Origin of the sequence: Paraglaciecola marina (genome assembly GCF_004360155.1) — a bacterium.
GTDB lineage: Bacteria > Pseudomonadota > Gammaproteobacteria > Enterobacterales > Alteromonadaceae > Paraglaciecola > Paraglaciecola marina.
The window spans coordinates 115343-173013 of sequence record NZ_SAIS01000012.1; the positions used below are offsets into that span (position 1 = coordinate 115343).

Sequence of the window (57671 nt, forward strand, 5' to 3'; positions counted from 1 at the left end):
CAAGGAGATAATGTCGATACACACTATGACCAAAAGCGGCAGAAACACAGCTTCTGGAATGTAGCTGAGCATAAAGTTTAGCAAGCCACTAAAACAAATCACTAACATAGCAATTATGGTAAACACGCAATATAAATGCCCTGCCCCCATGCGTTTGTAGGTTTCGATCCCCAGATAAGGTGTGGTTTGCCCTACCCCACCAAACAGCCCAATAGTAAAGGTGGCAGCTGCATCAGCGATAATCACGTTTCGTGTGGAATAGTTAAGGTTAGATAACCGAGCAGCGGCAACTATGTTAGTTGCAATAACAGAAACCAAGATAGCTAGTGGTGCAATTATCGCTAGATAGCCTAGAGTATACCCGAATAAATGTTCTAGCCCTCCCATCTGCAAATAAGGAAGGTGCAGCCCTAACATGTCTGCACTGTTAGCCAAACCTGTGTGTTGTGGTATAAATCCAAAGTTTTCAAACACATAGTAGAGGGGCAAGCAAATCAGCAAGGCCACCAAAGCACCCGGGGCTCCTACAGGTAATCTAACATGGGCCATTAAACTAACAATACAAATAATTAACGCCAACAAACCAATTAAAGGCATTTGAAACGCCGACAACACTGGGTTTGCCCCTAACCACACAAAAGCGACACCAGCAATTGAGCCCAGCATGCCAGCCATAGGAATAAAACGGCGAATAGCATCGTTACAAAAAGCTAGGGCAAACTTGATTATGCCTAACCATAATGACGTCCCCATTCCCACATACCAACTGTAAAGTAAGGCTTTTTCAGGGTCCTCAAACTCTGCGTTAAAAAATTGTAATGAGGGCCCAACAATTAGTAAAATAATCGCCACTACACTTGTGATATCAATACCTAAAGGTATTGCGGTTTTTTGCTCACCTGTTTGCCTGCTTAAGCTAATGGCCATTCTGCTATACACAAGGTTACCTAAGAGGACCCCTAAGGCTAACGCAGGAGTAACTTTTTCAATAATAAAAGTAACCGGAAATCCCACAAACGACAGCAACCCCAGCATCACAAACAAGGTAACTACAATGTCAAAGAAAAACGTAAAAAAAGCATTGAGTTCAGGCCGTAAACCTAGGTTTGAAAATAGCTTACTGGTCATGATTTACTACTCCGCCACTATTAGACTTCACCAAGGTTGATTGAACATTTGTTGTGTATTTAGAAAATAAATCATCGATTTCTTTGGCCCACTCTTTATGCCAATAAGCCTTTTTATCTTCACTTATCCAAGCAGCGTCAATACCGTTTAGAATAAAACCTTTGATATCTGATAAAGAAAACCCCATTTGTTCAACCAGCAGCACATATTCATTGGCTAAATCAGTGCCCATCATGGGAGGATCATCCGAGTTAATCATTACCTTTAAGCCACCTTCTACCATACGTTTAATGGCATGTTGTGGGTCTGCTAGATCATGCCAATGAGTAGTAATTGTGGTAGTTGATGGGCATACGGTGAACACTATTTCGCCCTTGGAAAACTCTGCCTGCATTTCGGGGGAATCTACAATATGATAGCCATGATCGATACGCTCACAGCCTAAAATATCTACCGACTTTTGTACATTTTCGGCGGGGCCAGCTTCACCCGCGTGAGCGGTTAAACGCAAACCCTGCTCTTTGGCTAACAGAAAGGTTTTTAAGTGTATTTCTGGAGGGAATGGACTTTCATAATAGTCTAAGCCAATACCGATAACTTGGTCACGCTGGGTGTTAAGAATAGTATGCAAAAATGCCAGGTTTTCATCTGCAGGCTTTTCTCGATTAACTCCGGGGATAAGTTGGCACTCAATTCCCAAGTCTTGAGAAGCTCGATTTTTACCGGCCACAATCCCCTTTAGACATGTAGCATAAGAGACACCATATTTAAAATGCGCCTGTGGACTGAAAAATAACTCAACATAACGAGCCCCATGTTTGTGGCAATTAGCTAAACACTCGTAGGTTACTCGCTCAAAGTCGTGATGATCGACAATAGACTCGCAAACCAAATTATAAACATTTAGAAAAGCTCCTAAATCTTTATCGAACTCATATAAATCTTCAGGCTTGTCATATTCTGGTAGCACTACCTTATTTTTCGCAGCTAGCTCAATTAAGGTGTGTGGCATCACCGAACCTTCTAAATGCAGATGTAATTCAGCTTTAGGCAGGGCTGCCATTAATTCTCGTAATGTATTCAATGCACTTCTCTTTATTAGTTTTATTATGAAAAAGTCATTTAAAAGATAAGTTTAGTTTTTAAGCATCTCCACCTTATACTAAGTCTAATTTATACAGCAAGCTTTTAACTGGCTTCTGTTATGGGCTTTCATAAAATGCTGATACCACTAAATCATTATTGTTAAAATTAATATTACATTTAACTAGGTGTAAATTAAGCCAACTACTATGAACAATTCGTTTACCTAGCTGCAACTTTTCTATTGTGTAAGTTGATAAATGTGTGGTGTCTAATTGCTTGGTAACACTAAGGTAAGAGACTCCTTGCGTAAAATTTCCACAAAGAAAATAGACTTCCTTTCTAGCCTCGTTAGAGTAGAAACCTAAAATAGTTAAGCCCACAATACATAGCAGAGCAGTAAACTTCATAGTTTATTTACCTCTTTAAATTAGGGGTAACAAAGAATAGCCAGTGTATAAAATAATGCATCCAAGTAAAGTGCTAACTATGAATTGGATTTTATTCAAGCTTGTTTTTGTTTTCCAGATTAAAAGCCAAAGCATAACTGAATACATCGCCAACTCACCTGCACCTTTAAGTAGTAAAAGCTGACTTGATGAGCCTGCCAACCAGAATTGCTGAGGCAAACTTTTAAGGTAAAAATCCCAAAAAAACTGATACAAAACTGCGACTGGAATAACGACTATAAATATTAAATTCCAGAAATTAAATTTGCGCATTTTAGCGTTAAGAACCTTTGTTTTATTTTACAGATTACCACTGTCTATTTAGCTAACCGTAATTGATTAAAGGCATAAAAAATCTTGAACTGAGCTATGCTCAATAAGTCATCTTAAAAGGCCTCTACTGCGCAGAAGACTGTCCATATAATCGTTTAAACTCTCGACTAAACTGAGAAGGGCTTACGTAGCCTACGACCATTACGACTTATATCGACTGTCATACCATCAGTAATCTTTATATTACCCATTGTTTAATGTATTACGCTTTTTATACTCAGATGGCGTCATACCTTCTTTTTTCTTAAAAAAAGTATAAAACACGGATTTACTGTTAAACCCTACTTCATAAAAAATCTCTGTTATCGATTTTTGAGGTGCATTAACGAGTAACTGCTTTGCCTCATCGATACGATATTTATTGATAAATTCATAGAAATTAACCTGAAAGTGACGATTTAACGTGACAGATAAATCCTTAGTAGATACATCTAGTGTTTTTGCTAATTCATCTATGGTGATATCAGGTAAAAGATAAGGCTTCTCAGACTCCATAATGGTTTCAATGCGCTGAGTGTAGCTGGGTTGTTGCGCATTTTTGTCATCCCCGACTTGTTCAGGAGTTTGCGCAAGTATTGGCATAATAGAATGGGACTTAGTGACACTATAAAATAACAGTGAAACTACAAGTAAAAAGGTAGCGTAATAAGAAAACAGCCCCAAACCAATAAGGGTAGAAACATCAATCTCAACACTTAAATTCACCACTTTAAGGACACTTAAAATGACCTCTACAAACATAATAATTAAAAAACCAACAAGTAATAACTTAAGCCAGTTCAAATCAATGGTAGAGATATCGGCACGGGCTTCTTTATGGCGCGAGTGATAACGGGCAATAAGTACAAAACAGCTCACTATATAGAACATACGTAACAGTTTTATAGCAGTGTCAGAGGCGATGAAATGCCAGGTGTGATAAAGCTCCCAATTTTCGATGGATATTTGTTTCGCAAGGTCACTGAGGCTGTAGTAAACCACAATTAGATAAATGGCATATGCCACAAAGGGAATAAGGTGAAGCAAATCTTTTTTGGTAATTTTAAAGTCGCTGTATACTGAGGATCTAATATAAAAATACAACAAAGCCGCATCTAAACAGTAAGCGAGGCTCCCTACAAAAAACAAGTTGGGTTCAAAGTCCAACACTTCAAACCTAAATCTTACTCCAAAAAATGTTAACTCATGAAATGCAATTAAGGCTTGGCTTCCTAAAAACCCCGATAGTAAGTAAGCACTAACATCAGGCATTCTATGGCTAGAGATAAGCATTAGCGCAAACAAAATAGAAAGTACAAATGTCATCACTAGAATGATGTCATTCAAATTAAAAACGACGCTACTCATAAACTTAAATTAGATATCCGCTTTAATAATTTAGCCGTAGTTAAGTAGTTTGCTTTCAAATTTTATAATACACAGGCTATTGGGTTAATTTGAAAAATTCGGCCAAAATCCACTAGGTGACAAATGCTAGCCTATTCTCAAAGGGGATCCTATGAATTTATGTGAAAGAGTGACCAGAGGTTAACTTAAATACCCAGAGGCCAAAAAATTGGACGAGCTTTCATGCTTGCTCCATGAAAAATTAAAAAGGTTGGTCATTCATACCAACCTTTGCATTATCATTTTTGTAGGCTTTAACTCACTCGAGCTGCTCTTTGGATATCATTCACCACAGAGCAACTTTTTAGTTAAGTTGGTTTAGCCTTATTGGCAACTAATGGTCGCTTCTTTTGCAGTTTGAGGAACCAGGTTTATATCCGACACAGATATTTGTAATGCCCCTTCAGACTCTAAAGAAAACGGTGACACTATTTTTTCGAATTTTATGCCTTTATCAGCAAAACACTTCAAGTCGAAGCTTAAACTAGACCACTCATCTAATGGCAGAGCGTTAACTGACTCTGTTATGTCTAACTGAGTGCGACAGCTACCTTTCTCTTCAGAAAACGCTTCGCAATTCATAGCAATATACACTTTATCAGTTGGTTTGCTATCCAGTTTAACTAACATAGACAAGCTACTTTGAAGTAATAAATCCTTAGTGATATCTTCTCTGAAACTACTCTTGCTTCTAATTCTCACGCCCGCTAATTCATTACCATCTAACTTGATTGAAAATGAATCTTCTTGAACTTTTCTATCCACAGTACGGTATGAAAAACCTTCCATATGGTGAGAGTTAGCACTAACTAGCATTTCTTTATCTCCAGTAAATAGATGCATTAACCAAGGCTGGTGCATAGCGCCTGTGTATAGGTGTCTTACTTGTGCTTTGTCTACATCTAAGGCTACGAATTCAGATAAGTTATCATCTAAAACATTCTCATCTTGATAAGTCAGACCAAAGCCATAAGGTAATAATGGCGCATAGTCAGTATCACCAAAGTTAACATTTGATTGCTCTGCAGACTTAGGCCAAGAAAACGATAACTTACCTTTGAAGTCATGTTGCACCGAACCATCAGTATTAGCTAACACCACTTCTGCTACTCCGTTTCCTTCAGAGCCCGGTAACCAAGCTGCCACAAGGGAGTCAGACGCGTTCAACTCAGCATTGATCCACATAGGTCTTCCAGAAATAAAGATGGAAACAACCGGTATACCTTGAGCTTTAAGTTTTTTAATTAAAGCTAAGTCTCGCTTGTCACCCTGTTGATAGCTTAAATTTTCTCTATCGCCGTGACCTTCTGCATAGGGCTCTTCACCAAAAACCACAATAGCAACGTCAGGTTTGTTTTCGAATTCACCATCAACGTTTAGATTAATAGTGCCACCAGCTGCGGTAACTTGCTGCTGTAATCCATCATAAATTGAAGTGCCACCAGGAAAGTCTGCATTAGTGTTATTAGTACCTTGCCACGTAATAGACCAGCCACCAGATTGCTTGCCTATGTTATCTGCAGCATCACCTGCCACTAAAATCGACAGTTTAGGGTCTAACGGAAGTAAATTATTTTTATTTTTCAACAGTACTAACGACTCTCTTACTGCTTGGCGAGCCACGTCTCTATGACTCTGTTGACCAATCAATTCAGTCTTGCCAGAAAATTTACGGTCCGCAGGGCTAGGTTTGTCAAATAAACCTGCACGCACCTTCACTCTTAAGATACGGGTCACCGCATCATTGATCCGTGACATAGGAATAGTGCCATCTTTTACTTGGGCGATGGTATTTTCATATAATGGTTTCCAAGCATCGGTTGGCACCATAAAAATATCTAAACCGGCGTTGATAGATTGTGGGCAGCTATCGTTAGTGCACCCTTTAACTTGGCCATGGCCATTCCAATCACCAACAACAAATCCATCAAATCCCATTTTGTCTTTTAGCACATCAGTTAACAGGTACTTATTGCCATGAACTTTATCACCATGCCAACTATTAAATGACGCCATAACAGATTGCGCGCCAGCTGTTAGGCCGCCCACATACCCTTGCGCATGTATATCAAATAGTTCTTGTTCATCGCTTATGTTATCGCCTTGGTCATCCCCTTTGACTGTACCTCCATCACCGATAAAGTGTTTTACAGTACTGATCACTCGGCTATCTGAAAGAAAATCTTTATCTGCATGACCTTGCAGACCTTTTACAATTGACGCAGCGTAATTTCTGACGATCTCTGGATCTTCAGAATACCCTTCATAGGTACGACCCCACCTGTCATCACGAACCACAGCCACCGTTGGCGCAAATACCCAATCAATACCCGTCACCATCACTTCAGTGGCTGTTACACTGGCTATTTTTTCAATTAGGTCTGGGTTATTTGCTGCACCCAAACCAATATTATGGGGGAATAACGTTGCACCAATAACATTGTTGTGACCATGAACGGCATCTGTTCCCCACATAGTAGGAATGTTTGTTCCATCTACGCTATCGTCAACTGAAGCTAAGTACATATCATCCGCTAATTTGATCCAATCTTCAGCTGTCGAATGTTTGTTGTTATTAGGAAATGCCCCACCACCATTTAGATAAGAACCAAAACCATAGGTACGCATATCTTCTACCGTAATATCTCTGATTTCAGGTTGGATCATTTGCGCAACTTTTTGCTTCAGTGTCATCGAAGCCATAATCTCTTTTACCGTGGCTTCAACCTCTTGGTCTTGCTTTACTGCTATATCTAATTTAGGCCAAATTTCTGCGGCCTTAGTGTCTTCAATGGCACTTGCGTCATTGCCATTATTACAAGCAGTTAAAGCAAACATTGCGCCTGCTAAAATACTAATTTTAAGTGGTGTGTTCATAGTCTATCCCAAATTAATGTAGTCAAAATTGGTTACTGATTTGAATTAAATTATTGCCATACAAAATCAATGAAGTGGAAATTATTTTAAAAATCAAAGTTTAGCGTCCGAAAAACAAGCTGACATTCAAACCCTGCTATTTTTGAGTTCGAACAAGCGTTCGTCTAGCCGAACATCCTTTTATTTATAAGCAATACAGCCTAATTAGCTTGCAACAAAAAAAGTAAAAAAATAGTTAAAATACACGAGAAATAACTAGAAAGTATGAATAAAAAATTTAGAGGGTCTGTAAAGGTTGGCTCATCGACTAGCGCATAATCATATCAAACGAGAGATTTTTAAGGAGTAGAGTTCAGGTTCGATTACTCAAAACAGCAATCGAACACTTAAATCTATTTGTTTGAGGATCAAGCAAATATAGCTGTTGGTTACTTGTTTGATACCTTAGTAAACTGTGCCATAAATGCTTCAATTCGTGCGCAAGCATCATCCAATTGCTTATCGTCCACAACATAAGAAATTCGAATATAGTTGGCAGCACATTCTCCAAATGCGGTAGCGGGCAACACCCCAATTTTTTGTTGTTCGAATAACATTTCTGCAAATGCTTGACCGTCTAACCCGGTTTGACTCACATTAACTAATAAAAACATAGACGCTTTAGGTGGTACGCAGGTTAACAATGGCTGCAGATTGAAACAGCTTAACAAACGATCTCGACGGCGTTGATAGGTCACCCTCATTTGTTCAGCTTCGGCCAAAGCATTGGGATCGGTTAGCGCGGTATAGGCCGCTTCTTGAACAAACCCCGGTAAACCATAGAGCATACACAAAGATAAGTTACTTAGATGGTAAATTAACTCAGTAGGTCCTATGGCCCACCCAGCTCTCCATCCCGTCATGGCGTGAGATTTAGATAAACTATTTAACGTCACTGTGCGCTCGGCCATATTATCTAATCCAGCAATGCTAACGTGCTCTCCTTCAAAAATGGTATTACTGTACACTTCGTCTGACATAACCCATAAGTCATGTTTTATGGCTAAATCAGCAATAAATTGTAATTCACCTTTGGTAAGCATCACGCCACTAGGGTTACTGGGCGTGGCAAAATAAATCGCTTTTGTTTTATCTGTTATGGCTTGTAGCAGGGCGTTTTCATCGAGACAAAAATCATGGTCTACGTCCATAGAAACAGGCACCAACCTTGCTCCTGTTAACTGAATACAAGCTTCGTAGGTGACATAATTAGGTTGCAACACTAAGACTTCGTCGCCTGCCTCTAAAATGCACATAGACGTTGCAAACAAGGCATTTTGTGCCCCTGCCAGTAAAATTATATTATCTTTGGTAACTTGCTGACCGCAACTCGCTTGGTGGTCAGCTGCAATTTGATTACGCAGGTGATCTCTGCCTTCAATATCGACATAGTGGGTGTCCCCCCCTCGCAAGCTTTTTACTGCACTTTCGACAATAGGCGCTGGAGTATCAAAGTCTGGGTCCCCAATACTTAGAACAATGACACTTGGGTCCTGCTCTTTTAATGCTGTGGCTTTAAAATGAATATCCCAAGCGTCAACGGTTTCCCCTTGAATAGCTTGAGTAAGTGGCGCGTAACGCATAAAAATTCCTAACTACATATAAAAAATGGCGTGTAAAAACACGCCATCATTAACTTAACGACTTAAGCTTATTTTGCATCAGCATCAATCAACAATGCTTTGGTTTCTGTGTATTCTTTGAGCCCTTCAAGGCCCCACTCGCGACCGTTTCCAGATTGTTTATAACCACCAAATGGTGTGTCTGGCGTGAAGTAAGCCCCCTGTAAATAACATTGGCCAGCACGCAATTTTTTACCAATTCTCATTGCTTCTGTGCGATCAGCAGCATAAACCGCAGAGGCTAAACCAAAGGGAGTATCGTTGGCTTGTACAATTGCATCTTCAATATTGTTGTAAGGGATAATGCAGAGCACAGGCCCAAAAATTTCTTCTTGGGCAATAGCCATATCGTTGCTGACTTCTGAGAATATAGTCGGTGCTATATAGGCCCCTTTACTAAATTCAGCAGGGACGTCAGTACCACCGCACAATAATTTCGCGCCTTCTTCTATGCCTTTCTTGATATAAACCAAAACTCGGCTTTGTTGCAGGTGCGAACTCAACGGCCCCATGTTGGTTTCTGCCAGCATTGGATCACCTAGTTGCCATTCAGCGGCTACAGTTTTGGCAATCGCCTCTACTTCAGCCAGTTGTGCAGCTGGCACTAACATGCGGGTTAATGCACTACAGGTTTGCCCAGAGTTAAGCATTACATCTTCAACCCCGTAACGTACCGCGGCCTCTAAATCAGCACCTGGTGCAATAATGTAAGGGGATTTTCCGCCTAATTCCTGACACACTCTTTTAACCGTTGGAGCTGCAGCTTGGGCCACTTTTATACCTGCGCCAGTAGATCCCGTAAACGACACCATATCCACTTTAGGGTGACTACATAAACGCTCACCAATTTGACTACCCACACCGGTTAGTAAATTAAAGACACCTTTAGGTAGGCTGGTTTGGTCGATAATTTCTGCCAATATCAAATCTTGAATAGGCGTTTGTTCAGCAGGTTTAACCACCATAGTACAGCCAGCAGCTAGCGCTGGCCCTAGCTTACCCACTAATTGTGATAACGGGTAATTCCAAGGGTTAATCAACACGCAAACGCCAATAGCTTCACTGACTACAACATGATTTTCATGGGTGTCTTGTTTGTCTAATTCAGCAGCTAAAGGTGCAAAGCTGCGTAATGCATCAATAGAGCTTTGCACTTGGTAGTCGTCAGAAAAAGTAATAGGGCAACCCATAGTGGCAACAATAGACTCTATAATTTCATCTTTTCGAGCTTGCATACCGTCTGCTATTTCGTTAATTACGGCAGCACGGATTTCTGAAGATTGTTCTGACCAAGCTAAAAATGCTTGGCTTGCAGCATCTATGGCTAAATCTACATCTTGTTCGTTGGCAGCCGGTACACTTGCATAAATTTCCCCATTAGCTGGGTTAATAACGTCTAGCTTTTCGTTGCCTTGGCTATTGACCCACTGACCATCAATATAGAGTTGTTGAAAATTTTTCATTTTATACCTTAATTTATTATTGCTAACGACATCATTACTGAGTCGCGAGTTTTAGCACTGCACCTAACAAAACCTGACACCCAGCTGAGATATCTTCAGGTTTGGCATTTTCTGCTTCATTATGGCTTATCCCTTTTTCACAAGGGATGAAGATCATAGATGTGGGGGCAACTTTCGAAACATAAACCGAATCATGCCCTGCCCCTGAAAACATTTCTTCGAATGGAAGTTCCATAGCGGTAACTGATGACCGTACGGCATTAATACAAGCCTCATCAAAAGCTACCGCAGGAGAATTCCACTCGTCTTTTATTTCAAACTTCACATTACAATCTGCACACACCTTTTCAGAAGTTTCTCTAAATTTAGCATCCATTTTCTGCAATGTGTCTTGATTTGGGTGACGTAAATCAACCGTAATTGTCAAGGTTTCTGGTACGGTATTACGAGAGCCTGGGCTGACATTAATATCGCCAAACGTGGCTCTAGCTTGGGGCGCAAAGTCATCGGCCAGGGCATACAACTTAGCAACGATTTGAGACATAGCTTTCACTGGATCTTTACGCTGTTCCATAGGGGTTGGACCCGCATGAACTGGTTGGCCATGGATAATTAGATCATACCAACGCATGCCTTGTACGCCTTTCACCACGCCAATTTGTTTATTAATAGCTTCTAAAATGGGCCCTTGCTCAATGTGTAATTCAAAGGCCGCTTTTATAGGAAAAGGCGCACAGGGTGCATCGCCTAAATACCCAATACGCTCAAGCTCCTGTTTGATAGTCGCCCCTTGCTTATCACTTCGCTGCCATCCGTAATCTAACGAAAAATCACCACACCAGACTCCAGAGCCCACCATGGCCGGGGAAAATCTCGCCCCTTCTTCATTGGTCCAAACCGCGACTTCTATTGGATGCAATGTAGTAATATTGGCATCATGTAAAGTGCGTAACACCTCTAAACCACCTAATACACCATACACACCATCAAACTTTCCGCCTGTTGGCTGAGTATCTAAATGACTGCCCATTAATACCGGAGGTAAACTGTTGTCAGTGCCAGCTTTGCGTAAAAACATGTTGCCCATTTCATCGACTCTGCGCTCGCAGCCAATTGCTTCGCACCAATTTACAAATAGGTCCCGCCCTGCTTTATCTAAATCAGTTAAGGCTTGGCGATTACAGCCACCTTTATCTGTAGCACCAATTTCAGCCATGGTCATCAAGGTATCCCATAACCTTTCACCATTAATTTGCAATGCCATTTTGATGCTCCTATGCGTCTTTTCTGCTTAAAGGTTGGCACATACAATGTACGCCACCACCGCCTGAAGTAAACATTGACATGTCTGGCGCATATACCTCTAATCCATGGGCTTTTGCTTTACCGATTAGCTCTTGGCTGGCTTCTGGAATTAGCACTCTGTCTTTACCTAAAGCCACCACATTTACGCCAAGCTCTAATACCGAACGATAAGAAATATCGATAATTTCAATGCCTCTGGCTTTTAACCAATCCAGTAATTCGTCCTCTACCGCCTGAGTACACACAGCGGCTAGTTTTTCTGACAACATGGCAAATTTAACGTCTAGGTGCAAAAAATACGGGTCAAACTGATACGACTTAAATTCCCAGCCTTCTTTTTCTACCCAGCTGCACATTTGATTGAGACCTGCTTCACTGGTGCGTTCCCCCGTATAACCACACAAGATGACTCCGGGTTCAAGCACCATAAAATCCCCGCCCTCAAAAGAGCCTGCGGTAATTGCATCGTAAATAGGAATGTTGTTTTCTTGATAAAAGCGCATTACTTCAGCCCATTCACCCCGTCGCCATGGGCTATACATTTGGGTCACTACTGGCCCCCAAGGCGTTAACACCGAAGAGTCCCGGGCATAAATCTGATAGGGTAAATGTTCACTTGCTTCTAAAATGTGAGTTTTCACACCGCAGTGTTTGTAAACGTCTAACATTTCTTGATATTGCTGCTGGGCCACTTGTTTATTGTATTCACGACCTAGCCTAAGTGAACGCCGTGACATAGCATTACCTGTTTGCCAATCGTAATAATCCATTGGGCCAATTAGTACTTCTTGTAGTTCTGCGTATTCAGAGTCCATGCTCCAGTAATCTAAGCGTGAGGTTCCGCCCTGCTCACTACGTCGAAAAAAGTTAGATTTCATTTAAAACACCCTACCGAAAAACATGTACTTAGTTTATGGTTACATTTTAATTACTCAAGCAATGATTTTTTACCATATTGGTTAGAATATTAGACCAATAACCGAAGACCTATTTTTATAGAAAAAAGTACCCTATGAAGCCAAACCAAAGCCCTTACTTAGATTTGCGACAAATACCTTTAAATGCCCTGCTCGCCTTTGAAGCGGCTGGCCGTCATTGCCATATGCGCCGCGCGGCTCAAGAGATGTTTGTGTCTCATTCGGCCCTTAGTCGTCATATAAAATTGCTTGAAGCTCGGTTAGGTACACAGTTATTTGAACGCAAACATAATAAATTACGACTCACCGCACCGGGCAGTCGCCTACTGGCGTCTATTCAAAGTGCTTTTTCTGAATTAAACAAAGGCCTGCACTCCCTCGACCCCACTTTAGTTGCAGGTGAGGTAGTGATTGGCACCACAGCCACCATAATGCTCAATTGGTTATTACCTGTATTAGCAAAAGTACAACAACAATACCCTGAAATAACCTTCAATTTGCAAACCTTAGAACCTCAGCAACAGTCACTACCCTCTAATTTAGATATGGCTTTGTGTTTAGGTAAGCCAAAGGATCCCAACCGAGTAGTCAGTAAACTTTACGATGAGTATTACGTGCCTGTTTGCAACCCTAGCTTGTTAAAAGGCCTGCCGGTGCAGAATGTAGAACAACTATTGGGTTACCCGTTAATTCACGACAGTTTACAGCAATGGTTTACTTGGTTTGAGCATCATACCTTAGATGGCAATACAGCAAAGCAGCACACTTATTTTGAATATGCCTACCAAGCAATAGAAGCAGCACGTTTAGGAATGGGCATGGTTTTAGCAGATATTGTTGAAGTTGAAGAAGACATAAAACAAGGCAAGCTAATGCAGGCCATAGACTCACCTCACACTGAAGGTCAGTCTGTATATTTGGTCACTCACGAAGACTCACAAGTAAATTATCGTACCCAACTAGTAATAAACAGTGTTTTAGAAAACCTTACCCAAAAAGGCGCAAAACTAGGTTCCGCTAACTAAACTTTATAGGCTGCATATTGCTTCACTAATTCAGTAGGGGTTTGGTCAAAGTGTTTTTTAAATGCGCTCACAAAATTAGATGAGTGGTTATAGCCCACCATATATGCCACTTCTCCAATGGTTTTACCATCAAAAATCAAAGCATGGCGAGCAGCTTCTAGCTTTTTGGTACGTAAGTAATCAGACAAGGTAGAGCGATGATATTCTTTAAAATAACGCTGTAAGGTACTCAAGCTAGTACCTAACTTTTTGGCAATATCGGTGCCATTGTGTTTGCTAAAAATAAAGGCATCGACTTCTTTTTCAAATGCCCTAAATGGTGAGCGACTTGGAGTTTGTATACTCGAATGCTCATGGTAAGAATCATCTAATAAATACTTTACGCTATTACTAAACAATGTCAGTGCATATTGTTCGCAATAGAGGTCTGTTAACATATTCTGATTATTGCGATGTTCAAAAAATTGCTCGCATACATTGAGTACCTGTTGGTCACAGGACCATTCTTTAACAACTATATCATTTTCAAAAAAAGAGCCGTTAGTCCCTAAGCTTGTGAACGATCTCAGTCTTTGCTGCAACCACTCTTGAGACACTGATATATTTACTTTTTTGACCTTATTATTTTCGACTAACCTACGCATAAAAATCACGGTTTTATTGTTGGAGTAAGCGAAAACTCTAGGGCCATGCTCAGCAGAAATCGAGAAGGTATTTTGATTTAAACTGAACTCAATCACCCCCTCAAGAAGGATACAAACACAAATACTGGGCTCTATTTCAGAGCTGCATTGAGCGTTTTCTTGTTCGAGCATATTAGCCACATGTACATTAATACCACTAGGTAAGCTCTGATAATCTAAGTTACCTAACATGAGAGGATCTTGATCTTGAAAAGCTGGCGATAATAGAAATTGTTCACACCCTGTGTTGGATAATTTCCTTGATAACTCTATCTTAGATACCGCATTAAACTCGCCCACTTCCTTCTCCTTATGGCTGGTGACCATATTGCATAACACGCTGATTAAAAATCATAACAAAGGCTAGAACGTTAAATATACCACAATGGTATCTTAATGATAATTGTTCTCATTAAAATTATTATTGTAAGGTAAACCTATGAAACTCACTTCAACAAAAATGCGTTATTCTGCTATTGCTTTGTCAGTAGTGGTATCTTTAACGTCTTTACAAGCTTTATCACAAGAAGATAGCGACAGCGAAGCATCAGTAGAAAATGTTACGGTCTGGGGAACAGAGGTTAAAACTTCTTCTTTGTTTTTAAAACAACAAGCCATAGCCGATAAGCAAGCAGACCATATCAGTGACTTACTGCGCGTCATCCCAGGTATTGATGTAGGTGGAGCTCACTCATTAAACCAACGTATTACCATACGCAGTATGGACGATAAAGATCTGCAAATATCTATAGATGGTGCAAGACAAAACTCTTACATGTATCACCATTTAGGAAACCTACAAATTCATGCCGACATCTTACAATCAGTAGATATTAACGTAGGGACTAACAGTGTAATAAACGGCGGTATCGGCGGTGCAGTTCGCTTTGAAACCAAACAAGCTGCCGATTTGCTAGACAAAGACCAAGAGTTTGGTGCCCGTGTGCAATTGGGTGCTGGCGATAATTCAGGTACAACCTTATCTGCTACAGCCTATGGCATGTTATCGGATAATGCTGACTTTTTGGTGTATCACAATGCTGTAAATCGTGACAACTATGAAGTAGGTGGTGGCAAAATATTAAACTCAAGTGGCGAAGTGATTGAGGGTACAGATGGCATTGTGCGCGGTCTTGAAGGAGAATTAAGAGACACACTGATTAAGTTTGGCTACAACCTAAATGACAACCAGAGATTCGAAATAGGGTATGAGTCTTATAAAGATGAAGGTGATTATAGTTATCGCCCTGATATGGGCCTTGCTACAGACCTAGCCATCACCAACTCTTTAGGTATTCCATTATTGTGGCCAACCGAACTCACCCGTGACACCTTAACCCTTAATTACGATCTCACCATAGATAATACAGTGATAAAAGCAGCTGTGTATAAAAATACCAGCGAGCTAAAACGTGATGAATCTGGTTGGGCCGATAACGCCGCTTTTGCAGCTAGTGCAGGCTTTATAACAGGTGAAGCAACCAATACAGGTGCAACCCTGTTAGCCAATACACTAATCGATAGTTCAATTGGCCATGAGCTAACCTATGGTTTTGATTATGTAAAGCACGATACCGACTACAGAGGAGAGTTCACAGACAGCACAGCAACGTCTGGAGAAACCTCTAGCACGCTAGCATTGTTTGTAGAAGATAAAATTAATGTCAGTGAACAATTTAGTGTCATCCCTGGTGTGCGTTATGAAAGTTACGATATTGACTCAGCGGTAGTTGATGATGAGTTTAACGCCTTTAACTTAGCATTAGCGTTAGAGTATGCACCAAGCAACGACTTGTTATTTCGCTTAAGTGCAACCGAGATATTTAAAGGCCCTGAAATCAGCGAAGTATTTATTGGGGCAGGTCTTTACGACACAGCTAATGCTGATATTGAAGAAGAAACTGGGGTAAACCTTGAACTGTCTTTCGCTTATCAAACTGAGATTGATAAAAACCAAAGCATTGCCTTAGGTGCAACCTTATTTAAAACCGAAGTAAATGATTATATCTATGACTACGCAACAGCACCTGAAGAAATAGGAGGTTCATGGAAAGACAATGTAGGTGATATGAGCATAGATGGTTTTGAAGCTTATTTTGAATACAGCTATAAAGCTTTTACCACTTTATTTACAGTGTCTCGTGCAGAAAGTGAATTATCAGCCTTTGCTGATTACACTGATTTACAAAACGCTAGGCTAGACCGTCAGCAAGGTGACACTTTCACCCTAAACCTAAACTACACATTTGCAGATGCGAATATTGTTACCTCTTGGGAAATACAAAGTGTGCAAGATGTTGACTCTGGTGTTGATTTAGATGGCGCGACCCTAGATAACAGTAAAGATGGGTTTGTAGTACACAATATGTCAGCCCGCTGGACCCCAGATGCAGTTAAAGGACTAACCTTAGTATTTGGAATAGATAACGTTTTTGATGAGTTTTATGCATCACAATCATCTCGTACAGGTATATCTTTCCACCCACGATTCGGTGAGCTGTATTTGCAAGACTTTGAACCGGGCCGCAATATAAAAGCCACAGTTCAATATAAATTTTAAAATATGACTGCAATTATATTAACCCTTGTATCGGTTACCCCAATGGGAGGCGCTCTTAACCGTTTGGTTTTGAGCTCTCCTGAGCTCACTAGCGAGCGGATCCCTGCTTTTTTTGCAGGCTTACATATTAAACTATTTTTTAAACAGCCCCATCAGGCAGAACTCGTGCTGCCTCAACGGGACGAAAACGATAAAATAGTATGGCCTGAAGCAGACAAAAAGCCCTTAGCCCGAACTTACTCTATTGCTGACTTTGATGCTGAAAATCAAACTATAACAGTCGATTTTGTATTGCACCGAGACTATGGCATTGCCAGCGAGTTTGCCAAAATGGCCAAACCTGGGGATATACTTGGCTTTGCCGGCCCAGGTTTAATCACTATGGTAAACTCAAGTGCTAAACAACACTTGCTGGTGGGAGATTTATCTGCCATGCCAGCCATTGCAGCAGTATTGAATACGCTTACTCACAAGGATAGTGTGCATGTAATTATTGAGCTTGAAAATAACGTTAATCAAACCTTGATAACCCAACAATACTTTGCAGCGAGAGAGCATCAAATTACTTTTGTAGAACAAAAGTTTACGGATAAGTCTGAAATACTTGAGCTGGTTCGTAACTTACAAATTAGCAACACCAAGGATCAGTGGAGTATTGCTCTCGCAGGAGAACACCTCACAGTTGTCAGCATTCGCAAGTACTTGCGACAAATAGACTTTGATAAAAAATCATTATATGCAGTGCCCTATTGGCGGAATCAACAAAATGAGGAAACCTATCATGCACAGCGCCACGAAGTGATGGATACCTAACATGAAAAAATTATTCGTATTGATACTGACTAGTTTAACTTTATTGCAAGTAAGCTGGTTACAGGCTGCAACAACCGACAGCGTCCCGCAAAAAGTGGTGTCATTTGACTTAGCACAAATCGACACCCTTGATTATTTGGGTGTGCAAGTATTAGGTGTACCTAAAAGCCATACCATTAATTACTTAGCTAAGTTCCAAGGAGATGAGTACATAAATGTGGGCTCTATGTTTGAGCCAGATTTTGAGACCGTCGCCAGCCTTGAGCCAGATTTGATCATTGTTGGTGGCCGGACCCAAAGCAAAATAAAAATGATGAAAAGTATTGCTCCAACCTTTGATAGCACAGTTTGGGGTGATAACTATCTGCAACAATTTTACCTTATCACCCAAGAGTCTGGCTCCTTAGTAAACCAGCCAGAACTTGCAGCCCAAGCCATTGCTGACATAAAGCAACAGGTAGCCAAGATAAAAGCTAAGGCTAAACAAGGCGGTAAAGTGATGTTTGTGATGACCACAGGCGGTAAAATCACAGTATTTGGCCCCGGGTCTCGATTTGGTTGGCTATACACTGAACTAGGTTTTGAAGCCGCTGGAGATGAGAATGCTCTGTCACATCATGGTGACCCAGTGTCTTTTGAATATTTACGTAAGCTCAATCCGGACATTTTATTAGTACTTGACCGTGATATTGCCATTGGTAAAGACACAGGTATGGCTAAACAACTATTAGAGAACGACCTTATAAAAGGCCTGAAAGCCTATCAAAATAATAAAGTTATTATGTTAGACGGCTATGCCTGGTACACAGTTGGTACAGGAGTTAGTGCCATGAATAAAATCTTAGCGCAAATACAAAGCGCCCTTATAGAGTAATAAAACTTGATGACACCCCAGCAGCCAATATGACCAAGACCTATCTTTATTGGGCCTTAGTATTTGTTGGCCTAATTATCACTAGCTTACTACTGGGTTCTATCACACTAGATAGTGCCAGCTTTGACTGGCAATTGCTCAGTCAAACACGGATACCAAGAACGATAGCGATTGTATTGTCTGGTATGTCTTTGTCTGTTGCAGGTGTCATCATGCAAATGTTGGCTAACAATAAATTTGTAGAGCCTACCACCACAGGCACAGTGGAGTGGGCCATCCTTGGTATGTTGTTACTACTTATTTTTTACCCCCAAGCCTCTCTTACCGTTAAGTTAAGCGTCTCTGTATTGTTTTCTATATTGGGGGCAATGAGCTTTCTATTGCTTATCAAAAAGCTACACACTCGCTCTATCATTATGGTGCCCTTAGTAGGAATTATTTATGCTGGAGTGATTGGCGCTGTGGTTAATTTTATTGCTTACCAGCAAGATCTTATGCAATTTGTTTGGGTGTGGATTCAAGGCGACTTTTCAATGATATTGCAAGGTCGCTACGAACTATTATGGTTTGCTGGCCTGCTAACTTGTCTAGCCTATTTTATTGCTGATCGTTTTACCATAATTGGCTTAGGGAAAAACGTCGCCACCAATCTAGGATTAAATTACGGCTATGTATTTGCCATTGGGATTACACTTGTGGCTAGCGTGGCAGGCATTACTGTTGTGATTGCTGGGGTATTACCATTTCTAGGATTAATAGTGCCAAACATCATTAGTCTATATTATGGGGATAATTTGCGCCGCTCTATTCCACTAATAGCATGTATGGGCGCTATGCTAGCCTTAGTGTGTGACATATTAGCGCGTATATTAGTACATCCTTTTGAGATACCTGTTGGCGTCATAATGGGAGTGGTGGGCAGTGCCATATTTTTAGGGTTACTGCTAAGGCAAACGCGACATGACTAAGCAAGCAGTGCCTAAACTTAAGCTTTCACCTTTTACCCGCTTAGCTCTGCTGGCGGTGGCAGTAATTTTAGCTTGTACCTTATTTTTAACCTGGAACGTTAAAGCATCTTGGGCCTTTACACTTGAATTCAGAGGTCAAAAGCTAATCAGTATGGTGTTAGTGGGGATTTTTATCGCCATCGCCACTTTGCTATTCCAAACTATCAGCCAAAATAAAATTTTAACGCCATCCATTATGGGGTTTGATGCCTTATACATGCTAATTCAATCTGTGTTGATAGTGCTGATAGGAGCCAGCGGTTACTCAATACTGAATGAATATACAAAATGGGCCATCGAGATAACTATCATGACCAGCATGATGTTACTGCTGTCTAAATTTCTATTTAGAGGCTCTGCCCAATCTATACAATTATTAATACTCAGTGGTGTAGTGTTAGGGATATGTTTAAGTAGTATCAATGGCTTAGTGTTTCGTATGATGGACCCTAGCCAATCAGTCGTAGCTCAAGATGCCTTTTTTGCTTCGTTTTCATCTCCGTCCATAGCTTTAGTGCAATTATCCTATTTATTATTAGCTGCGACGTTTGTGTATTTGTTTAGATATCATCACCAACTAGATGTGCTCTTGCTAGGGGAACAAACCGCCCACAGCTTAGGCATAAACTACGCACGTTTAACCCAGCATCTACTCATATTAATAGCCATTTTAGTCGGTATGTCGACTGCCTTGGTAGGTCCCATTACCTTTTTAGGCTTACTAGTTGTACATTTAGCCTACCAATTAGCGGGCAGTTACAAACACAAAATATTATTACCTTTTGCCGCCTTGCTAGGAGTCTTGGTTTTGGTTTTAGGAGAGTTTATCTTGCAACATTTAGTCTCATTCAACACTCGCCTAAGCATAGTGATAGAGTGTGTAGGTGGCCTAGTATTTTTAGCCCTAGTAATTAAACAAGCCAAATCATGATTGAATTTAAAAATGTAGCCTTAAGCTACGGTCAAAAACAAGTCCTTAAAGACATTAATTTAACCCTAGCAGATACCGGCCTTACCTCTATCATAGGACCAAATGGCTCGGGTAAATCCTCATGCTTGTCTCTTATGAGCCGACTACAAAAAGCAAGTGCTGGGGAAGTACTATTAGATAACAGCCCGATACAGCAAATACCCGCTAATCAACTAGCTAAAAAGCTGTCTATATTACGCCAAGACAACCATACCAATGCTCGTATTCAGGTTAAAGACTTAATCACATTTGGACGCTACCCCTATCACCAAGGGCGACCTAGCGCGGAAGATCTGAAAATAGTTGAGCAATGTATTGAATATGTTGATTTACAAGCAGTACAAGATAGGTTTATTGACCAGTTATCTGGCGGGCAGCGACAAAGAGTGTTTATAGCCATGGTATTAGCCCAAGACACCCAAACGATTCTGTTAGACGAACCGCTTAATAATCTCGATATCAAACATAGCGTGAGCATAATGAAACAGCTGCGCCAAGCTTGCGACGAATTAAACAAACAAGTGGTAGTGGTCCTACATGACATTAACTTTGCCGCACACTATAGCGATACCATAATCGCCCTAAAAAATGGTGAGCTGGTGGCCAACGGCAGTCCCACTGACATAATGCAAGACTCAGTTTTAAGTCATATATACGATATGCCGATAACAGTCACTAACATACAAGGCAAACCCACCTGCCTGTTTTATTCGTAACACTAAACAGCCTACAGGTTCAGTATCAAGGCGCTTCAGTAGCCACCTAACTCGGCATTAATGAGTGGCAATGGGAGTCAGCCTTACACCTAATGTAAATTTCTTCGAATAAGCCAATAAAAACAAACCAAAATTTAGTCAAATTAACCAATTTCATGGTCAAATTTATTGTTGACACATTCTAAAAGATCTCAATTAAATCATAAGCCATTGTTTTATATAACAAATAAAAATTGGCACCTCAGTTGCAAAAGCTATAGTAAGTCACAACGACTACTTACATAACTTAACTAAATAGGAAAATATGATGAACACATTTACTAAAATAATCGCAACTTCAGTTTTAACTCTTAGCTCAATCGGTATGGCTAGTGCTGCAACTGAGTACGTAGCTGCAGATGATTATGTTACTAGCAAATTATGCGTAGTCGCTACTGAAGGTAGCAAATTAAAGTTATCAAAAGCGATTGAGAAAACCGGGTTAAGTAAACGCTTTGTTGTAGAAAACGTGACTTGTAATAATCAAGAACTGACTACTTTTGTAGAGCAACACGGTACAAATGTTGACAATATTAATAATTACTTAACTGCTGGTAAATATAGCCAAAACCAAGAAACAATCGCATCACTTTAATCTAAATTGATGCTCTGCATAAACAGTGTTTCCCATTCCTTGTCGTCATCTTAATAACGAGTTTGACGGCGAGGCTTTTTAATATTGGGAGGTAAAGAGAAGGGACTGAGAAATCAGAACCACTTCTCCGAAATATAGGTGACTAAATTACTCTACTATGGGAGTCAAAATAAAAACCCTCTCGGGATTATCTACAACATCCCTGATTGGTCCGACTCCAACAATTTGACCCACATCGTTAATCGCAATAGCATCGGTAAAACGCTTAAAAAACTCTATACCGTGAAGGTACAAACTATGATCCATTAAGTCTTTAAAACCAAAGTCATCATGATAAACAAACGCATGAAAAGGATAACTACCATTGTGGTCAAAAGTAGCCCCCACAATTACGCCGTTATTATTGATATTTGATGCGTATGCCCCAGTCCAACCCGAACCTCCTTTGACTTCAGTCAAAACTCCATTATCAATTGAGAATGCTGATTGGCCAAAAAATCCAAATGCAGCTCCATGGATCCCATATCCAACTAGTTCACCACTATCATTAACAGCACTTGCCGCAGTATTACCATTTAATTCTTCAGACATTAAACCGCCACTATATTTGGCGGTATGTTTTATAGCTTTATAATTACCATAACTATCCGTCCCATCAGCGTCAAACCAACCAACAACCTCACCAAGCCCATTCATGTCTTCCCCAAACATATTAATACCTAAACTATTAAGATCTAACACGGTCCCATCTGATTCTCTGATATAGGTGTGGGCAGTTTTAGTTGATTGGTCATAATAGGTTGCTAATATTTGACCAGCATCATTGATGGTCATTAATTTAAAGCCTTCAAGCGCTCCTAATACTTCTAGAACACCGCCAATAGGCTCTAACATACCACCACTGTACAAGGCTGGAACAATATTGCCATAAGCGTCAGTAACTTCTACTAGCACTTGGTCGTTATTGTTAATACTTACAGCTTTTGATGAGACTCCTCCCATAGCTCCCAGGTTAGTCATTGCGTCATCAGCATATGAATACAAAAAGGCGTATTCGACATCTGAAACATCAGTACTAACACCCACTACAAATCCATTATTATTGATATCGGCTACATCTATAAAGTTACCACCTAGGGTACCTAAATCTCTTATGGAATAATTGGGAAGGACTTCTGCATTTACAAAGCTAGATACTGCCAGTACAGCAATAATTACCAGGGTTTTCTTGATATATAGCATTTAATAATCTCCATTTACTTTCTACTAATTTAATTAAAGTTTCATTTGTTAAGACTACATCCTACTTAACAAGATAAATCCTAGCCTCTTTTTTAAAAGAGTAAATAATTACCCCTACCATTTGGCTATTAATTAGATCTGGAAAGAATAAACCTAAACCACTTTCATGGTTTAGGTCTTTAATGAAGAATTAATTAGGGTTATTTAGCGATGTGATAATCCGTTAAATAAATTTTGTCTGCGGTATTCCCCCCCACTCCAAATATCGCTATTTGGGTAAGCTTAGATAAGTCCAATGGTATCTCACTTAAATCAATACTGACGTCACTCCAGCTGCTATTTACACTTAGCGGCACTTTAAACTCAACGCCATCAACAATAAAATCTAAAGTGTATTCAGAAAAGCTACCAGTTGAAGCAATCTTGAAATTAAGAGATGTATACTTGGATACGTCTATATCGTACTGCTGCACATCGCCGTATATATCTCCCATTAAAGCGAGTACCGCACCCCAACCACTGCCTTTTGACAACTCAAAGCTAGTCAAGCCGTTATAGATGACGTCAGACATAAATGTTGTGCCTGTAGACCATTCATTTAGGGTGATATTGCCGTCATTAGCAAAGTTATTGTCATCAATAATCATGTCTGTCTCTTCACCAGTCGAAGAGAAAAACACAAATTTATCATCAGAACTGTCTTTTTCAGATTTTAGTTTGCCAGAGTCATACATGATAAGGTCAGTCACATAAATATCTTGGGAAGCTGAACCTCCTTGATACACACCAAATAAGGCTACTTGGCTGACATTAGATAGATTCACCCCGTACATGGCTAAATCAATATCAATAAGATTCCACTCAGCTTGGCTAGCTAAGCTAAAGCCCACTTCTTGGGACACTTGGTTACCATTTACATTAGACACAATAGCAAGAGCATAACGTTCAAATGCTCCTTCAGAGGCCACTTTGAACTTAATGTTGGTATATTCGGCAAAATCCACATCATAGTTGTCGATAGTTGAACCGTCAGATATATCACCTTGCAGTGCTAATACCGCTCCCCAAGACCCATTTGCACTTAACTTAATGCCATCAAGCCCAGCATAATTGGCATCAGAGATAAGCGTGCCGGTACTCCACTCTCCAAAGATAACATTGCCCACATCACTGTTATTGTCGCCATCAACAATTAAATCACTAGGCACACTTTCATCTGATGAGATAAATACAAAGTCGTCGTTAGTTGTACTATCGAAGGGAATAGTTTCATCTTGGATAAAGCTAAAGTCAGTGATATAGATAGTCGACACACCTGACTGTCCGCCAATACCATAAACCGCTATCCAATCGACTGTAGATAAATTTAATGGAATATCTGAGGTATCTAGGGTTACGGTTTGCCAAGTATCAATGCTTTCATCTATGGGCAGTGTGATTTCTTTACTTACACCATTACCAGAAATCGCAATTTTGTAACCACTTGCGTAATTGCCTGTGGTCGCTAATTTTAACTCGATACGATTAAATAAGCTGAGGTCTCCATTTATACCATTCTGGAAAGCCAGAACCGTGCCCCAGTTTCCTTGCTCTGGCGAGTTTGAGCTAGATACTAGCTCCCAGCCCAGTAAACCATCAAACATGACATCACTTTGAATACTGGTACCTGTACTCCATTCGCCAACAGTATCTGACTCAAAATTAATATCGGAATCACCAGTAGAGGATATTAAAGTATAGGTATCTCCATCTATGGGCTCGCCGCCGTTACTATCTTGCAAAACCACACTAACATCATCTATATATACTTCACCGACTTCAGCCCCTAGGTCAAACAGAACTCGATTGTTTTCGCCACCAAAACCTGTGGTTGTAATGGTAAAAGAGTAAGAGACCCAGTCAGTGGTAAGAGAGGCGGTTTCTGCGACATTTGTCCAAGGGTCATAGTTAAGCCCTAACCCCACTAGAATTGTACGTTCAACCGACGCTTTGGCTTTAAAAGAAACAATATAGGTTTCATCTGCGAGTAAGGTCATAACTTGACTTAGGTTTACATCCCAGGCGTTACCAGCAGCTAAAACATTGGCATAAAAAACCTTATTGCCGTCTTCTTCAATAACATTTACAGCGCCAATCCAATCTTCACCGCCATTATCAAATGAACCATTACTAACTAAATCACCGTCTTGGCTGCCATCATCGCCGCCATCATCTCCACCGCTGTCATCATCACCGCCGTCGTCATCACTTCCTTGTCCATAGAAACGAATGTTATCGAAATATACGATATTCTCTTGAGTACGGCCTGCATTGTCAAAATCTGGAAATACGATAACTTGATCAATATCTATGGCCTCAGCTAAACCAATATAGCCGCTAAAATCAAAGGTTAACTCTTCCCATTCATTGATTAGGGTATTAGCTACCTTGATCTCTTGCTGAGCACCGCCACTATTGATGGCAAACTTTACACCCACATCACTAATGACACTTTTGTACACCATCATTTTCACTATGCTGTTGGTTTCATCAAGTGTTAACGGGCCAAACTCGCCATGCACAGTTTCCGTTCCTACCCAAGGTGCACCAGTAACACGGGCAGTAAATTTAGCAACAGTAGATGAATCATTAATTCCTGAAGTATCTGGGTTATCCACAAACTCAAGGGCTGGGTTGTCGTCATTCTCAAACACATTCCAGTTTACCCCAGCACCATAACCGCCTTCTTCAAAATCAATAGGGGTGACATCGCTTAAGCTGCCGTCATCACCACCATCATCTTGAGTTTCAGTTATAGTAACGTTATCTACTCGATAAACCGCGCCTTCACCTGCTCCCCAATCTGGAAAGATCATTAATACATCAATACCGTTAAGCTCTAAACCAGCATTACTAAGGGTTTTAAGGGGGACTGAATAGTGCTGCCATTGTGACGTAGGTGCGGTGATAACAATATTTGCCTCGGTCGCAGCCCCACCTTGCTCAACTTTAAGGTTCCAACCTGCGGATGCATTGTTAGGAGGAGTAACCAATTTCAAATCAAATTCCAGCACACCTGTATCTTCTAATGGTGAACCGTCATAGGGCTCTGGAGTCTCAGCAAAATTAGTATTAAAACCCAATACAGTAGGCTCAGCACCAACAACAAATTCCACTACGTTTAAGTAATCACCATCTTCATATTCGATAGTGGGCGTAGTCCCCCCACAGCAATCCCAAGCTGGCCATGCTGGATTCAGAGTTTCTTCGAAAATAATGAGGTCTTCGGCTATTCCATCTGAAGGTGGAATTGGAATAGGAGCTTGCCCTTCGTTTAAGGTACCTCCTTCATCGATGGGATCTAAATAACCCTCGGTAACCGTTGCACACCCCTGACCATTTGTCGGGTTAACTGAACATTCATACACACGAACATAATCAACTTGAAACTTATTGGTACCGTCAAATGCCGATGGATCAACACCACCTTGATTGACATTTTCAGGCCAATCGCCTCCTACGGCAAAATTTAAAATCATATGAAAACGTTCATCGAATGGCGCTTCTGTGTATGCAAACTCACCGTCTTGCTCTGTATACCAACCTCTATGCTCTAGGCCATCGGCAACACCATTTTCGTTATAACTGACTTCTGACTTCAACTGAGTTTGATACAAGACACCGTCTACATACCAACGGATCTCACCTTCTTCCCACTCAATGGCATAAACATGAAAATCATCAGCAGGGTTAGCTTCATCGGGTAAAGCGTAATCTAATCCAGAATAATCATTATTTGGCCAGCTTTGACCATAGTGCAAAGTGCCATGTACAGCCGACTCCACAGAGCCAGTGCCATCATCTAAAGGCACACCTAAATTAACGGCTTCAAAAATGTCAATTTCACCTGAATGAGGCCAACCACCATACACATAATCTGTGGGTAACATCCAAATTGCGGGCCAAGCACCTTGACCACTAGGTGCTTTGGCACGAATTTCGAAACGCCCATAAGTCCAGTCACCTTTGTCTACAGTACGAAGTCTGGCCGAACTGTATGGTAATGATTGGCCACTTTCTGCCTTAGCTACAATATTTAAGACACCGTTTTCAATGTAAGAATTATCTGCACTATCGGTATAACATTGCTTTTCGTTATTGCCGCCGCCATCACAGTTAACTTCGTGAGACCATTTAGATTCATCAATCTCGGTGCCTTCAAATTCATCGCTCCAGACTAATTGCCAACCGTCTTCTGCCACTTCACTTTGCAATGAAGCTCTTAGCAGCAAAGGTTTACGGGCTAACTCAAAATCAATTCTAAACTTTTGTGTTTCACCGGGTTCTAACTCTGATAATGCCACGTCAAAATAAGGCAAGCCGTCTTCAGTGACCCCATCGCTATTAGCCACTGCCAAAGTTGACTTATCGATAACTACCCTAAAAGGTCCATTTAGAGTTTGTGACCCCGTATTCTCAACTCTGGCAACTGTATAAATAACTCGTTTCACATTATCGAAAACAGCGCTAGTATGCGTGACCCTAGAGTCAGTTGGCACATCTTTCCATTCGGCCATTGCCATAGGAGAGGACAACATTAAGGCGCAACATACACCCTTAACAATCTTAAAATTAGACATAATATTCCTTTGCAAATGAATTACCGTTCTCACTTGGCTTTATTCGCCTTAACGCGCTCAATAATTTGAGCATGTCATATGGAACGCTAATGAAGTTAAACTTATAATTAACTCCATACCCTCCCCCAACACCTCTAGTTAAAGCCCAACTAACGTCCACAACTCACACCCATACTCGATGGGATTTTCAAGAGGCAATAACAGAAAAATGACACTAAAAACTTTAGGCTTTATTGGCTGCCATTTAGTGATGAGACAGTTATGTAGCTTCACACCACCCATCAAATAAACATTAAAATTACATTTATTTAACAACGAGAGATTATGCTAATGAACCTTGCTACCCTATAAATTTGCGCCAAAGCGAACTGATAAAAGGGTTAAAGCGGACGCTGAAATTATTTCTAAAAAAGTTAGAACTATAGGAGGGACTATATCCACGGTAAGCGGGTCGTAACGTCGTTTAAACGATGATCGGTTAAAACTGGCTTAAATTAAACATCCAAACTCATTGACATATTTATAGTTAAAAGCCGAACTAGAACGAGCACCGCCAACCCTCTAAATTTCGATAGTATCAGTAAGGGCACTATTGGCTTCCACGCAGTCTGGGTCAAAGTAACGAGTTTTCTACTGAAAGTTTCAGCCCCTGAGCAGCAGGAGCTGAATTATCAAAAGCTATAAATTAATACATCAACTCTAATTTTAGGTTTTGTACAATTTCAATTTTACCTGAGCCACTAATGGTGTTGTTCTCAGGTTTTTGGCCTTTTTCCCCCCACAAAATAGCTATCAATTTAACAGGGTTATTTTTAAAGGTGTTATTTTTTAGCTCTAAATTCACTATGCCACGGTTCTTAATAAGCAATCCGCCATCTTCACCTGAGCCGGTTACAGTATTGTTTGCAAACACTAAATTTCCACCAATGGTAGATTCGTCATAACCACCACGATGGTAATCGAGTATGACGCTAGAGATATTGTCAAAGGTCGTATCTTTAATAGTCACAAACTCAGCGTTGTAATCACCTTTGTTATCGGTTTCTTGATTTAATAAAAACCCACCTTGGTTATTTTTGATGACACTATCAAGTACAACTATTGAATCAGCAAACGAACCTTTAGACACATATAAAACATGCTTAAAGCCAGAGATAACACTATTTTTAATAGACAAGTTATAGGCTTTAGACATGTATTTATCTAAAGTTGCAAAGGCATTTTGCTTACCATTACCTTTAAGGGTAACGCCGTCCAAATATAAGTAGCCTTTAGGCTCCAATGAAAAGGCGGTGTCTTTAGAGGTAAAGTAAATGGCTGGGGTATTATTAGCTGTTGCAGTAATCGAAATAGTTTTGTTGATAGCTATGCTATTAGAGATTGCATAATTTGCAGACGTCAGTTCAATGATATCGCCAGAACTTGCAGCTGCAACCGCCTTAACCAGATCCGCAGAGGTAGCAACTTTAATTACACTAGGTTCTTTTTCTTCTTGCTCGGTTGCAAACCAAGAGGTGCCATATTGTGTTTTATCAAACAAATGAGCGTCTGATTTTACTGGGCTTACCATAGCCCCCACACTATTACGTGAAGCTCTTTGAGTACCAAAAAAATCAGTGGTAATTTTATCAAAATCAAAACCGTTATATACTTCAGTGAAGTTAGTATTTGGAACTAACAACCGCTGTGAAACTGATTCCATCGATACTGACTGTTTCACGATCCCGTCGGTTTTAACGTCTGTTTTGTTGTCATAATTAGAAATATTATTTTTGAACGTCACCCCGTCAACTTCATCATAGTGATAAATGGGATATTCGGCTTTCGTAGAGTTATAAATTAAATTATTCGCAAAAATAGTACGAATAGGCCTTGCCGAACGTATCTCAGACTTTGGTAAGACTGCACTTTGAGATACATTTGAGCCAACACTAAAATACCAAGGCGTTGGAGACTCAACCCAAGTGTTATAGGCCACCACCACATCTGTGACTTGGTTATATCTATTTAGTGGTGACTTAGGAATACCATTCATCACAGCAATAGGCGCTCTGAACTTTTCGCCTGTTAATTTATAAAAGTAATTATTGGTGATCCAATGTCCTGTATTAACCACTCGAATTCCGCCAAAAAACGCTGACTCACCATCACCAATAAACATATTGCCGTCTATGGTGGCGTAATTACCGTGGCGTAAAACTAAAGAACCTTCACTTTCAAAAAACACATTATTCTTGAATATGTTGAAGTTTGATTTACTAGAAATGATTTCCACTTCGCCATTTACGCGGTCAAAGAAGTTATGTTCAACATTCGTATAAGAAGGCGTCATTGAGGTGCTGCTGTTACCAATCTGCAGTGTTTCACCATGGGGACCACCTTTTCTGGGGCGTGGCCCAAAGTGATTATTGATAATCTGATGATGGTTATTAACGTGCTGGTTACCCTTCAACTCCACCATGACAGTAGGGCCAAAGTTAGATTTTCCGGTAATATAGTTGTTGCTAAGCTCGTTATACTGCCCCCAAAACTCTACCCAGCGGTCAGTCACATGCCTATCTAATTGGGTGAACTCTTCGATCACGTTATTAGTAAATTTTGAGTGGAAAGCAATTTTCTCATCATTAATTTTAAAGCGAACCAAGGCCTTAGTAGGCGAGTAACCATTTCTAAAATGTAATCCTTCAACGATAAGGTAGTGTCCGCCTAAGTGGAGGTTTGAGATACCCTCAATAAACACTTTACCCGGGGTTTCTGCTTTTAAAGTGATGGGCTTTTGTTCTGTTCCCTCACCATAAAACTTTATTTGTATGTCTTTATAGGTGCCATTTTTGAGGACAATATTATCGCCAGCTTGTACACTTTCGATGGCGTCTTTTAATTTAACTTCACTGTTTACAAAAAAGTTTTTTGCAGCGGCTATGCTCGAAGTCACCGAAAATGCTAACGCACCCACTAATAATATTAATTTATTCATAAAATCCTTTAAATTTACTTAATAACCCAGTTCACAATAGACATCTTCACACTACAAGGCAATATACCTATCAACTAGCAACACATCTCAAAAACACCACGAAAGCCTTTAAAATTAAGATGAGAAGGCTGTATTTAACCATTCAATCCTTGCATGAATTTATTTAATCTATCTAACCCTTCTTTCAGCTCTGACTCTGCGGATGCAAAAGATAAACGAACAAATTGTTTATCTGTTTGTTCGCTAAAGTCATTACTTGGCGTCAGAGATACATGGACTTGCTGTAATACCTGTTCACAAAACTCCATGGCCCTTAACCCTGTTGACGTTACGTCCATATAAACATAAAACGCGCCATCGGGGACAACAGGCACGTCTAAGCCACATTTCTGTAGTCCAGCAAGTACTAACTTTTTACGGGAAACCAAAGATGCTCTTCGAGCCTCACACACCGCCAAAGAATCTGCAGTGAAACATTGTAAAGCCGCTTTTTGAGCTAAAGTTGACGGGCAAATATAATAATTTTGAGCCAAACGTTCAATGACTTCAACAGCTTCCTCTGGCACGATACACCAGCCTAAACGCCAACCTGTCATGCCAAAATACTTCGAAAAACTATTTATCACTAAGGCTTGGTCATCTACAGATAAAACACTGGCAGGTTGTGAATTCGAAGCCCCATGATGTAAGTTCAAATAAATTTCATCAACAATACGCCACGCACCTTTTTTTCGGGCAAAGTCACACATTGCAGCAAGTTCATCAATCGCCACAGCGGTGCCCGTTGGGTTAGAAGGTGTAGCTAGCATGACCCCTTGGGTATCGGTTTGCCAATAGCGCTCTAGCAAATCATTATTTAATTGAAAACGAGAATTTGCTTGGGTTGGCACTAGTTGAACATTGCCCCCAAAACTCTTAATGAATTGCCTATTACACGGATAGCAAGGATCAGCCATAATCACTTTGTCACCTTCATCAACAAAAGCCGCAGATAAAAGCAATAAGGCAGCAGATGCCCCTGCCGTAACTACCACCCTTTTTGGATCAATCTCTATTTGATGTTTGGTTTTGTAAAAACCTGCAATGGCTCCGCGCAGCTCAGGTAAACCCAAGGCTGAGGTATAAGGAAGGGGAGCACTACCAGCTAATTGTTCCATAGCCTTTAACACATCGGGGGGCGCACCAAAGTCAGGCTCACCGATATTAAGCTTAACAACGTGCTTTCCTTGCGCTTCTAAACGTGCGGCTTTCTCGCTAAACGCCATGGCTAAAAAAGGAGAAATGGCTTGTGCCCGCTGGGAATATTTCAAATGATACAACTCAAACTTACAAAACAGTGAATATATAGTTCGCTATTTTGCCATTAGAAATTAGCTAAAACATCCATAAAACAAATAATTTTCCATAAGCCAGTTAACACATTAACCTTTAAACCAGCGAATAAGAGGCTACTTAAAGCAATAATCAATGAACCAAACAGGTAATTAAAATGCCCATAAACAGTGCATTTTAAGTTACATATTTTTCACAATCTCAGTAAATTCTATAACAATCAATCTATTAACACTCTGGTCTGTGTTTTGCTTCACCACACTAGTTGAACTGAACGTAATTTCATGAAGACTTATTGTGAAAACAAAATGGACATTACAGTTTTGCAGTAGTTTTAACTAACAAGAATAAGAGGTAAACCTAATAATTAATGTATTAATTAACAAAACAAGGAAAAGGAACATGAAAAAGTTAACTAAATTAATATTCACTACAACTTTGCTCTCAGCTAGTTTAATTACTCAAGCTACTGAGATTGAAATTTCAATAGACCAAGTCACTAACCTCTACTCTGCTTGGGATGGTTCCGATTACTCTGGTGATTACGCCAGTGGTAGAGACACTAGATTAGATATTTATTTTGAGTCTTATTATACTGCGGATGGTTTGCTAGGGTTTGATCTAGCCTCAATTTATGACGGTTTAGGAAGTAATCACGCAGTAGTTATAAATAGTGCAACCCTTGCTATTGCTGAGTCTGATGGTAGCTATGGAAATAATCCATACTGGGTTGCAGGCTCTCAATATGATGCATGGGGAGAAGATACCATTACTTTTGATAATTTTTATGCAAATTCAAGCTATGACGACATGGAAATTTTAGGCATAGGGGACTTTTTAGGCTACGGCAATGTAGGTTATTTAACCCCAGTAAGTCTAGATGTTTCAGAAATCATGCAAAATACTTTCTTTGACGATGGCTATTTAACATTGGCCATTTGGGCTGGTGATTGGACCTTTACAAGCCCTTCAGAGATGTACGGTGCAGACCCAGATTTTGGCCCACTACTAACCATTGATTATGATATTGTAGATGTTCCAGAGCCTTCTTCTGCTGCTTTGATTTTATTTTTTGGATTAGGTTTAAGTGCTTACGCAAAAAGAAAACAAGCCAAAAATATAAATGAAAGTTCCCTTTTATAATTCAGTTCGTAACTTGATAAACAGACAAAACGATGCCGCTTTCTATTAAAAAACGGCATCTTTGTATAACATAAGCACCCAGTGTGGAGCAAAATTCATCTCTAGCTGATTTAAAGATGCATTCTTAGCCATTTAAAAATTGTAGTTAATCCCTACATTTGCAGCGGTAGATTCTAAGCTCCCCATTTCATAACGTTCAAATCCGGCGCTCATTCCTAACCCCATACCCCATTCATATTGCCACCCAATAGCTAAATATAAACCTACACCATCGTCTTCAAACAATAAATGACGATTACTTCTTAATTCATATTCATAAAGTTGCGCCCCAACTTTACCGTAAAGACTATTTCGATTATTAAGGGGTAGCACACCCTTTATAGCTGCAACTAAATTCGAATATTCGACATCATCGACTCCTACCCCAAATAAAGAATCTTGATTAGCAGTAGTACAGTACCAGTCGTCATGCCTGTCTTCGTAACAATCCCATTCATCCACATCTACACCAACATTTAGGCCCACTTCAATGGCAAAGTTTTGAGTAAAGTCATAATTATAAAATCCATAAACTTGGACTATACCGTCTCCATCAGCTTCTGAGCCTTTAAACTCAGCTCCACCAGACGCAATATGACCCCCAATGCTATATGGTTTTCGCAGGGTGTCAGCCATAAGGCTTAGCGAAAATGTAGATGTAACAGCAAGCAGTAATGAAAATGATATTTTGGTACCCATAAGATGTAGTCCCTAACTAGAATGAATATTAGTTAATATAATTTACAGTATTGGCTGTAAGTAAATTATAGATTTCTACCTTACAAATGTTAGATTTTGTAAAAAATTGATAATTATCAATATCATTCAAATTGCTAAGGCTAACAAACACCTTGAAGTAACTAATGACTTTTGCTGAGCATAATTATCTCTGTTTAAAGTGTCATGATTTTTTACAGATCGTTGTTTACAAATAGAAAATCAAAATAAAAATCAATAAAAACAAGAAGATACATGTAGGCATATTTAGTGCATATAGTTAAAATAGAAAGATATTACTTTTAATTTTAGGAGTTTAAGAGTGAAGAGTTTAGTTGTTTTATTGGTTTCATTATTTACGGTAGCGACTGCCAACGCTACGCTAATTGACTTTGAAGATGTTGCAGCATCTGAAACTAGAGTTGTTTACCTACCTTCAACACCTTACACAGAAGAGGGGTTTGTACTAACGTCAACTCATAATCATGCAGCAGTTATTGATGTAGATTATTCCACTTATGGCTTTAACTTTGTTGGTAACGATACTGATTGGTTTGGTTTTTCTGAATACAACACTGTTACTTTAACGGCAGATTCAGGAAGCTCATTTGATCTATCTGATTTAGTTCTAGGTATAAATGCATATGCATCTAGTTCGAGCATCGACGTACTTATAACTGGTAACTTATTTAGCGGTGATACGCTAGTAAGTAACCAAACGAATCTAACAACGGCTACATTCATCAATTTAGAATGGACAGATCTCGTAAGTGTTGTATTTACTACCTCAAATGATGCGGGCTTAGATAACCTTAATGTTTTTGCTACATCTTCTGCGGAAGTATCTGCACCAGGTGCGTTTGCAATTATTGCTTTAGGTTTAGTTATGATTGGTTTCAGAAAAACTAGAAACAGTTAATCACTGTTATCCTCAATACCTCAATACCTCATTAACAAAAAAGCCGAAGAAACTATGTTTCTTCGGCTTTTTATTATCCTAGCGATCGTAACTTAAAAATTAGTAATTTTAATTTATAAATTTCACTATATATCAATAACCTATGAGCTATTAAAATCGATAACTTAATGAGTAATCAACAAAGGTTGAATCAATAAAGCTATGCTTCATTTTATTTACTTCGATACTCAAACTTAACCCCATATCAAAATCCACTTGCCATCCTATCCCTACCGCGTAATTCAGACCAGTTTCGTTTTCATTTCTGTAGCTACCTTTTAAAGTGAAGTCATAATAATTCACTCCAGCTTTAACATAGGCGCGATTACGCCTAGATAAATCAAATGTTTTTCTAGCTGAGGTGACAAAAACTGAGTTGTCAAACACAGAGCCTTTTTCAATATCGTAATAATCCAATTCAAACATCCAATTGTTCGAAAAATTGTACCCGTACCCCAAACTATAATGCCCTGCATCCCAGCCCAATAGTGCAACTGAATCAAATTCTTCCTTCAGGTCGTAATCACCGTAACCTGCACCTATACTGAGTTGGTGTTTTTCCTGTGCATTTGCCGCAAACGTTATTATCGGCAATAAAATCACTAATATTTTTTTCACTATATTTTCCCTATGATGAAACAGTTCCGTTGAATCTATTTCATTTAGATGGTCTTTGCAAATGAAACGGTTGTTGCAGTGCCAGTAGCACAAAGTAAGCCTTAGGCTAGCCTAAGTCCTAGCGTCACCAAAATAACCAGGTTCGCCAACACACCAATTAAAAAGAAATAGCTTCGAGGGCTTGGATAATTAAGTATAAAAGCAAACAGAATTGTTCTTATAAACAAGGCACTGTTTTCTAAGGTATTGTGAAAAGTACGATGAGCTCTGAAAACAAAACTACCGTGAGACAAGCTGTCATCTATTTTTCCAGAGATCGCATTAGGCACCTTGCTAAAGGTAGCCAACATCCACTGCACTAGAAGCATCACTAAATATAGATAAAACGCAGTATAAGCCGAATAGGCTAGATCAATCCTTGTTACTCTCCTTTTATAAATTAATGAATATCAAAGACGCAAGCTTAGTGCCTACACTAACTCATTGATATATGTATAACTAATTTACTCCTTTGGATAAGTGACACGTAATACGTACAGGGGAGATTATAAGAAATTACCAATCTATCAAATTAACAGGAATCGCTGTTTGGGGCACTTTTGTGGGTATCAATTGAAAAATCGACAGTATTCAAAATTAGATAAACTCTAGATCAATGAGTATCCATTGAACTGGAACTCACCTGTGGAAAAGCTTCTCTTGCCCCTAGGGTGAAATGCAAAGATGTACTTCATGACATAACTCAGTTGCATGAAATGGATTGCGGTGAACGAAATGAATAAACTTAGTAAGCTCAGCGAATGTCTCATAGCCAAAAACCAATTACCCCCTTCTAATTTTGCTCTTAACTTTGTAAAATTCGCGCCCAGCTTAGAAAAACATACATAGATACATACAAGCATACTGGTACTTAAGCACTGTGCCTTGTAAGGTATAACTTAAATAGTAACCGCGGAAGAACATGCAGATCACTTCAGACAAAGAAACCATTAGAGAGATAATTGGTTATATCAAAAATCAGGAAAAAACCTTACGTGTGCAACTCCCTTTTCTAGGTCACCAAAATACCTTAGGTTTAAGCATACTTTTATTGTCTGTATTGGGTTTTGTGACTTCTGGAGTATTATATTTTATTGGAGTTATCCCTGCTTGGGCTTGCATTATCCTTGGAGCATTAAGTACCTCTATAGCTCACGAAATAGAGCACGATCTGATTCACCAGCAATATTTTAAATCCAACGCGGTAATTTATAACTTTATGATGTTTATGGTTTGGGTTATTAGACCCAGTACGATTAACCCTTGGTATCGTAAAAAAATTCATTTAAATCATCACAAGACCTCGGGTACTGCTCAAGATATTGAAGAACGTTTAGTGGGAAATGGTATTAAAAATCATTTACTTAGAATGCTAGTCGTGTGTGATGGATTACTCGGATTAATAGTACGCAGCAAACAATTTTCTCGTGAAATTACAGGGTATAAATTTTTTACATTGTTTAATGCAGGTTTTCCTTTAACCACTATTTATTACATTGTTTTATATAGTTTTTTAGTGTTCCACACCTTTAACTTCATTGTTGAATACCTGGCCGTTTTGATTCATTATCCGACTTGGCTAATGACATTTGTAGATTGGATTAATTTTACCATGGTGGTATGGATAGCACCGAGTTTCTTACGTTCCGCATGTTTAAATTTTGTCACCTCATCAATGCATTATTATGGTGGTGCTTTTAATATGCTGCAACAAACTCAAGTGTTAAACCATTGGTTTTTTATGCCATTCCAACTATTTTGTTTTAACTTTGGTAACACTCATACCATTCATCATTTTGTCCCCAGCCAACCTTTTTATATTCGTCAAATGGTCAGTAAGCGAGTTAATGTTTTTCTAAAAGAGAAGGGCGTGAAGTTTAATGATTTAAAGAGCATACTTGCGGCAAATCGCTACCCCAGCAGCCAACAATTCACTCATTAACGCAGCAGGTAATGAAACGCTGAAAGCAGTTACAGAGACTATGGTGAACGAAGTGGCTTCCTCGTCGCGAAGCGATGCCCTATTACTATAAGCAACGCGCCTAAAAAGCAGCGCTGTGCCACGCTCTTTACTAAGGTTTTAAAAAATCGAGGTCATCTAAATCATCCATTCCAAAGTCGTAACCACCTTCAAAATCACCATGAAGCTCATTGGTGAGGTTAACCGATAGCTCTAGTATTTCTGGAATATAAATATCAATATTCTGTTGCGAACTAATGATAGTTTTAAATTCGTTAAACTCTAATAAAGCGCATTCATAAAGGAAGCTTCTGGTGCCACTGGGTTGCTGTTCAGCAAAGCTAGTTACACAGGCATCAAACTTTTCAAACACCTGCTGCACATCTGTATCAGTTAAAAAGGTAATTAGCTGCTTGTAACGCTCGTTGTTAAACACTTTCTCGTCAGAATCTATCAACATAAGGCCAAGGGCTGAATTCAGAAACTTCTGTAACTCAAAGCGCAAATAGTCTTCATCAGTTTCAGGAATGACCACATTAGCTGCATATTTAGCAGACATAATTTTATGAAGGTTAAATAACTTTAAGCTGTTTTGACCTTGCTTCACTAAGTCAGCATGTAACTGTGTTATGTCTGAGGTATCGGTTGCCCCTAAGGCATAAGTACTTAAATCTATTTTCTTAAAATACTCAGCCGATATCTCTTTTAAGCCTGCGTATTGGGCCCATCCTGCTCTAAAGCAATACACAATCCCTTGGGTTTTGATGATTTCTTTGGCTTTTTCGGTGCTATTTTGACATTGGCTTAATAAGCCTAAATTAATAATACCCAATACAATTTCACAGGCTTTCTTAATGTGATCAGCATAAATAATAGATAAATTGTCAGAGGCAATACGCAGCGACATATCAGACAGCTGCTGCTTAGTTTTATGCACAAACTCTTCAGAAAAGTACCCTTCAGCCAAGCCATCTTTTAACACCAAAAGAACGAAAGGTTTATTCCTTAACTCTGCGATTTTCATGGGATTATCCTATAGCGGCGCAAACATATCGTCTGTGTCCATTTCAACGGCCGAAACTCTTTGTTTATTGGCGTTGTTTTTTAACGCGGCTTCGATATTGTCCAAAGTGCCATTAGTGCTCACGGTTAGCACTTCGTTGTAGGCTTCTTCGCTTAAACTTTTAATTTTAAGTAGCAACTCTTCAATGCTCCCAGATACTTGCTCTTCATCATACTCTAGCTCAGAGAAGTCATGACCAATAAAAGGAAGAGACAAATACAGCAAACCAAAGTCATCTTGTACCACAGCATTGAGTACCTCACGTTGTTTTGCATCATCATCATAGGACAGAAATATTTGCGCCAATAAGCTATGGGCTTCAGTTTGTACACTAAACAAGGACTCTTCGTCCAAGTTTTGCCAATAAGATGGTTCAACATTTAATAGCTTTTTGACTGACTCTGCATCCATTAACCAAGTAGCAATAGAAGGGATGGTGGCGTCATGCTCCCGCACAATTTTAGCAACAGTTAAAATATCCATCTCCGCAAATACGGCTAACATTGCGGTATCACCTTGTTCAGAGGCGATTTTTTCTAATGAGGTCCCCGCTTCTCTACCACTGTATTGGGCTTGCTCGGTAATGTCGGTAGCGAGAATTAGTGCTTTACTAGTCAAAAGATATTCCTCAAAAATAGGTTAATGTTATTCATCGTAACCGTAAGTGTTATAGCTTTCGTTTACGTCATTATCGTCTACTTCGACCTCTTCTGGTAACGGCGTAGAGTCGTAAGTATTGTACAAATGGATCAGCAATATAGCGGTTTTAAGATCGTCTTCTGAGTGTTCCATCAATTGGGTAATGGTGGTTCTAGCGTCTGCATGAACACCGACAAAAGGTTTAACGTCAGCCCATAATGGTGATTGAGTTAAGTCAACCTTAGCTAATTTTTCTGAATTAATTCTTACACTTAAGGTAATAGCCATGGCTAATTGGTCAACTAACCCTGTAAAAATCGCGCTATTAGATGCCAATTGCTTTTGTAAGGTTTTTAAATAATTTCTCAATAAATCTGGGTTTTCTGGATCGTTTAGAGATTCCATGTTTTCTAAATACATAGAAAATTCATCCGCTAAATAAGCAGGGATTGGGGTGTCAAATTTCATGAATGGGGTTCCTACGACAAGGCGCTATGCCAAAACGAATCGGCAACTTCTCTTGGGTCAGTGATAACGGTATAAGTACTTTTAATGTATGCAGTGCGTTTTTGAGGATCTGCAATCTCTTCGTAGGCTTTTTGAATTAACTGAAATTTTTCTTTCGCCTCTTCACCGTCGTTTCTATCTGGGTGATATTGATTGGCCAGTTTACGATAGGCTTTCTTAATTTCAGTGGTGGTAGAGGTTCTGGTAACCCCTAGTAGCTCAAAATGATCCATAAAATATAACGTATCCAATGTGCAAAAAATGTAACTAAAAATGCCTATGTACTTAGTTTTCTATTTTACCTCTACCACAGGCTTTTAACAATGCTAGAGTGTGATTTACAAGCTACATCTAAACATTAGCATTAGAACATAAAACCGCTATAAACTAGCCTCGGCTTTGGCCCTATTTGACTTTTGTGATGACACAGCACCTAATTGATATTTAAATCATTTGTAAATTTGAATTTCCCAAGGAGTTACCCATGAAACCCTTCACTCTAATACTGTTAGCATTCTCTCTATGTTTTTCAATGGGAGCTTATGCTCACTCTGATGATCGCCCCAACCAACAGGTGAACGAATTATTAGATGGTTTACACACTGCAGCTAGCCAAGCTAACTTAAAGAACTACTTAGATTCGTTCACAGCAAATGGAGTATTTATGGGTACAGATGATTGGGAAAGATGGACTCGACCTGTCACCTTAGACCAATACGTATCAGAACGCTTTGCTGGCGGCACTGGCTGGACTTACGTACCAGTAGAGCGCAACCTCATATTCTCAGAAGACCACAATACTGCTTGGTTTGACGAGATCACCGTTTCCAAGAAATGGGGCCGTTTTCGGGGCACAGGTACCGTTATCAAACTAGATGGGCAATGGAGGATTGCTCACTATGCCATGTCTTTTTTAGTGCCTAATGAAGTGTGGGAAAACGTATCAGAGCTCAGTACTAAAGCATTTACAGAGCGTGAAAAAAATAACTAAACCGCCCCCCTAACTGCTGAATAACGTGTTTAATGGCTAAAATGACACAGTGCAACTTTGCTTGTGCTTAAGGAGCTCAATATCAAATTCATCCAGATTATTTTTGTATTCCTGATGAGCCAGAATTTAACCGCTAACACCCTATTAAGTGAGTTACATCATGAAGGATATGCTGAGATTGTGTTTGCAACCAAGCTCAGCTCAAGTCAACTACCTTTTACCATCGAAGGGCCGATGCTAGAGGGCTGCCAGTATGTGAAATTCACCCAATATCCGAATTTAAGTGTAATGATTGATAAAGGTATTATTACTCGAATCGATAGCAACAAAGTAGGAGCGCTAACTCAGAACACGCCATTTCATGCCTTAGTGGCAGGCACAATGACTTTTAAAACTTTCAAACAAACCTACCCAAAGATTGAAGTGCAAGAGCATGAATATGAGAATGGCTTTTACTTAACTTGGTTCAACCAACAGCAAGATAAGGCCATAGTAGTTGATTATGTTGATGGCAAGGTTAGCGCCATTAAAGCCGGGTTGGTGCCCAATGTATTATTTGTAGAAGGATGCGCCTGATGACTGCAATTTATATGTCACTTTGTAATGTTAAATCTATCAGTTGGCTATGGTTGCTTGTAGTGGTTTTAAGCGCATGTGTACCTGTATTTCGCAGCGAATATTTATCACCTAGTTGGCAAGGGAGCTGAGTAGATGGCCATAGTGGCCAACCTTTGATGGGAGTTGAAGTAACAGACCTCTACACCCAAGAAAAAGTCACCAAAGGGAGTTGCGCCCCTCTAGTTGTAAAAGCGGTAGAGTTAATTTCAACTTAGCTCATCCACTCACTACTCTCCACTTTACCAATAGTTGTTTGAATACCCGCCCATTGCTTGTCTAATAAAGGGAATGCTTTCTGCATTTCTAAGGTACTGGGGCTCTAATCTACGTTGCGATTGTTGTTCATATCCATAAGCGTATGCTAGTACCTCTGCATCAGTGTGTTTAGTTCCAATAAATGATAAGCCTACCGGCAAATGATGAATACCTCCCATTGGAACAGTAATATGGGGATACCCAGCCTTAGCAGCATGACCACCCAACCCAGGCCAACCGTTTGGCCACACATCACCATTTATTGGGTCAACTCTTGGAACAGTTAAGCCTGATGGAGCCACTAGCACTTGCACATCATACTCTTGTAAAAGCTTATCTATGCCCTCTTTACCAGTAGCTTTTTGTACCATGGTGAGGGCCGTTTTATACTCTTCACTTTCAAGAGTGTCCATGGCTTGTGAGGCAATAAAAATACTTTGGTCGAATAAGCTCAACTCAACATCTTTATTTACGAGATTAAAATCGATTAACTCTTGTAGAGAGCGGGTACTGACTTTATCAGAGGGTGTAGAGGCTAAATAGTGATTCAATCCAGCTTTAAATTCATACTTGAGAATGTCGTAACTCATTTTTCCGAAGTCATCTGGGGTTGCTGGACGCTCATCTATATTCACTAAAACTGCGCCCGCCGCTTCTAAATCTTTAAGTGCCCTATCAAAATGTGCCAAGATAGGAGTTGAATTGCCTTTAGCAAAATTTAACACCCCTACTCGAACACCTTTTAAGGAGTTTTTTACAAGGCCAACCGTGTAATCTTTATCGGGTGTAGCAGTAGCCATAGCATTCATCATTATCGCGGCTCCCATAACCGTTTTCGTCATAGGACCTGCTGTATCCTGAGATACCGAAATAGGAATAATAAACTGCTGACTCACCAAGCCTACTGTGGGTTTAAAACCAACAATACCATTAGCATTTGATGGGCAGATAACTGAACCATTAGTTTCTGTGCCCACGGTTGCTGCCGCTAGTGACGCTGCTGTGGCCGCGCCAGATCCAGAGCTTGAGCCACAGGGATTACGGTCTAACATATGGGGGTTACGCACTTGCCCACCTAATGCACTCCAACCACTCATTGAACCCTCAGAGCGAAAGTTTGCCCACTGACTCAAGTTCGTTTTACCTAAAATAATGGCTCCTTGAGCCCGTAAACCAGCCACTAAAGGGCTATCTCGCCCTGTAATATTATATTTTAAAGCCAAAGCTCCAGCGGTTGTGGCTATATTATCTTTTGACTCAATATTGTCTTTGAGTAACACAGGCACACCATGTAAAGGCCCTAATATTTCACCCAGTGCACGTTTTTTATCTAAGGATTTAGCTTGACTCAATGCATCTGGATTAAGACTTAAAACAGCTTGTAGCTGAGGACCGCTCTTATCGATGTTCTCAATTCGTTCTAGATACAGATTAACTAGCCGCTCAGAACTAACTTTACCAGTTTCAAGGGCGTCAATAATTTCAGGCAAAGTACCGGCAATCAAACCAGAAGCCTTAAAGTCTATAACCTTAGTCTGAAACGGTTGCAGGGCGGGTTTATCAACGACAGGTTGACAGGCAGTTAGTACAAGGCCAATAGCCAAACTAGATATAAGTGTATGCTTCATAAAGTCGTCTTTATTTTGTGATTATTATAATTAAAAGAAGAGATACCAAGCTAATAAAACCTAGCAAGCATTGCAAGCTCTTATGTTTAATAAGATTTATGGCCTCTTACAATCACAACCAACTTATGTGAATATTATTCAAATATACCCCTAAAATATTACACAGTCGTGGATAGCATTAAACAAATCGATATTGATACTTGGCACAGAAAAGAACACTTCGAGTTTTATTCTACCTTTTCACAGCCGTTTTTTAATATCTGCGCAACAGTTGATGTATCCCAAACCCTGCGTTTTTGTAATGACAATGACCTGTCATTTTTTATCTGTTCTTTGTTTATTTTAGGTTACACAGCCAATCAAATAGCACCTCTAAGATTACGTATAAATAACAGCAATGTAGAGTTGCATGACGAATTAGAAATCAGCTGTACTGTGCTCAATAACAATCAAAGCTTTAGCTTTTGTGATTTTGGAAAATGCCGAGAGTTTAAAACGTTCTATCACAATGCTGAGCAACAAATGAGCTATTCAAAAAAGCACAACTCACCGCTAATCACGGCTGATAGCAAGGCCAACAGTATATTTTGCTCAGTCTTACCTTGGTTACATTTCACTAGCTTTTCCCATGCTCAAAAACAAAGTGAACATGACTCCATACCTAGATTTGTGATGGGTAAATATAAGAAAAAACATAAAGAAGTCATCATGCCCGTATCGGTAGAAGTTCACCATGCGTTAGTAGATGGCCTCCATGTAGGTCAATACTTTGAAAAGCTACAACACAATTTCGACAACTTTTTTGAGGACAAAAAAAAGCCTGACAAATATCAGGCTTAAAAGATAACACACATAAAAACTATATAATCAGACGATGACTATAGACTTTAGTTCAATAAAATTGAAAATATTTTAAGCCAATTGGTAAAATTTATAATTTCCTATTTTGAAATAAGCCAATTCTTTCTTAAAAAGTCTAGGGGCAACCCCTATCAATCAATGACACTTGTAGTTTCTATTACCATAGTTCTTTCCATTTGATAGTATCGATACAAATATCTAGCATTTAGTTTATATGGATTTTTTTCTATGCACACACGAGTTCTATCTTGGTTAACCATTTGTTTACTATCTGCATGCGGTGGAGGGTCAGGTAACTCATCATCAACACCTCCAAACTCTTCAGCTAAAAACCTATATCAAGGCTTAACATCTAAAGCTGATGTTAATGAAACCAGCGCTGGTGTTTTTGTAGATACACTGTTCCAAGGCTTCATTTCAACAGGATTAGATGCGACCGATTCCGAAGGTGAATCCAGTGTAGTCGATGACAAGTTAGTTGGAGGGTGCGGCGGCAGCGCAACATTTAAAGATAATCGCACTACTAACAGTTACTTAGGTACCCTAAGTTTAGATTTTGACAATTTCGATGATTGCTCTGGAACTATTCTCGATGGGGAAATGGTCCTTGATATATTGGAATGGGATTATTCTAGAAGTGATATAAAGAACGGCACTATTGAGTTTGACAATACCCATATTATCGACCCCGAATCTGACTTAACTATGACAGGTACCTTTAGCTTTGAATATGACAGTGAACAAATAGTAGAAATTTATACCACTGAGTCATTTGAGATCACTAATAATCAAAATAGTACCCAGTATTGGTATGTGGATTACGTAGAAAAGCTAAAATACGACAATGCACAAACTCTAGATAATGTGACAGCTATCAAGTTTTCAGGAAGACTTTTCATATCGGAATATGGCTACATGGACATTAGCTCTAATGTGGATTTTTTATGTGCAGAGTTTAGCGCGTTTAACCCATCTGGGTGTGATATCAATTATGAAAACCTTGGCAAAATAACACTCACAGGTAACCAAGGGAGCATAGATTTTTCATTTCTAGCCCACAGTAACTCAGATTATTCGAAAATACTTAAAATCGAAATTGATAACAATAACGATGACACAATAGACTTAGAACTCATAGAAAACCTAAGCCCGAATGGTACAAGCTTATCGCCATTTGCCTACGCAGGATCTGACCAAGAAAAGTTAATTGATGAAACCCAAGAGGCACTACTTTCAGCCACAAAAAGCTTTGATGGTGACGGGGATACCCTAACCTATAACTGGAGTATCAATAGTAACCTGTCACACCAGTGTAACTTTTTAGTAGGTTTTAAAGGGGATAAAAACAATGTATCTATTCAAGAAACTGCTTCATCAGAAACCCTGATAACAGTATCCGACTATGGGGATTACTGCTTTGAAGTGGAAGTGTTTGACCAAGATGGTAATTCTTCCGAAGACACTTTATTGGTCAGATTCAATAAACTCGATTTATTTAGCTCCTCATCACAAGAAACAATTGTTGATGGCAATCATGTACGGCTCAGCTCTATGAGCTATGTAGACCTTGATAATGATGGTAGCGAAGAGCTTTTTTTACATCACCACACCGGAGAAAGAGCGTATTTCTTTAAGAAAAATGCTAACAATGAATACAGTCACTTTCAAACTGTTAAACTAGATTTTAGCCTCATCATAGACCGTTACACCTTTGCAGATATCAACTCTGATGGCATCAAAGACTGGGTAGTGTTCGAAGGCCAAGGTACTTATACCAATATTAACCACTATCCTATCTTAGAAGATGGAACTTTTGGTGACCCTATAACCATAAAGCAATTGGAGCATTCAGAGGGGATCTACTCTTTGAGCTTGCCCGTTGTGTTTGATTTTAACAATGATGGATTGAAAGATATCTTGTTTCGTAATAAATACTTGGACAATTCTTTGCTCATTTCAATCCAAACAGAAAACGGCTTCTCTGATGTGATTCAATATAATAATGGGAACAATATCGAATTATCCACAGTTGCAGACTTTGATGGCGACACAATTATCGACATAGCAGCGCTATTTGTAGATAGAGCAGTTAATGTCATCAATGTAGAGATATTAGCCTTTGAAGATGGCGAGTTTGTTAATAAAGAAGAATTTTCAAGTAGTATAGATTGTGGTGGGTATAGTTGTGTATTTAATAACTTTTCAATAAAAGACATTGATGGTGACGGTAATGGTGAAGTGTTTATCTTTACAAAAACGCATTTATATATTTACAAGCAGTCTGAACAAGGTTTTGAGGAAAGCGTGCTTGCTCTAAGCACAATTGGACAAAGAACAGGTTCATATTATAACTATGAAACTTTAACTAACAAACCCGCAAGATTTTTGGACTTTAATAACGATGGTCGCCTTGATATTTTAGGTAATACTAGCTTCGATTACAGTTTATTACTCCTGCAAACCGAGCAAGGTACTTTTGATGAGTCAATTAGAATTCCGTTTGTATCGCAAGACGCCTTAATAACAGACCTTAACGATGATGCGATACCAGATATAGTAAGTGCAACTGCTCAGCAGCTACTAATTAGAACAGGTAAAAATTTAAACCAATAATTAAAGCAAGTGTTAGCCATTTAAAGCTATCACTTGCTTTAAATTAAACAAACTAAAGGGTACCAATCACACCTTCTCTGCGCTTATCGGCAGCACCAACTAAGGTTCCATCAGGTTTACGCATAATGACGCTTAACCCTGAGTTTTCGCCTCGAGAAGCATCTACATCAAAGCCCATTTCTTTCATGGCTGATATTAATGACTCTGGCGCAGCTCCTTTTTCTAAACGTACGGTTTTACCACGGGCAACCATATTAGGCAGATCAACCGCTGCTTGCGGCTCTAAATCCCACTCAAACACGCCCACCATGGTTTTTACTGTATAAGCAATAATATTATTACCGCCTGGCGAACCTGTAGCCATCAGAAACTCGCCGTCTTTATCTAATACAATAGACGGAGACATAGATGAACGCGGACGTTTATTAGCAGCAACAGCATTAACTATCGGGTTACCTTCTTTATCATGGTGTTGAAAAGAAAAGTCAGTTAACTGATTGTTCAAAAACATTCCACCAACCATACGTGTAGTACCAAAGATACTTTCAACCGTTGCCGTCATAGATACCACGTCACCTTCGCTATCCACAATTACAAAATGGGTAGTACCGTGAACATCTTGTGTGGCATCAATACCAGCGGTGGTTTCGCTTGGTGTATCGTTGTACGCCCAAGGATCGCCCACTGCATAAGTTAAAGGAGTGGCTTTATCAGCAATTAATTTAGCTCGCTTAGCTAAATATTCTTTATTTAACATCCCTTTGATAGGCATATCTACAAAGTTAGGGTCGGCAATAAACTGGTCTCTGTCAGCGTAAGCAAGTTGTTGCGCTTGTGCCATTACAGCCCAGTTTTTAGGATCATCAGGGCCTTCAGCACTTGGTTTAGGACCATTTTCTAATATGCCCATGATCATGCCAACAGCCAACCATGAAGATGGCGGCGGTGCGCCACAAATTTGCGTATCACGATAATCTTGGCAAAGTGCAGTGCGCTTCACAGGTTTATAAGCTGCGATATCTTCTGCGGTTAATGAGCCTGCTCTTGGCTCTTGTTGCACCATAGCGGCAATTTCTTTTGCTATCTCACCTTGGTAAAATTCAGTTGGGTCTTTCGCAATGATTTCTAATGTTTTCGCGTATTCAGGATTTTTTAACAAGTAACCTTCTGGATGAGCTACACCAGCTTCATCATAAAAATACTCAAAGGCATCAGTTGGACCATCTTCTGGCTTGCTTGGGATATATTTCCCGAAACGTTCTAACATGCCATGTAAACGAGGAGAGATTTCAAAACCTTCATTAGCGAGCTTACTGGCATAACTAAATAAACTGCTCCATTCTAATGTCCCTTGGTCTTTGTGGGCCATAGATAGCATAGCCAACACGCCCGGCACACCAGTAGACAAACCACTCGTTTTGGCCTGCATAAATGGCATTGAGTCACCATTTTCTAACATAAACATGTCTGGCGTTGCACCACTTGGTGCTGACTCACGACCGTCATACACGGCTAAAGATTTGGTTTCACTGTCGTAATGCACCATAAATGCACCACCAGCTAAACCCGAGCTTTGCGGCTCTACTAAACTCAAAACAGATTCTACGGCAATAGCTGCATCAACAGCTGAGCCACCTGCTCGTAATACCTCTAAACCCGCCGCGGTCGCATGGGGGTTAGCAGTTACCACCATAGCTTGCTGTTTAGGCTGCTCAACTTCTTGTTTTGTTTGATTCTCGGCTGAACCACATCCTAAAAGAGTGGCCGACAATACTCCTAATGCGAGCATGTGAAACTTCATAGCTTGTTCCTTATAGTTGAAACTTAATCATTAAAATCTGGAATTGAAAATCAGATAGTAAAGTGTTGAGTGAATAGATGGGCTCACGTTAAAAAGGTAAACGTGCAATACATCATCATTTTGACGCCTGAAGGAGTCAGTGATTAATTTTTTAACATATATAAGTACCTACTGACAACGAACTTAAGTTAATGAGCAGTTATTTAGGGTAAAAAAATCAAAGGTTCAACAACTCTTCTGAAAAATTAACACCTTAATTACAAAGGGTAAATTTAATAAATGTCAAAAATCGACACAATTAGTTAAAGACCATTAAAGATTAGAAGTGACAGTACTATGCTTGTCACTTCTATTACTTATACTTGTCAGTTATTAAAAGGTAACCGCCACACTAAAACGAGCTGTAGAACCGCTATATAAATTATTAATGACTCGGTTAGGCTGACCTTGATAGGATCTTTCAGGGTAATCTAGAATATTATTCAATGAAACGCGTGCAGCCACTTGCTCGCTATAATGCCAAGTAACCGCTTGGTTCCAAATCAAGACTTTCTCTCGAATAGTATCTTGCATGGCACTTGCACCTACATCATCTACGGCTTCACTTTGCCAAGAAAATTGCGAACGGTATTGCCAATCGTCTTGTGCTAATAGTAGGTTAAACGCAACTCTATGTTCTGCCCGCTCTGGCATAGCAATTGTGCGGTCGCTCAGCTCAGCTTCACTGTCAGAATAGGTATAACCGAGTTTTACTTCGGCTTTGCTAATCATAGCAAGGCTAAATTGCTGTAACCAAAAAGCTTGAATCCCTCTGATAAACCCATCTTTACCATTTTCAACCCGCGCGACTTCGTACAGGTCTTCGCCAATCAATTCAGTGGTATTCGAATCATAAAAGAAGTCAGACACGCTATTGTAGTAAACACCTGCAACAAGCTGTCCAGAATTTGAGTACTGATATTCAATACCAGCATAGAGGTTTTCAATGGTAGTCGCTTCAAGGTTAGGGTTACCTTCTGTGATAGAAAGCGTCGCTACATTTGCCCGCCTGTAGCTCACAGTATCAAAATATTGAGGGCGCATAAGCTGCTGAAAATACGCAGTTTTCAAAGTTAGTTGTGAGTTTGCGGCATATCGTAATTCTAATGAAGGCAGCCAATGCCGGTAGTCATTTCCTCCCTCAACAAACGCCGCATCAAAACTATCAAATGTTTCTTCAACTAGTTCGCCATTTATCATTACACTGGTGATGGCATCACCTTGAGAGGCAATATCAGTATCAGGCGAGGCATACACCGCACCTCGAGTAGCCGTTTCGGTTTTTTCAAAACGTACCCCAGCCCGCCAAAACCAATTTTGGCGTTGTTGATAGGCGTTCACGTATACCGAGCTCACTGTTTCTTCACTGCTGTAAATATCTTGAATAGTTTCTAAAAAGGATTGACTAAGATTAAGCTCAAATTGTTCATCTAGGTTATTTTCAAAGTAAGCCGCACCGTTAGACACACCCAGCCCAGCAGGTAGTGAAAAACCATTATCGATAATACGTGTGCTTGTGTTGTTCGCCGCTAGTTCATCTAAATAAAATGAGTTAGTTGTGGAACCGTATACAGCTCGGTCGTTATCTACTGCTCTCTCTTTGTTTCGCCACGAGGCACCCGCTTCTAACCACAAATCATGTACAGCAAAAGTAAACTGTTTATCCCAATTGACCAAAAATGCATAGTCAGTATCAGTGGTGACGCTTTTAGCCACCCGGTAATTAGAATACACTGCATTGCTTGTGTCATAAATATCGCTATTAGTGACATTTACAGTGGGTAAATATTTATCATTAAGGGTGTAGGTTGCCGACACATCACTGTCGATAAAATTCCAAGGCAACCAAAGCTTGTCATTTACCCAACGGCTGAAATAGGTATTCACCTCCAAAGAGCCATTGTCTTTGTCCAGCGTAAAACCAAGCTTGTGTCGATTTACATCTCTTGCAGTATCTAAACGATGAAAGTAACGACGAATTCTAGCATCTGAAACCGCAGCTTCACTTATAGTACTACCATCATGACTAAGCACAGTTTCACTAAGGTCAGCCGCCCCAAACTGCACTTCAAATCGATTACGTGTAGCAATATCATCATAGTTAGTATTTAACCCTTCATAGGACACTAACAATGCCTCGTTAACTTGGTAATCAGCGCGCCAACGAGTATTAATACTTTGGGTTTGAATGCCGTCTTGGGTATACCTAGGGTAACCTAAGGTTAAGACATCACCTGTAGACAAATCAGAATTAGTATCTAATAGCCAGCGAGATGCATATAAATCTACCAAACGTTCAGAGTTACTTTTTTGAGCTTGCAACTGTAAACTCAATTTTCCTAAGGATTTAGCCAGCTTAATACTGCCACCAGTCACCGCTTCTTTGGCGATTGATTGGTAGTTTAAATTAGCCTCTGCTCTAACCATTGGGCCATTAGGTTTGCCTTTGCTTAATCTGAATTGCGATCTAAAATCAACCCCCTCAGCATCAAAGGGTGCGCCTAAAACATCCCCAGGGGCACTCAAGGTTTGATACTCAGAAGCAATTGGACTTCGTTTCAGAAGAACGCGGTCTCGCTCACGTGAGCTTTGATTTGTTGAATCTTGTGAAGTATTAGTATTGACTGTAGCTTGTGCACTCACATAGCTATAATTAAAAACAAGTAATAAGCTACAACTCCATATAGAAAATGACTTTTTATTTGTGTAGCGAGATTTAGCCCAATTTTTCGGTTGGCTTACAGCAATCATGTACTTCCTTAAAAATACTAACTAGCAGACGATATTATCCCGTCTTTTGTGGTTACGGCTTTAACGGCGGAATTATACTTAGATTTTAATCTAGGTGCAGAAATTGATTGATTAAAAATCACAGCCACTAAATAACCACTAATTTCTAATTCCAAAACCTTAAAGATAACTAGCGCGCCAAGTAAGTGCATATCTATCCTACGCCCCAAATAAGCGGCTAAAAAGTTGCTACGCAGCCCATACAAAAAAATCACTAACCACATGTTTTATAATAAGTTTTTAAATTACATCTATTTCCCTATTTAAGGCATTATTACTGCATAGCAACTAACAAAAAAAGGATGGTTTACAATCCTAAAGCCAATATATTGGAGATTTAATGTACTTTTCTACACGCTTTCAACTCCCCACAATTCTTTCAGCGTTAACCATAATTAGCTTAAGCGCATGCTCACCTGCTGAACCTAAAAAAGTGGCTGTTGAATCTCCGGCAAAGATGGAGTTTAGTGACGAAATAAAAACACGGCAACTCATCACCCAAGTGGCCCTTGGACGACAAAAAGCCGATTTAATTGTACAGAATGTCACCCTATTAAATGTTTTCACTCAAGAATGGCAATCCAACCAAGATATTGTCGTGGCAGCAGGAAGAATTGCATGGACAGGCGACACTGGACAATGGCCCGGCAGTGCAACTGAAATATTTGATGCCAAAGAAATGTGGGCTGTCCCCGGTTTTGGTGAATCCCATAAACATATTGAAAGTTCTTATCTAACACCAGAATACGAAGCCGCATTAGTAATCCCCCATGGCAATACTTGGACAGTTGAAGGCTCCCACGAAGTCTCAAATGTAGTAGGTACGCGAAACGCAGAGTTTTGGTTAGCTGCAGAACAAGCTGGGAGCCCATTAAAAATATTTCCAGCCATTGGTTCAGCTACACCGCCAACTGTGTATGAATCCGGTGGTGGCTACTACGGTTATAAAGAAATGCAGGATTTTATGCAGCAGGATTTACGAGTGGTGGCTTTAGGTGAAGTTATGGACTGGTCTGCGGTTATTAATAGCGATAATGGGGGCCATCAAAGATTGTGGGAAATGATCCAAGCAACCTATGACAACAGAGGTGTGGTTGAAGGTCACGGAATGAACCTACATTCGCAAACTGACATTAGTGCGTTTGCAGCTGCAGGGTTAGCCTCTGACCATGAAGTTCGATTAGCTCAAGAAGGTATTGAAAAACTCAGGCGCGGCGTTTTTTTAGAGGTTAAACATGCGGCCTTTGACACCCTACTACCTAAATTAATAGAAATGGATTTACAAGATTGGAGCAATATATCGGTCACCACAGACGACAGAGATGTATTTGCAACCTTGCAGCTAGGCTCAATGGATTACAATATCCGCAGTGCCATTGAACAAGGTGTCCCCACTCAAATAGCCTATCAGCTAGGCAGTTACAACACCGCTAGACATTTTCGTATCGACCACCTAGTAGGGTCTTTGGCCCCTGGCCGTTACGCTGACATAGTATTATTAAGTGACCCAGACACAGTAGCCATAGAGCGAGTATATGCAAGTGGATTGTTAGCTGGAATTAAAAAAGAGTATCAATTACCAATTGTAAAAATCGACTATCCAAGTTGGGCTACAGACACCATGAACGTCGGTCGAGCTTTAACAGCAGAAGATTTTACTATCGTGGCACCAGAGGGGAAAACCTCAGTTAGCGCCGCCATTCTACAACCATTTTGGTTTAAACCAGAGTTCATGACTCAAACGCTACCGGTATCTTCAAATGGCACAGTAGACGCGAACCCAGAAGAGAGCTTGATTAAAGTTGCCATGGTTGACCGTTATCATGGCACAGCAGCCGTATCTAAAATGATTTGGAAAAATGTCGGCCCCAAAACTCCCGAGTCAGCACTTGCTAGCTCACAATCACACGATCTACACAATATTTGGAGTATGGGAAATAACGATGCCGCTATGGCATTAGCTGCCAATACCGTAGCCCAAATGGGCGGTGGTTGGGCGCTTGTTAAAGAAGGGAAAGTGGTAGCACAAGTGAAGCTTGATATTGCTGGCTTGATGACCTCGCGGCCTGTACAAGAAGTAGCAGACGAAATGGAGCACTTACTACAACAAGCCGACACTATGGAATGGATAGGTATGCCAGGATTACCAGAAAGAATGCGCTTTGCCTTTTTAACTGCTGCTCCATGGAAATGGCAGTTAGTTGCCCCTTACGAGGGTAATGTAGGCGGGTTAGTCAATGTAACCACAGGCGAAACTCACCCGGTCATTTGGTAGTGGCTAGAAGATTTAAAGCAAAGGGTTACTTAACATTATTGAGTCTATTTAGTTTGATTTGGTTTGTTTCCATACCTACTCAAGCACATTTATTAAATATGACCCGTATAACCTTGCAGCAAGGCCCAAATCAAAATATCGCCATGACAGTGGTGATAGACCTCACCCGTGCAACGGGGGGTGGTGAAAACTACTTTCAGTTGGCCCAAAGTGCTAGCCCTATCCTGCAACAACCCATATTAGATATTGCTCAGCGAATCCAAGCTGCCAGCCTCATAACTATCAATGGGCAAGGACTGCGATTAAATTTAGTCTCAGTTAATTTACCTCAAAGCCTTCCGAAAGAAGATTTCACCTCTAGTTTGGCGTGGCCTATGTCAACTTTCGTATTTAATGCTGCCATTCCGGTTGACCTAACTCCAATAGAAACAGCCATAGTGAAAGCTACTTTTACTTCACAATTTGAGTTTGAAGAACCCATAGCCTTAAGTATTCAACAAACCGCTCAAAAGCGCAGTCTAAATCGCTGGCTGGTAAGAAATCAGCAAAGCCCCTCTTTTGATCTTTATGCCCCAACAACATCCCTTGAAGAAAGCACTCCGAATGTATGGAGCGAATACATATGGCAAGGCATTATCCATATTTTGCCCAAAGGTTGGGACCATGCCCTATTTGTATTAGGATTATTTTTAGGCGCCCGTAGAATACGAGATTTACTTTTATGGGTAACAGGATTCACCCTAGGACATACGGTTACTCTTGGTTTAGCTGCTTATGGTGCCATAGAGGTTTCACCCGTAATTATTGAGCCCATTATAGCCCTATCTATCGCATGGATTGCTATCGAAAACATTTCGCAACCAGCAACAAATAATGTGCAAACATCCACCTGGTGGCGGTTAGGCGTGGTGGTGATTTTTGGTTTAATGCACGGTTTAGGGTTTGCCCTTGCACTCAAAGAGTTAGGCTTTCCAGCTCAAGGATTTATGAGTGCATTAATCAGCTTCAATATTGGGGTAGAATTGGCACAATTAACCATTATTGCCATAGCATTTATGGTACTAGGGCATTGGTATAAAAATAAACACTGGCGCGCCCGCGTGGTAGTTCCCGGTTCAGCTATCATTGCATGTATAGCAATTTCACTCATGGTGTTACATATATATTAAAATCGATTGAATTAATCATGATTAAAAAATCTGAGAAGGCGTTATACAGAAAAAGGCCCTGTGCTACAGAGCCTTTTTGAAATCAAGCGGACTAAATTGAATTGTTTATAAGATTAATTACGAACTCGTCGTCTGCGAGATAAGCCTAAACCAGCCAAGCCTAAACTTAGCAGCACAACACTAGTAGGCTCTGGTACTTCAACAGTTTCACAGGGTACACCAGGAGTAGGAACACAAACTAAGTCACCACCATCAACACTTAAAGTCGCTCTACCTAAAGTTACTAACCAACCTTCTTCTAATGTGTCGATGTCCATTCTCACTTGAAGACCTGCATTAACCTGAGCTTCTGCCCACGAATAACCAGTGAGGTCAAAGGTAGTAAAGTCCCAAATATCACCAGCCCCATCTAAGTCACCTAAAGACACCCAACTAGAACCATCAAACACATCAATCATGTCTCGCTCACCAACGTACCCAACTGCATCATAATCCACATCAAATGCAGAAATATCTAGCACTATTGAAGAGAAACCTGATCCAGTTATACCATCATGTACCCAGCCCCAATCTTCAGAGTAATCTCTGTAATAGGGATAATCATATTTCGAATCATCATCAAAAACAAAGAACTCAGTTGCTGTATTGTTGATATATTCCTGGACATCAGTGATGGGAACGGCGCTTGAAGTACTTGTTACAAAAAGTGCGAGCGCACCCAAAATCGTTGAAGCTATAGACTGCTTTTTCATTTAAATATTCCTTTAATAAATTTATTAGATTTGCCAAAAGCAACCATCTACCGCAAATTCCCTTTGGCCAATTTTCATACAGCAACTATTACGCCATTTTAAAAAACCATTTAAATACAAAAACTTAAAACTTCTTTAGCATTAAAATAAAACATAATGTTAAAAAAACTGACATTTTTATATTTAAGCGTTTTTTATTACGGCTCTCCTCAAAAAAGTAGAACTAACAGCTGCCTTTCAGTCCAAATCAATGGCAAAAATACAGTAAAACTAAATATATCAGCCCTAATCAACCTACTTAAGTAATGCTGAGCCACTGCGAATATACTTAAATGACGCTATTAACACCGCAAAACTAGAGAAAATCAACGCATAGCGTAAAGACTCGGCCCCATATTCTGGTGCTAAATAATCACTAACCATACCCGTTACCATGGGCCCACAACCTAGGCCCACAATATTCAGGATAAAAAACAAAATTGCTGAAGTCATTGCTCGCATAGAAGGCTTAACTAAATGGTGGGCAATCGCTATGGTTGGGCCAAGGTAAGAAGACATAAACACATTGCTAATAAAGATACAGACTAATACCGTATTTAACGAATCTAGGTTTAATGCTAACAAAGAAAAAGGCAACGACAACAATACACCTATACCCGGCACCCATAGATACCAACGCATATCCTTCTTACCGAATTTATCAGCTAAGTAACCCCCAGTAAGCGCGCCAATCATACCCGAAATCCCAATAATCAGACCTAAAGCCACTCCCACTTGAGAGACACTCATACCATGGCTACGAATTAGGAAAGATGGAATGAAAGTTAAAGTAGAGTAACCTGCAAATGAACAAAAACCTGCAGCAAAAGAAGCATAACGAAAAGCTTTAGACTTCCATAAGTAACTAAGGGTTTCTTTAAAGGTATATTTTTCGCCAACTGATGGATCAGACACCATATCCGCGCCACCACGGGCTGGCTCTCTAAGGGTTAAACGTACAACTACAGCCATTAATACTCCAGGTACCCCCACTGCGAAAAATGCCATACGCCAACCTAATTTGTCGCTTAACCAGCCACCTAATAAAAGGCCCACTAAGATCCCAATATACAAACCCATATTATAGATAGACATAGCAGTACCCCGCTCTTCAGGGGCATAGTAATCAGAAATAATAGAGTGAGAAGGTGGACTAGCACCGGCTTCACCTACCCCTACGCCAATACGTGCCAGTAATAATTGAACATAGTTTTGAGCCAAGCCAGATACAGCCGTCATGCCGCTCCATATTACCAAGGCTAAACTCACAATATTACGGCGATTACCCACATCAGCCCAACGGGCTATGGGTATCCCTACTACAACGTAGAATAAAGCAAAGGCAAACCCAGTTAATAGGCCAAGCTGTGTATCAGACAGACCAAGCTCTGCTTTAATGGGCTCTTGCAGAATAACCAGAATCTGTCGGTCAACAAAATTGAAAACATAAACCAAAGTAAGAATAAACAGGACATAGCGTCGATAACTGCGTGTTTCAGCATTCATAGAAGATTCCAAGTGATTATTTTTGTTTAGGAAGTTTCAGTATGCACACTAAATATTTACCCCTCAACCACAGCTATGAGCGGTTAATTGGCAAGGTTGAAGTTCCAACTCCCCCGCAGGCTTTTACACACAAGCAACTCAGAAGTTACAAACAATTAACATTTGGTTTTATTTTAATTATGAATGAATGCTTATAGACGTTAATCAACATTCGTTGAAACAAGCGCTATTTGCATAGTTTGAAATGGATAAAGTAAATTTTACTAAGTTAGGCGTAGACTTTACACACAGAGGTAAAATTGCTATCAACAGCACCTCAATAAAAACACATAAACAATTGATTTAAATACTTAAAATGACACAGTGACATCTGGTTTAGGATTTGCTTTATAAAATACACTAATCACCTATCGGAAACTTTTATGCGGAACAATAACCTAGTTTTTAATAAATCTATATTACACATTTTTTTAGCTAAACCCGCTCTATTGCTAACCATACTAGTGTTAAGTTTTCAGGTAGTCGCAGCACAACTACCCGACAAAAATAAACAAGCTGTGACTATTGAATACATGACAGGCTCAAGTGACATGCACG

46 protein-coding genes (2 of these 46 running past the window's edge) are annotated in these 57671 nt (G+C 39.9%); 18 read left to right on the plus strand and 28 right to left on the minus strand.

What is annotated here, in order from left to right; translation table 11 throughout:
• The 10 genes from EOK74_RS16540 to EOK74_RS16585 all read right to left on the minus strand — a co-directional run.
• Positions 1-1128, minus strand: the 5' portion of a protein-coding gene (locus EOK74_RS16540; protein WP_133471216.1) for a hypothetical protein. Its footprint begins 543 nt before the window's first position; only the first 1128 of its 1671 coding nucleotides appear in the window; the start codon lies at positions 1126-1128; its stop codon lies off the left edge, out of view.
• Positions 1118-2212: an adenosine deaminase gene (add, locus tag EOK74_RS16545; RefSeq protein ID WP_133471218.1), complete on the minus strand. Its 1095-nt coding sequence runs from the start codon at positions 2210-2212 to the stop codon at positions 1118-1120. Before add ends, EOK74_RS16540 begins: the two co-directional genes overlap by 11 nt.
• A 118-nt stretch (positions 2213-2330) precedes the next feature.
• The gene (locus tag EOK74_RS16550; RefSeq protein ID WP_133471220.1) at positions 2331-2621 is read right to left on the minus strand and encodes a hypothetical protein; all 291 of its coding nucleotides are present in this window, start codon (positions 2619-2621) and stop codon (positions 2331-2333) included.
• Positions 2622-3057: 436 nt separating this feature from the next.
• Complete coding sequence (locus EOK74_RS21295) at positions 3058-3135, minus strand: hypothetical protein (RefSeq protein WP_420818935.1); 78 nt, start codon at positions 3133-3135, stop codon at positions 3058-3060.
• A gap of 41 nt (positions 3136-3176) precedes the next feature.
• Positions 3177-4340, minus strand: a complete 1164-nt coding sequence (locus EOK74_RS16560) for an AraC family transcriptional regulator (RefSeq protein ID WP_133471221.1) — start codon at positions 4338-4340, stop codon at positions 3177-3179.
• A gap of 363 nt (positions 4341-4703) precedes the next feature.
• The gene (locus EOK74_RS16565) at positions 4704-7256 is read right to left on the minus strand and encodes a glycoside hydrolase family 3 protein (RefSeq protein WP_133471222.1); all 2553 of its coding nucleotides are present in this window, start codon (positions 7254-7256) and stop codon (positions 4704-4706) included.
• A gap of 428 nt (positions 7257-7684) precedes the next feature.
• Positions 7685-8878, minus strand: a complete 1194-nt coding sequence (locus EOK74_RS16570) for a pyridoxal phosphate-dependent aminotransferase (protein ID WP_133471223.1) — start codon at positions 8876-8878, stop codon at positions 7685-7687.
• Positions 8879-8946: 68 nt separating this feature from the next.
• Entirely contained in the window at positions 8947-10380 is a 1434-nt protein-coding gene (locus tag EOK74_RS16575) for an aldehyde dehydrogenase family protein (RefSeq protein ID WP_133471224.1), read from the minus strand.
• Between the two features lie 34 nt (positions 10381-10414).
• Positions 10415-11644 (minus strand): Zn-dependent hydrolase, encoded by a 1230-nt coding sequence (locus EOK74_RS16580; RefSeq protein WP_133471225.1) that lies wholly within the window; start codon positions 11642-11644, stop codon positions 10415-10417.
• 10 nt (positions 11645-11654) lie between these two features.
• The gene (locus EOK74_RS16585; protein ID WP_133471226.1) at positions 11655-12563 is read right to left on the minus strand and encodes a dimethylarginine dimethylaminohydrolase family protein; all 909 of its coding nucleotides are present in this window, start codon (positions 12561-12563) and stop codon (positions 11655-11657) included.
• Positions 12564-12697: 134 nt separating this feature from the next.
• Between EOK74_RS16585 and EOK74_RS16590 the strand changes: the two genes are divergently transcribed.
• Complete coding sequence (locus EOK74_RS16590; protein ID WP_133471227.1) at positions 12698-13627, plus strand: LysR substrate-binding domain-containing protein; 930 nt, start codon at positions 12698-12700, stop codon at positions 13625-13627.
• On the opposite strand, the gene EOK74_RS16595 is transcribed toward EOK74_RS16590, so the two are convergent.
• Positions 13624-14610, minus strand: a complete 987-nt coding sequence (locus tag EOK74_RS16595; RefSeq protein ID WP_166638794.1) for a helix-turn-helix domain-containing protein — start codon at positions 14608-14610, stop codon at positions 13624-13626. The two genes, EOK74_RS16590 and EOK74_RS16595, sit on opposite strands and share 4 nt — an antisense overlap.
• 139 nt (positions 14611-14749) lie before the next feature.
• Here EOK74_RS16595 and EOK74_RS16600 point away from each other — a divergent pair, with 139 nt between their 5' ends.
• The 7 genes from EOK74_RS16600 to EOK74_RS16630 all read left to right on the plus strand — a co-directional run bounded on the left by EOK74_RS16600 (position 14750) and on the right by EOK74_RS16630 (position 21884).
• The gene (locus EOK74_RS16600) at positions 14750-16870 is read left to right on the plus strand and encodes a TonB-dependent receptor domain-containing protein (RefSeq protein WP_133471229.1); all 2121 of its coding nucleotides are present in this window, start codon (positions 14750-14752) and stop codon (positions 16868-16870) included.
• Positions 16871-16873: 3 nt separating this feature from the next.
• Positions 16874-17683, plus strand: coding sequence for a siderophore-interacting protein (locus EOK74_RS16605; RefSeq protein WP_133471230.1), 810 nt, complete (start codon positions 16874-16876; stop codon positions 17681-17683).
• 1 nt (position 17684) lies between these two features.
• Positions 17685-18557 (plus strand): siderophore ABC transporter substrate-binding protein, encoded by an 873-nt coding sequence (locus EOK74_RS16610; RefSeq protein ID WP_133471231.1) that lies wholly within the window; start codon positions 17685-17687, stop codon positions 18555-18557.
• 29 nt (positions 18558-18586) lie between these two features.
• Positions 18587-19525, plus strand: a complete 939-nt coding sequence (locus tag EOK74_RS16615) for an ABC transporter permease (RefSeq protein WP_133471232.1) — start codon at positions 18587-18589, stop codon at positions 19523-19525.
• Complete coding sequence (locus EOK74_RS16620; protein ID WP_133471233.1) at positions 19518-20495, plus strand: iron chelate uptake ABC transporter family permease subunit; 978 nt, start codon at positions 19518-19520, stop codon at positions 20493-20495. Before EOK74_RS16615 ends, EOK74_RS16620 begins: the two co-directional genes overlap by 8 nt.
• Complete coding sequence (locus tag EOK74_RS16625) at positions 20492-21250, plus strand: iron ABC transporter ATP-binding protein (protein WP_133471234.1); 759 nt, start codon at positions 20492-20494, stop codon at positions 21248-21250. Before EOK74_RS16620 ends, EOK74_RS16625 begins: the two co-directional genes overlap by 4 nt.
• Before the next feature lie 304 nt (positions 21251-21554).
• A complete protein-coding gene (locus tag EOK74_RS16630) occupies positions 21555-21884 on the plus strand; it encodes a DUF3718 domain-containing protein (protein WP_239024142.1) in 330 nt (109 codons plus the stop codon).
• A gap of 147 nt (positions 21885-22031) precedes the next feature.
• On the opposite strand, the gene EOK74_RS16635 is transcribed toward EOK74_RS16630, so the two are convergent.
• The 4 genes from EOK74_RS16635 to EOK74_RS16650 form a co-directional block, all read right to left on the minus strand.
• On the minus strand, positions 22032-23126 hold the full coding sequence (locus tag EOK74_RS16635) for a hypothetical protein (protein ID WP_133471235.1): 1095 nt from the start codon (positions 23124-23126) through the stop codon (positions 22032-22034).
• A gap of 200 nt (positions 23127-23326) precedes the next feature.
• Positions 23327-27745 carry a family 16 glycosylhydrolase gene (locus EOK74_RS16640; RefSeq protein ID WP_133471236.1) on the minus strand — a complete coding sequence of 1473 codons (4419 nt, stop codon included), beginning with the start codon at positions 27743-27745 and terminating at the stop codon, positions 23327-23329.
• Between the two features lie 685 nt (positions 27746-28430).
• Entirely contained in the window at positions 28431-30722 is a 2292-nt protein-coding gene (locus tag EOK74_RS16645; RefSeq protein WP_133471237.1) for a chondroitinase-B domain-containing protein, read from the minus strand.
• Positions 30723-30856: 134 nt separating this feature from the next.
• Positions 30857-32032 carry an aminotransferase class I/II-fold pyridoxal phosphate-dependent enzyme gene (locus EOK74_RS16650; protein ID WP_133471238.1) on the minus strand — a complete coding sequence of 392 codons (1176 nt, stop codon included), beginning with the start codon at positions 32030-32032 and terminating at the stop codon, positions 30857-30859.
• 424 nt (positions 32033-32456) lie between these two features.
• Here EOK74_RS16650 and EOK74_RS16655 point away from each other — a divergent pair, with 424 nt between their 5' ends.
• Positions 32457-33197 (plus strand): hypothetical protein, encoded by a 741-nt coding sequence (locus EOK74_RS16655; protein ID WP_133471239.1) that lies wholly within the window; start codon positions 32457-32459, stop codon positions 33195-33197.
• Positions 33198-33329: 132 nt separating this feature from the next.
• Here EOK74_RS16655 and EOK74_RS16660 read toward each other — a convergent pair whose 3' ends face one another.
• Complete coding sequence (locus EOK74_RS16660) at positions 33330-33935, minus strand: outer membrane beta-barrel protein (protein WP_133471240.1); 606 nt, start codon at positions 33933-33935, stop codon at positions 33330-33332.
• A 340-nt stretch (positions 33936-34275) separates the two neighbouring features.
• On the opposite strand from EOK74_RS16660, the gene EOK74_RS16665 reads away from it, so the two are divergent.
• The gene (locus EOK74_RS16665) at positions 34276-34872 is read left to right on the plus strand and encodes a hypothetical protein (protein ID WP_133471241.1); all 597 of its coding nucleotides are present in this window, start codon (positions 34276-34278) and stop codon (positions 34870-34872) included.
• Between the two features lie 150 nt (positions 34873-35022).
• Here the strand turns inward: EOK74_RS16665 and EOK74_RS16670 are convergent, their stop codons facing one another.
• Positions 35023-35529: a porin family protein gene (locus tag EOK74_RS16670; protein WP_166638795.1), complete on the minus strand. Its 507-nt coding sequence runs from the start codon at positions 35527-35529 to the stop codon at positions 35023-35025.
• Between the two features lie 101 nt (positions 35530-35630).
• Entirely contained in the window at positions 35631-35945 is a 315-nt protein-coding gene (locus tag EOK74_RS21100; RefSeq protein WP_338047280.1) for an MAPEG family protein, read from the minus strand.
• A 545-nt stretch (positions 35946-36490) separates the two neighbouring features.
• Here EOK74_RS21100 and EOK74_RS16680 point away from each other — a divergent pair.
• Positions 36491-37510: a fatty acid desaturase gene (locus EOK74_RS16680; RefSeq protein WP_133471244.1), complete on the plus strand. Its 1020-nt coding sequence runs from the start codon at positions 36491-36493 to the stop codon at positions 37508-37510.
• Between the two features lie 130 nt (positions 37511-37640).
• Here the strand turns inward: EOK74_RS16680 and EOK74_RS16685 are convergent, their stop codons facing one another.
• The 4 genes from EOK74_RS16685 to EOK74_RS16700 are packed head-to-tail and all read right to left on the minus strand — an operon-like array spanning position 37641 to position 39970.
• Entirely contained in the window at positions 37641-38552 is a 912-nt protein-coding gene (locus EOK74_RS16685; RefSeq protein ID WP_133471245.1) for a hypothetical protein, read from the minus strand.
• A gap of 9 nt (positions 38553-38561) precedes the next feature.
• Complete coding sequence (locus EOK74_RS16690) at positions 38562-39209, minus strand: hypothetical protein (protein WP_133471246.1); 648 nt, start codon at positions 39207-39209, stop codon at positions 38562-38564.
• Between the two features lie 27 nt (positions 39210-39236).
• Positions 39237-39698 carry a hypothetical protein gene (locus EOK74_RS16695; RefSeq protein WP_133471247.1) on the minus strand — a complete coding sequence of 154 codons (462 nt, stop codon included), beginning with the start codon at positions 39696-39698 and terminating at the stop codon, positions 39237-39239.
• An 11-nt stretch (positions 39699-39709) separates the two neighbouring features.
• The gene (locus EOK74_RS16700) at positions 39710-39970 is read right to left on the minus strand and encodes a DnaJ domain-containing protein (RefSeq protein ID WP_133471248.1); all 261 of its coding nucleotides are present in this window, start codon (positions 39968-39970) and stop codon (positions 39710-39712) included.
• Between the two features lie 251 nt (positions 39971-40221).
• Between EOK74_RS16700 and EOK74_RS16705 the strand changes: the two genes are divergently transcribed.
• Positions 40222-40728 carry a nuclear transport factor 2 family protein gene (locus tag EOK74_RS16705; RefSeq protein ID WP_133471249.1) on the plus strand — a complete coding sequence of 169 codons (507 nt, stop codon included), beginning with the start codon at positions 40222-40224 and terminating at the stop codon, positions 40726-40728.
• 114 nt (positions 40729-40842) lie between these two features.
• A complete protein-coding gene (locus EOK74_RS16710; RefSeq protein ID WP_133471250.1) occupies positions 40843-41304 on the plus strand; it encodes a hypothetical protein in 462 nt (153 codons plus the stop codon).
• Positions 41305-41585: 281 nt separating this feature from the next.
• Here the strand turns inward: EOK74_RS16710 and EOK74_RS16715 are convergent, their stop codons facing one another.
• Positions 41586-43229, minus strand: a complete 1644-nt coding sequence (locus EOK74_RS16715; protein WP_133471251.1) for an amidase — start codon at positions 43227-43229, stop codon at positions 41586-41588.
• Positions 43230-43397: 168 nt separating this feature from the next.
• Between EOK74_RS16715 and EOK74_RS16720 the strand changes: the two genes are divergently transcribed.
• Together EOK74_RS16720 and EOK74_RS16725 are read left to right on the plus strand one after the other, a co-directional pair.
• Complete coding sequence (locus EOK74_RS16720; protein WP_239024143.1) at positions 43398-44069, plus strand: CatA-like O-acetyltransferase; 672 nt, start codon at positions 43398-43400, stop codon at positions 44067-44069.
• Positions 44070-44318: 249 nt separating this feature from the next.
• The gene (locus EOK74_RS16725) at positions 44319-46703 is read left to right on the plus strand and encodes a VCBS repeat-containing protein (RefSeq protein ID WP_133471252.1); all 2385 of its coding nucleotides are present in this window, start codon (positions 44319-44321) and stop codon (positions 46701-46703) included.
• 52 nt (positions 46704-46755) lie between these two features.
• Here the strand turns inward: EOK74_RS16725 and ggt are convergent, their stop codons facing one another.
• The 3 genes from ggt to EOK74_RS20870 all read right to left on the minus strand — a co-directional run bounded on the left by ggt (position 46756) and on the right by EOK74_RS20870 (position 51485).
• Entirely contained in the window at positions 46756-48504 is a 1749-nt protein-coding gene (gene ggt, locus EOK74_RS16730; protein ID WP_133471253.1) for a gamma-glutamyltransferase, read from the minus strand.
• Between the two features lie 372 nt (positions 48505-48876).
• Positions 48877-51294 carry a TonB-dependent receptor domain-containing protein gene (locus EOK74_RS16735; protein WP_133471254.1) on the minus strand — a complete coding sequence of 806 codons (2418 nt, stop codon included), beginning with the start codon at positions 51292-51294 and terminating at the stop codon, positions 48877-48879.
• Between the two features lie 17 nt (positions 51295-51311).
• A complete protein-coding gene (locus tag EOK74_RS20870; protein WP_166638796.1) occupies positions 51312-51485 on the minus strand; it encodes a hypothetical protein in 174 nt (57 codons plus the stop codon).
• Positions 51486-51673: 188 nt separating this feature from the next.
• On the opposite strand from EOK74_RS20870, the gene EOK74_RS16740 reads away from it, so the two are divergent.
• Both EOK74_RS16740 and EOK74_RS16745 read left to right on the plus strand, forming a co-directional pair.
• Entirely contained in the window at positions 51674-53608 is a 1935-nt protein-coding gene (locus tag EOK74_RS16740; protein ID WP_133471255.1) for an adenine deaminase C-terminal domain-containing protein, read from the plus strand.
• A gap of 38 nt (positions 53609-53646) precedes the next feature.
• The gene (locus EOK74_RS16745; RefSeq protein ID WP_133471256.1) at positions 53647-54777 is read left to right on the plus strand and encodes a HupE/UreJ family protein; all 1131 of its coding nucleotides are present in this window, start codon (positions 53647-53649) and stop codon (positions 54775-54777) included.
• 113 nt (positions 54778-54890) lie between these two features.
• Here EOK74_RS16745 and EOK74_RS16750 read toward each other — a convergent pair whose 3' ends face one another.
• Together EOK74_RS16750 and EOK74_RS16755 are read right to left on the minus strand one after the other, a co-directional pair.
• Positions 54891-55529 carry a PEP-CTERM sorting domain-containing protein gene (locus EOK74_RS16750; protein WP_133471257.1) on the minus strand — a complete coding sequence of 213 codons (639 nt, stop codon included), beginning with the start codon at positions 55527-55529 and terminating at the stop codon, positions 54891-54893.
• A gap of 294 nt (positions 55530-55823) precedes the next feature.
• Positions 55824-57074, minus strand: coding sequence for a spinster family MFS transporter (locus tag EOK74_RS16755; protein ID WP_133471258.1), 1251 nt, complete (start codon positions 57072-57074; stop codon positions 55824-55826).
• A gap of 422 nt (positions 57075-57496) precedes the next feature.
• Between EOK74_RS16755 and EOK74_RS16760 the strand changes: the two genes are divergently transcribed.
• Positions 57497-57671, plus strand: the 5' end (the start) of a protein-coding gene (locus tag EOK74_RS16760) for an acyloxyacyl hydrolase (RefSeq protein ID WP_133471259.1). It continues 425 nt past the right edge of the window; the window shows 175 of its 600 coding nt (coding positions 1-175); the start codon lies at positions 57497-57499; the stop codon falls past the right edge of the window.

Excerpts from the sequence above, each read along its gene's own strand:
- EOK74_RS16550 (WP_133471220.1), bottom strand. The coding sequence starts at position 2,621 with ATGAAGTTTACTGCTCTGCTATGTATTGTGGGCTTAACTATTTTAGGT.
- EOK74_RS21295 (WP_420818935.1), bottom strand. The coding sequence starts at position 3,135 with ATGGTCGTAGGCTACGTAAGCCCTTCTCAGTTTAGTCGAGAGTTTAAA.
- EOK74_RS16560 (WP_133471221.1), bottom strand. The coding sequence starts at position 4,340 with ATGAGTAGCGTCGTTTTTAATTTGAATGACATCATTCTAGTGATGACA.
- EOK74_RS16565 (WP_133471222.1), bottom strand. The coding sequence starts at position 7,256 with ATGAACACACCACTTAAAATTAGTATTTTAGCAGGCGCAATGTTTGCT.
- EOK74_RS16570 (WP_133471223.1), bottom strand. The coding sequence starts at position 8,878 with ATGCGTTACGCGCCACTTACTCAAGCTATTCAAGGGGAAACCGTTGAC.
- EOK74_RS16575 (WP_133471224.1), bottom strand. The coding sequence starts at position 10,380 with ATGAAAAATTTTCAACAACTCTATATTGATGGTCAGTGGGTCAATAGC.
- EOK74_RS16580 (WP_133471225.1), bottom strand. The coding sequence starts at position 11,644 with ATGGCATTGCAAATTAATGGTGAAAGGTTATGGGATACCTTGATGACC.
- EOK74_RS16585 (WP_133471226.1), bottom strand. The coding sequence starts at position 12,563 with ATGAAATCTAACTTTTTTCGACGTAGTGAGCAGGGCGGAACCTCACGC.
- EOK74_RS16590 (WP_133471227.1), top strand. The coding sequence starts at position 12,698 with ATGAAGCCAAACCAAAGCCCTTACTTAGATTTGCGACAAATACCTTTA.
- EOK74_RS16600 (WP_133471229.1), top strand. The coding sequence starts at position 14,750 with ATGAAACTCACTTCAACAAAAATGCGTTATTCTGCTATTGCTTTGTCA.
- EOK74_RS16605 (WP_133471230.1), top strand. The coding sequence starts at position 16,874 with ATGACTGCAATTATATTAACCCTTGTATCGGTTACCCCAATGGGAGGC.
- EOK74_RS16610 (WP_133471231.1), top strand. The coding sequence starts at position 17,685 with ATGAAAAAATTATTCGTATTGATACTGACTAGTTTAACTTTATTGCAA.
- EOK74_RS16615 (WP_133471232.1), top strand. The coding sequence starts at position 18,587 with ATGACCAAGACCTATCTTTATTGGGCCTTAGTATTTGTTGGCCTAATT.
- EOK74_RS16620 (WP_133471233.1), top strand. The coding sequence starts at position 19,518 with ATGACTAAGCAAGCAGTGCCTAAACTTAAGCTTTCACCTTTTACCCGC.
- EOK74_RS16625 (WP_133471234.1), top strand. The coding sequence starts at position 20,492 with ATGATTGAATTTAAAAATGTAGCCTTAAGCTACGGTCAAAAACAAGTC.
- EOK74_RS16630 (WP_239024142.1), top strand. The coding sequence starts at position 21,555 with ATGATGAACACATTTACTAAAATAATCGCAACTTCAGTTTTAACTCTT.
- EOK74_RS16635 (WP_133471235.1), bottom strand. The coding sequence starts at position 23,126 with ATGCTATATATCAAGAAAACCCTGGTAATTATTGCTGTACTGGCAGTA.
- EOK74_RS16640 (WP_133471236.1), bottom strand. The coding sequence starts at position 27,745 with ATGTCTAATTTTAAGATTGTTAAGGGTGTATGTTGCGCCTTAATGTTG.
- EOK74_RS16645 (WP_133471237.1), bottom strand. The coding sequence starts at position 30,722 with ATGAATAAATTAATATTATTAGTGGGTGCGTTAGCATTTTCGGTGACT.
- EOK74_RS16655 (WP_133471239.1), top strand. The coding sequence starts at position 32,457 with ATGAAAAAGTTAACTAAATTAATATTCACTACAACTTTGCTCTCAGCT.
- EOK74_RS16660 (WP_133471240.1), bottom strand. The coding sequence starts at position 33,935 with ATGGGTACCAAAATATCATTTTCATTACTGCTTGCTGTTACATCTACA.
- EOK74_RS16680 (WP_133471244.1), top strand. The coding sequence starts at position 36,491 with ATGCAGATCACTTCAGACAAAGAAACCATTAGAGAGATAATTGGTTAT.
- EOK74_RS16685 (WP_133471245.1), bottom strand. The coding sequence starts at position 38,552 with ATGAAAATCGCAGAGTTAAGGAATAAACCTTTCGTTCTTTTGGTGTTA.
- EOK74_RS16695 (WP_133471247.1), bottom strand. The coding sequence starts at position 39,698 with ATGAAATTTGACACCCCAATCCCTGCTTATTTAGCGGATGAATTTTCT.
- EOK74_RS16700 (WP_133471248.1), bottom strand. The coding sequence starts at position 39,970 with ATGGATCATTTTGAGCTACTAGGGGTTACCAGAACCTCTACCACCACT.
- EOK74_RS16705 (WP_133471249.1), top strand. The coding sequence starts at position 40,222 with ATGAAACCCTTCACTCTAATACTGTTAGCATTCTCTCTATGTTTTTCA.
- EOK74_RS16710 (WP_133471250.1), top strand. The coding sequence starts at position 40,843 with ATGAGCCAGAATTTAACCGCTAACACCCTATTAAGTGAGTTACATCAT.
- EOK74_RS16715 (WP_133471251.1), bottom strand. The coding sequence starts at position 43,229 with ATGAAGCATACACTTATATCTAGTTTGGCTATTGGCCTTGTACTAACT.
- EOK74_RS16725 (WP_133471252.1), top strand. The coding sequence starts at position 44,319 with ATGCACACACGAGTTCTATCTTGGTTAACCATTTGTTTACTATCTGCA.
- ggt (WP_133471253.1), bottom strand. The coding sequence starts at position 48,504 with ATGAAGTTTCACATGCTCGCATTAGGAGTATTGTCGGCCACTCTTTTA.
- EOK74_RS16735 (WP_133471254.1), bottom strand. The coding sequence starts at position 51,294 with ATGATTGCTGTAAGCCAACCGAAAAATTGGGCTAAATCTCGCTACACA.
- EOK74_RS20870 (WP_166638796.1), bottom strand. The coding sequence starts at position 51,485 with ATGCACTTACTTGGCGCGCTAGTTATCTTTAAGGTTTTGGAATTAGAA.
- EOK74_RS16740 (WP_133471255.1), top strand. The coding sequence starts at position 51,674 with ATGTACTTTTCTACACGCTTTCAACTCCCCACAATTCTTTCAGCGTTA.
- EOK74_RS16750 (WP_133471257.1), bottom strand. The coding sequence starts at position 55,529 with ATGAAAAAGCAGTCTATAGCTTCAACGATTTTGGGTGCGCTCGCACTT.
- EOK74_RS16755 (WP_133471258.1), bottom strand. The coding sequence starts at position 57,074 with ATGAATGCTGAAACACGCAGTTATCGACGCTATGTCCTGTTTATTCTT.